Below are 40,621 nucleotides of genomic sequence, written 5' to 3' on the forward strand. Positions count from 1 at the left end.
CCCGGCAGGTTGTCGAACTCGCCGCGTTCCTGGGCCGAGCGGATCTGCGCCTCGACCGCGGCCTCCCAGGCTGTCGTCACCGCCGTCACCTCCCGTACCCACGGTAGCCGCCGCCGTCCGACAAGAGTCAGCGTCGCGCGGGGCCGGGCTGTTCCCGCGCGGACCGCCGCGTAGCGTGCCCCCGGGGTGAGGGGGTGCCGGCGTGCGCGACTGGCTCATCGACCTCGTTGTGGCGACGGCCTGCCTGGTCGGGAGCTGGGCGGTGCTGCTGCGCCTGCTCGGCTCATGAGAGCAGCGGCGGGCCGGACCCGGCGTCAGGGCAGGTGGCGGACGTGGCGGTGGCCGTCGCGGGGAAACGGCGCGCGGGCCGGCAGGACCTCGGCGAACGCGTACCCGCTCTTTTCCGCCACGCGGCAGGACGCCGGGTTGTCGACCTGGTGCAGCAGCTCCAGGTGGGTCAGCCCGGTGGCGGCGAACCGGGCGAACGCCCATCCGGTGACCGCCTCCACCGCGCGTGGCGCGACGCCCCGGCCCCGTGCCGGCGCGGCCGTCCAGTAGCCGACCTCGGCGGCCGGGCGGCCCGGGCGGACGTCCTTGAGCACCACACAGGCCGCCACCCGTTCCTCCTCCAGCACCGCGAACATGAACCGGTGACCGGCGGCCCAGCCCTGGTGGCTGCGGCGCAGGAACACCCGCGCCTGCGCCGGTCCGGTCACCGGATGTCTGGTCCAGGCACGCAGCACCGGATCCCGGTACGCCTCGATCAGCGCGTCGGCGTCACCGTCGCGCCACGGTCGCAGCAGCAGACCGGGCGCGGTCGCGGTCGCCGGCGCGGACAGCACGATCGACATGCGACAAGTATCCCCACCGCCCCCGCCCCGCGCTGACCCCCCGACTCCGGCGATCATGAAGTTGGCGGCCGTCGGTGACCGATTTGTCGCCGTCAACCTCATGATCGCCGGAGTGGGAGCAGGAGTGAGGGCGCGGCGGGGCGGTGGGTGTCGGCGGGTGGGCGTAGGGTCCGGTTCACGGTCGGCAACGGGGAGGCGACATGGTTACAGTCGGCGCGGTGATGGGGATCGCCCTGGTGGCGCTCGGTCTGGTGCTCACGCCCGGGCCGAACATGGTCTACCTGGTGTCCCGGTCGGTGACCCAGGGGCGGCGGGCCGGACTGGTGTCGCTGCTCGGCGTGGCAGCCGGGTTCCTGGTCTACCTGGCCGCCGCGGTGGCCGGCATCGCCACCGTGTTCGTGCTGGTCCCGCCGCTGTACACGGCGGTGAAGCTGGCCGGCGCGGCGTACCTGCTGTGGCTGGCCTGGCGCACGCTGCGCCCGGGCGGCACGTCGGCGTTCACCCCGACGCCGCTGCCGCCGGACCGGCCCCGGCGCCTGTTCACGATGGGCCTGGTCACCAACCTGCTCAACCCGAAGATCGCCATCCTGTACGTGTCGCTGCTGCCGCAGTTCGTCGACCCGGCGCGCGGGCACGTGGCGGTGCAGAGCCTGCTGCTGGGCCTGACCCAGATCGTCGTGGCGCTCACCGTGAACGCGCTGATCGTGCTGAGCGCCGGTTCTGTGTCGGCGTTCCTCACCCGGCGGCCGGGCTGGGCGCGCCTGCAGCGGTGGGTGATGGGCACGGTGCTTGCCGCGCTCGCGGTGCGGATCGCCGCGGACCGCTCCCGCGCCGCCGTCGCCACCCCCTGACCGGGGTACGCGCACCCACGCCGTCCGTCACGAACGCATACCGCCGGGGCGGCGTCACGACGGCTCCTCGCGCACGACCGCAACACCACCCGGCGGCACCGTCAACGAGCCGTCGGCCGTCACGCCGGTCAGCAGGTCGAGCCCGGTGACCGGCACCCGCTGCGGCCGGTCGGTGTGGTTGAGCAGGTAGAGCAGGCCGTCGTGGCGGCGTACCGCCTCGACACCCTCGGGCGCTCCGGGACAGGTCGGGGTCACACCGGCGAGCCCTGCTGCCTCGGTGAGCAACCGCCGATAGGTGTCGTCGTCGGGGCGGGTGGAGACGTACCAGGCGTACGCGTCACCGATCCGCTGCCGGGTGATCGCGGGACGGCCGTCAAGCACTCCCCCGGCGTACGCGCTGATCGTCTCCGCGCCGGCCGGGTGCACCGTCTCGGACCAGATCCGGCCGGTCCCGCCGCCGGTCAGCGGCACGTGTTCGTCGTCGGCGAGCGGGTGGAACTCCTCCACCCGTACGCCGAGCAGGTCCCGGTACGCGCCCGGGTAGCCGCCGAGGCGTATCCGGGCGTGCTCGTCGGCGACACCGCTGAGCCAGGTCACCAGCAGGTGCCCACCGGCGTGGACGTGCCGGCGTACCCAGTCGACTGTGGCGTCCGAGGCCAGGTAGAGGGCCGGGAGAACGAGCAGCCGGCAACCGTCGAGCGGGGCGCCGGGCGGCACCACGTCGGCGGTGACGCCCGCGTGCCACAGCGCCCGGTGCGCGGCAGCCGCCTCGCCGGGGTGGTCGAGTCCGGCGCGGGGCATCCCCGGGTGCCGCAGCGCCCAGCCGCTCGCCGCGTCGTACGCGATGGCCACGCCCGCCTCGACGCGGCCCGGCGCGGTCCCGGCGAGCCGGCCCAGCGCGGCGCCCAGGTCGGTGGCCTCGCGGAACACGCGGGTGTCCGCCCCGGCGTGCGACACCACCGCGGAGTGGAACCGTTCCGCGCCGCCGGCTGGGGCGCGCCACTGGAAGAACATCACCCCGGCCGAGCCGCGTGCCACGTGGGCGAGGCTGTGCCGGGTCATCCGGCCGGGTTCCTTGGTGTGCATCCGCCCGGCGGTGTGGATCTGGTTGGGCGCGCTCTCGGCCAGCAGCCACGGCGCCGGCCGCCCGGCGCCGTGGCGGGCCCAACCGCGGGCCACGTCGGCGGCGAACGCGGTCTGCTCCTGCGCGCCCGCGCCGACCGCGGACGGGTAGTGGTCGATCGCGACCACGTCCACCTCGCGCGCCCAGCGGGCGTGGTCCACCGGCACCCAGTCGCCGAGCACGTAGTTGGTGGTGACCGGCACCGCCGGGTTCGCCGCCCGCAGCAGGTCACGCTGCTCGGTGTACGCGGACAGCAGCGTGTCGGACCAGAAGCGGCGGAAGTCGAGCAGCTGGCCGGGGTTCGCGAGATATTGCGTGGCGTGGGGCGTGCCGACCTGCGCCCAGTCGGAGTAGTGCTGGCTCCAGAAGCTGGTCACCCAGGCGTCGTTGAGCGCGTCGAGGTCGCCGTACCGGCCGGTGAGCCAGCGGCGGAACGCCGCCTCGGTGTGCGGGCAGTGGCAGGTGGTGCCGTACTCGTTGTGCACGTGCCACAGCGCGAGCGCCGGGTGGTGCGCGTACCGGGCGGCCAGCACCTCGGCGATGCTGCGGGCGGCGTCGCGGTACGCGGGCGCGGCGGCGCAGTAGGTGTCGCGGCTGCCGTGGGTCAGGCGGACGCCGTCGGCGGTGACCGGCAGCGCGTCCGGGTGCCGCAGCGAGAACCACGGCGGCGGCGACGCGGTGGGGGTGGCCAGGGCGGCCCGGATGCCGTTCGCGTGCAGCAGGTCCAGGACGCGGTCGAGCCAGTCGAACGTGTGGCGGCCGGGTTCGGGTTCCAGCCGGGACCAGGCGAACACGCCGACGGTGACCAGGTCGACCCCGGCGGCGCGCATCAGGGCGACGTCCTCGCGCCACACCTCCGGCGGCCACTGTTCCGGGTTCCAGTCGCCGCCGTAGCAGAGCCGCCCGTCGCTCCACGGCACTTTAGTTGTCATCCCGGCCAAAATAGGAACAGGTGAGACGGAAAGTCAATGGCGTCGATCATTGACAGTTAGTTGGGCTTCCAAAGAAACTGGCGGGACCGCCCGTGGACGCCGCGAGGAGACGCCCATGCCGTACCGCCCGCCGCTGGTCCCGTACGAGACCTTCGTGGCCGACCCGCCCGACCTGCCGGTCCGCGCCCCCGGCGAGGAGGGCGCCGACGACGTGCTGCAGGCCGAGGTCGCCGCGACCGACGCGCACGGGGTCACGCTCACCGCGACCTGCGCGTCCGGCCGCACGCTGGTCACGCGCGTCGAGGCCGCCGGGGACGGGATCATCCGGGTACGCCTCGCCGACGACCCCTCGGTACGCAGCCGGTCCGCACCGGCGCTGACACTGGTCCACCCGCAGCCCCACCCGGCCACCGTGACCGTCGCCGACGGGCAGGTCCGGGTGGCGGCCGGTGGCATGGTCGCCGAGCTGAGCCTGGACCCGTGGGGGCTGCGGTTCCACACTCCGGACGGACAGCTGCTGCTGGCCTCCGACGCCGGCACCCGCGACATCAGCGGCCGCCGCCGCACGCTGCCGCTGGGCCGCTCCACTGTCGACGGGGAGCCGGTGGCCTGGCACGAGAGCTTCGTCGCGCCGGGCGACGAGCGGTTCGTCGGCTTCGGCGAGAAGTTCACCCCACTGGACAAGCGCGGCCAGCGGCCGCTGATGTGGAACTTCGACGCCTTCGGCGGCGAGTCCGACCGGTCGCACAAGAACGTGCCGTTCTACCTGTCCGACCGCGGCTACGGCGTACTCGTCGACAGCGGGCTGCCGGTGCAGTTCGACATGTGCGCCAGCACGCACAGCAGCGTGCAGATCCTCGTCCCGGACGACCTGCTCGACTACTACGTGCTCGCCGGACCCACCCCGGCGCAGGTGCTCGACCGGCTCGACACGCTGACCGGCCGGCCGTACCTGCCGCCGCGATGGGCGTTCGGCGCGTGGATCTCCTCCGGCTTCTTCCCGGACAGCCAGCAGCGCGTACTGGAACGGGCCCGGCGCATCCGCGCGGACGACATCCCCTGCGACGTGCTGCACCTGGACTGCTACTGGCAGGTCGCCGGACACTGGTCGGACCTGCGCTGGGACACCGACGCCTTCCCCGACCCGGACGGCATGCTCAAGGACCTCACCGAGCAGGGTTTCCGGGTGTGCCTGTGGATGAACCCGTACCTGATGACCGGCAGCCCGCTCTACGCCGAGGCCGAGGCCGCCGGCTACTTCCTGCGCCGCCCGGACGGAAGCACGTACGTCGCCGACACGTGGCACGGCAGCTACCCGGTCTGCGCGATCGTGGACCTCACCAACCCGGCCGCGGTGAGCTGGTTCCAGGACCTGCTGCGCCCGCTGCTCGCCCAGGGCGTCGCCGTGTTCAAGACCGACTTCGCCGAGGGCGTGCCCGCCGACGCCGTCGCCCACAACGGCATGACCGGCGTCGAGCTGCACAACGTGTACGCGCTGCTGTTCAACGACGCGGTCGCCGACGTCACCGAGGAGGTGGCCGGGCACCGCACCGTGTGGGCGCGCTCGTCGTACCTGGGCGGCCAGCGGCACAGCGCCCAGTGGAGCGGCGACGTCAACGCCACCTGGCCCGGCATGGCCAGCACGCTGCGCGGTGGTCTGTCCCACGGGCTGTCCGGCGTGCCGTTCTGGAGCCACGACACCGGCGGCTTCCACGGCACCCCCGAACCGGACCTGTACGTGCGCTGGACCCAGTTCGGCGCGCTCTCACCACTGGTACGGCTGCACGGCACCACCAGCCGGCTGCCGTGGGAGTTCCCGCCCGAGGCGCAACGGCACGCGGTGGACGCGCTGCGGCTGCGCTACCGGCTGCTGCCGTACCTCTGGTCGGCGGCAGTGGACAGCGCCCGCACCGGCAGCCCGATGATGCGCGCGCTGCTCGTCGACACCCCGGAGGACCCGGCCGCCTGGACCGCCGACCTCCAGTACCGCCTCGGCCCGGACCTGCTGGTGGCGCCGGTGCTCGACAGGTCCGGCGAGCGCACCGTCTACCTGCCGACCGGCGACGACTGGCTGGACGCGTACACCGGGCAGCGGCACACCGGCGGACGGCACCTGCGGGTGAGCGTGCCGCTGGACCGGCTGCCGCTGTACGTGCGGCACGGCGCGCTGATCCCCACTGTGGCGCCCGCGACGACGGTCGGAACCGGCCCGTTCCGGGACGTCACGGTGGTGGCCTGGGGCGGCGTCGACGGCGTGAGCGTGGTGCGCGACCCCGACGGCGACACCACGGTCACCGCCGTGCGCGACGGCGACACGCTGCGCGTACGCGTCGACGGGCCGCTGGACGTACGGCAGGTCAGCGTGGTCGGCACGGACCCGCCGCGCCGGGTGGTGCTCGACGGCGAGCCGGTCCCGGTGACGCCGTTCGTGCCGTGGTTCCCCGGCCGGGATCGCGCCTATTTAGTTTAAGCTTTAGCCGAACCCAGGGCCGGGCGCAGGAGGCGGGCAGTACGTGATCAGCATCGACCGGCCGACGGCCGACCTCGGCGACGTGCGGGTGACGAACCGGGCCGCGGTGCTCCGGCACGTCCGCCGCCACGCCCCCTGCTCCCGGGCCGACGTCGCCGCACGCACCGGACTGAACAAGGCCACCGTCTCCAGCCTGGTCGCCGAGCTGATCGAACACGGGCTGCTGCGCGAGACCGGGCTGACCGAGAACCGGGTGGGCCGCCCCGCCACCATGCTCGTCCTCGACGGCGCCCGCTACGTCGGGCTCGGGCTGCGCGTCGGCGCGGACGAGCTGGTCGCGGTGGCCGCCGGGCTGGGCGGCGACCCGGTGCTCACGTGGCGGCGCGCGTTCCCCGCCGCCACCGCCGGTGCCGAGGAGACGGTGAAGGCGCTGGCGGCGCTGACCCGCCGCGCCGTCACCCGCGTCACCGGCGCCGAGCGCACGGTGCTCGGCCTCACCGTGGCCGTGCCCGGGCTGGTCGACGCCGACGGCGACGTGCCGGCCGCCCCGGCGCTCGGCTGGCGTGGCGTACCGCTCGCCGCCGCGTTGCGCCGCGCCCTGCGTGATCCGGGCTTCCCCCTCACCGTCGACAGCGAGGCCAACCTCGCCGTCCTGGCCGAGCAGCGGCACGGCCCGTACGCCGGCACGGCCGACCTGGTGCACCTCACCGGCGGCCCGGTGATCGGCGCGGGCCTGATCAGCGGCGGGCGGCTGCTGCGCGGCAGCAGGGGCTTCGCCGGCGACATCGGGCACCTGCCACTGGCCGCCGACGGCCCGCCCTGCGCATGCGGGCGGCGCGGCTGCCTGACCGCGCTGCTCGGCGTGGACGCGGTGATCGGCCGGCTGCTGCCGGACGCCGGCCCGGTCACCGATCACCTGCCGGAGATCGAACGGATCCAGGCGCTCGCCCGCGCCGGGGACGAGCCGGTACGCACCGGCCTCACCGAGATCGGCCGGCTGCTCGGCCAGGCGGCGTCGGTGCTGGCCGGGCTGCTCGACCCGGACGTGGTGGTGGTCGGCGGGCACCTGGCGGCGCTCGCGCCGTGGCTGCTGCCGGCCGCCCACGCCGAACTCGCCGCCCGTACACCGGTCCCGCCCGGCGTGCGGCTGGAGGCCAGCACGCTCGGGTCCGCGGCCGGCGCGCTGGGCGGGGCCACCGCGGCGCTGGCCACAGTGGAGGCGGGACGCCTGCCCGCCGGGTGACCCCTTGACCGCACCGGCCGGAAGGTGTCAACCTCGGTAGCGCCGCGTTCCGGGACCGGGCAACCTGCGAAAGCGGCGTGTTTTTCGGCGGTTGTCGAAGCGCTTCACCACCGCTCCGGGCCGACCCTGCCGACACCGACCACCACCCTTTTTCGCGTACGCGCCGCCCCGTCACCGGCACGGTCGTCGAAGCGCTTCGACGGCTGGGCGGCGGCCCGTACGCCGACCGGAGGCGCCCACCATGACCGACCCCGTCCCCCACCGTCTCGACGACCTGCTGGCCCGGCTCACGCTGCCGGAGAAGCTCGGCCTGCTGCACCAGTGGCAGGCTCCGGTGCCCCGGCTCGGCCTGCGCGCGTTCCGCACCGGCACCGAGGCGCTGCACGGCGTCGCGTGGCTCGGCACCGCCACCGTCTTCCCGCAGGCGATCGGCCTGGCCGCGAGCTGGAACCCGGACCTGATCCGGGCGGTCGGGGCCGCCGTCGGCGACGAGGTACGGGTCAAGCACCGCGCCGACCCGGTCCGGGTCGGCCTCAACGTGTGGGCGCCGGTGGTCAACCCGCTGCGCGACCCGCGGTGGGGACGCAACGAGGAGGGCTGGTCCGAGGACCCGTGGCTGACCGGCAAGCTGGCCACCGCGTACGCGATGGGGCTGCGGGGCGACCACCCGATCCGGCTGCGCACCGCGCCGACGCTCAAGCACTTCCTCGGCTACAACAACGAGACCGACCGGGCCACCACGTCCAGCGACCTGCCGCCCCGGGTGCTGCACGAGTACGAGCTGCCGGCGTTCCGCGCCCCGCTGGCAGCGGGCGCGGCGGTCGCGGTGATGGCGTCGTACAACCTGGTCGACGGCGTACCGGCGCACCTGAGCCCGCTCATCGAGGGCGAGCTGCGCGGCTACGCCGACGACGACATCATGGTGGTCGGCGACGCCGGGGCGGTCGGCAACATCGCCGGAGTGCAGGAGTACCTGCCCGACCACGTGGCCGGGTTCGCCGCCGCGCTGCGCGCCGGGATCGACAGCTTCACCGAGGACGACGAGGACAGCGCCCCCACGGTGGAACGCCTCACCGAGGCGCTGGCCCGCGGTCTCATCGAGCCCTCCCACGTGGACCGGGCCGTGCGGCGGATCCTGTCCGTCCGGTCGCGCCTGGGCGACCTGGACCCGGACCCCCACGACGACGTGCCGCCCCACACGCTCGACAGCCTCGCCCACCGGGAACTCGCCCGCGAGGCCGCTCGCCAGTCGGTCGTGCTGCTGCGCAACGACGGCCTGCTGCCGCTGCGCCCCGGCACCCGCGTCGCGGTGCTCGGACCGCTCGCCGACACCGTGCTCACCGACTGGTACAGCGGCACCCCGCCGTACACGATCAGCGCGTACGCGGGGCTGCTCGGACGGCTGCCGGAGGTGACCACCCACCCCGGCACGGACCGGGTCACGCTGCACGTCGGCGACCGGGCGGTACGCCTCGACGGCGACGGCCCGCTGGCGCTCGGCGACACCGCGGCCGAGTTCGAGGTGGTCGACTGGGGACAGGACGTGGTGGCGCTGCGCGCCGTGGACACCGGCCGGTACGTCGGCGCCGACGACGCCGGGGCCCTGGTGGCCGACCGCGAGGGACCGGGCGGCTGGGTGGTACGCGAGACGTTCCGCCTGGACCACCGGCCCGACGGCACGGCGCTGCTGCGTCACCTCGCCACCGGACGGCACGTCGGCGTCGCACCTGACGGGCGGCTGAGCGTGGCCACCGGCGACCCGGCCGCGCTCACCGTGACGCTGCGCGCCGACGGGGCCGCCGACGCCGCCGCGCTCGCGGCCGCCGCCGACGTGGCGGTGGTGGTGCTCGGCAACCACCCGATGGTCAACGGCCGGGAGACCGAGGACCGGGCCGACCTGGCGCTGCCCACCGGCCAGGAGGAGCTGCTGCGCGCGGTGCACGCCGCGAACCCGCGTACCGTGCTGGCGCTGACCAGCAGCTACCCGTACGCGGTGGGCTGGGCGCAGGCGCATCTGCCGGCGGTGCTGTGGAGCGCCCACGGTGGACAGGAGCACGGCAACGGGCTCGCCGACGTGCTGCTCGGCGCCGCCGACCCGGGCGGTCGGCTCACCCAGACCTGGTACGCCGACACGGCCGAACTGCCCGACCTGCTCGACTACGACGTCATCGGCGCGGACAGCACCTACCTCTACCACCGGGGTGAGCCGCTGTACCCGTTCGGGCACGGGCTCAGCTACGCCGAGTTCGACTACGCTGACCTACGGTTGAGCACCGCCACGGCACGTGCCGGCGAGGAGGTGGAGGTGAGCGTCGAGGTCACCAACACGGGCCGCCGCCCGGGCACCGAAGTGGTGCAGCTCTACACCCGGCAGCGGCGTTCCCGGGTCAAGCAGCCGCTGCGGCAGCTGCGCGACTTCGCCCGCGTCACGCTCGATCCGGGCTGCGCGGCCCGGGTGACGATGCGCCTGCGTACCGCCGATCTGGCCTGGTGGGACGAGACCCGCGCGGCGATGGTGGTGGAGGACGCCGTCCACTCGGTGCTGGTGGGCCGGTCCGCTCGCGACATCCGGCTCGTCGGCGCGCTCGCCGTGACCGGAGACGCCACGACGGTCGCCCCGGCCGACCGCAGCTGTGGAGCCGCCCGGTGAGCGGGCGCGTCCCCGGCGAGCAGGTCACCATCGCCGACGTGGCCCGGCACGCCGGAGTGGCCGCCAGCACCGTCTCGTACGTGCTCAGCGGCAAACGCACCATCTCGGCCACCACCCGGGGACGGGTCCTCGACAGCGTCCGCGCGCTGGGCTACCACCCGCACGCCGGGGCGCGCGCCCTGGCCAGTCGCCGCGCCAACGTGATCGCGCTGGTGCTGCCGCTGCGTACCGGCATGCAGGTGCCGGTGGTGATGCGCTTCGCCACCGCAGTGGTCACCACCGCCCGCCGCTACGACCACGACGTGCTGCTGGTCACCGCCGACGAGGGCCCGGCCGGGCTGCACCGCATCGCCGGCAGCGCGCTCGTCGACGGCGTGCTGCTGATGGACGTCGAGCTGGAGGACTCCCGGGTGCCGCTGCTGCGGGAGCTGGCGCTGCCGGGTGTCCTGATCGGGCACCCCGCCGACAGCACCGGGCTGGCCTGCGTGGACCTGGACTTCCGGCGCGCCGGTGAGCTGTGCGTGGAACACCTGGCCGCCGCCGGGCACCGGCGGATCGCGCTGCTCGGCGCGCCCGCCGCGGTCTACGACCGGGGCACCGGGTTCGCCCACCGCACCCGCGCCGGGGTACGCGCCGCCGCCGGGCGGCTCGGCGTCGACGCGGTGACCCGGCCCTGCGAGGAGGGACCGGCTGCGGTACGCCGCGACCTGGAGGCGCTGCTCGCCGACCACCCGGACGTCACCGGCCTGGTGGTGCAGAACGAGTCGGCGGTCGGGCCGGTGCTGGCCACGCTGCCGCTGCTCGGCCGCCGGGTGCCGCGCGACGTGTCGGTGGTCGCGATCTGCCCGGACGAGCTGGCCGAGCAGTCCGGGCTCACCTGCGTACCGGTGCCCGCCGAGGAGGTCGGCCGGCAGGCGGTGGCGTTGCTGATGCGGCGGCTGAGCGGCGAGGGAGTGCCGGAGGTGACGTTGCTGGAACCGCACCTCACCGTGCGGGACACCAGCGCCCGCCGGTGACCGTGCACCGCGTCCACGACACCGCGCCGGCCGCCGACTGGACCGACGCGTTCCTCACCGGCAACGGCGAGCTGGGACTCATGGTCCACGGGCAGCCGTACGCGGAACGGATCGTGGTGAACCACCACCGGCTCGTCCTGCCGAACGGCGCCCGGGACGCCCGCGCGCCCGAGCTGGCCGACCGGATGCCGCACATCCGCGCGCTGGTGCTCGCCGGGCGCCGCGCCGAGGCCGCCCGGCTGCTCACCGGCGGCCGGGAGCTGGAGTGGACCCAGTCGTTCCACCCCGGGTACGCGCTCACCGTCGACGCGCCGCCGGGACCGGTACGCGGCTACCGGCGCGACACCGACTTCACCACCGGGGAGGTGGAGGTGCAGTGGTCGGGCGGGCGGCGGCGTTGCTTCGCCTCCCGCGCCGACGGCGTGGCGGTGCTCCACCTCGACCAGGGCGACTGCGTGGTCGGTGTGACCGGTGAGCTGCCCGGCCGGCCCGCCGACGTGGTGTACGGGCAGGCCGCGTACCGCCGCGACGGGCTGGTGTTCCTGCGGGTACGCGCCCGCTACCCGCACGCCGGTGGGGCGTACGGGTTCGAGGGGTTGACGCTGCTGCGCGGTGACGTGAGCGTCGACGGCGACCGGGTGCGGGTACGCGGACCGGCCCTGCTCACCATGCTCGTCGACCGGCCCGACGCGCCGCCGTGGCGTACCCGGGACTCGGAACGGCGGCTCGCCGTGCTGGCCGGGGACTACGACGCGCTGCTGGCCCGGCACGTGCCGCGCCATCGCGGCCCGTACACCCGGGTCGGCCTGGACCTCGGCGTGCCCGCCGCCGACCGGGCGCTGCCGGTGGGTGAGCTGCTGGCCCGGCAGGCCGCCGCGCCGCACCGGCTGGACCCGGCGCTGCTGGAGCGGCTGTTCCACTCCGGCCGGTACCTGCTGTTCAGCGCCAGCGGGGTGCTGCCGCCCCGGCTGACCGGGCTGTGGCTGGGCTCCTGGGACGCGGCGTGGGCCGGTGACTTCACCACCGACGCGAATCTGAACCTCCAGCTCGCCGGGGCGAACGTGGGCGCGCTGCCGGAGGTGACAGCGGCGCACGCCCGGCTGGTCGCCGCGCAGGTGGCCGACTGGCGCGCCAACGCGCGGGCCGTGTACGGCGCGCGCGGGCTGCTGGCGCCCAGCCGCACCGACGGTGAGCACGGGCACCTGTTCCACGTCCACCCCGACTGGCCGTTCACCGCGTGGCTGGCCGGCGCGGACTGGCTGCTGCACCCGCTGCACGAGCATCATCTGGTCACCGGTGAGCCGCTGGGCGAGGTGGCCGGCTGGCTGGCCGAGGTGGCGGACTTCTTCGCCGACGTGCTGACCGATGTGGACGGGCAGCCGGCGCTGGTGCCGTCGTACTCGCCGGAGACCGGCCCGTACGACGACACCGGCCGGACCGCGCCGGTCGCGATCAACGCCACCATGGACGTCGCCGCGGCCCGGCACGCGCTGCGGCTGGCCGCCGAGGTGACCGGCGAGGACCGGTGGGCCGGGGTGCGGCCGCCCGGCTACCTGGTGGACGGGCGCGGCGCGCTCGCCGAGTGGGCGTGGCCCGGCAGCACCGGCGACGAGAACCACAGGCACGTCAGCCACCTGTATCCGGTGTGGCCGCTCGACGAGATCAACAGGGACGACACCCCGGAACTGGCCGCCGCCGCGCACCGGGCGCTGACGCTGCGCGGCGACGAGGACGGTTCCGCGCACGGCAGCCTGCACCGGGCGCTGGCGGCGGCGCGGCTGCGCGACGGCGACCTGGTCGCGGCGAACCTGGGCAAGATCCTCGGCGCGGACATGTTCTTCCGGTCGCTGATGAGCGCGCACAACCCGGGCCGGACCACGTACAACGCCGACGCCGCGCACGCGCTGCCGGCGGTGCTGATCGAGTCGCTGGTGCAGTCGCGCCCGGGAACGCTGCGGCTGCTGCCCGCGCCGCTACCTGAACTGCCCGCCGGGACGCTGCGCGGCGTCACCTGCCGGGGCCGGGTCACCGTCGAGGAGCTGAGCTGGGCGCCGGGCCGAGTCCGGGCCCGGCTGGTGTCGCCGGTGGCGCAGCGCGTGGTGGTGCACGCACCCGGGGACCGCCGTGCGGTGGATCTGGTTCCGGGCCGGCCGTACGAGGTGGTGTTCGGCTAGAGGTTGTCGGGCTGGCGCAGCGCCGGGTGGCTCTCGCCCGGCGCGGCGTACCAGGGTGGGGCGTCGTCGGTGAGCGCGGTGCCGATCCGCAGCCGCGCCCAGTCGTCCAGTTCGGGCAGCGCGTCCGGGGCGAACCAGGCTACCGCCAGCGACTCGTCGCCGTCGGCCGTCGGCGCGCCGCCGATCGCCCGGCAGCGGAACCAGACGTTCAGGTATTCGCAGGCGTCACCGTTGGGGTAGACCACCGGGTGGGTGGCGACACCTGCCAGCCGGTCGATCGCCACCTCGACGCCGGTCTCCTCGTGGACCTCGCGCACCAGCGCGTCGGCTGGTTGCTCGCCCGGGTCGACGGTGCCGGCCGGGATCGACCAGCGGCCGTTGTCGCCCCGGCGGGCCAGCAGCACCCGTCCCGCGTCGTCGGTGACCACGCCGCTGACGCCGTACAGCATGAGCAGGTCGTGGCCGATGTGGCGGCGCAGCCGGGCGATGTAGGGCGAGACGGCCATGGCGAGCAGGCTACCGGCGGTCCTGCCGGTGCCGCCGGACCATGCCCTCGGCCAGCGCCGCACCGTCCAGGTCACCGGCGGCCAGCCTTCCGGCGACGGTACGGCGCACGATCCGGTCCGCGAGGGCCGGGGCGTGCCGGGCCAGCGCCAGTTCGATCCGGCCGCGCCGGGTGGTGGCCACGTCCCGTGGCGCGCGCCGGGCGGTCGCGGCGCGCAGGATCGCCGCCACCACTCCCTCCACGGGTTCCGGGCGGGACACTCCGCTCAGCGACAGCCCGGCCGCCACAGTGCTGTCGTGGATCGGGGAGGCGACCATGCTCGGGTAGACCACGCTGACGCCGACGTGGGTGCCTACTTCGTGGCGCAGCGCGTCGGCGTACGCGACGAGCGCCCGCTTGCTGACCCCGTACGCGGCTGCGAGGGGCAGCGGCAGCACGGCCATCCGGCTGGCCACGAAGATCACCCGTCCGCGGGCGGCCTCCAGGGCGGGCATCGCGGCGGCGGTGGTACGCCAGGCGGCGAGCAGGTTCACCTCGATCTGGCGGCGTACCACCTCGTCCGGCGGCAGCTCGGCGGGTGCGGGCCCGCCCACACCGGCGTTGTTGATGAGCAGGTCGAGTCCGCCGAGCCGGTCGATCGCGGCGGCCACGGCCGGTGGCGTCGCGGCCGGGTCGGTCAGGTCGACGCCGAGCACCGCAGGGGTGGCGTCGGGGTCGGCGTGCAGGTCCAGCCCGACCACGTGCGCGCCTGCGGCGGTGAGCGCGGCACCCAGGTGCTGCCCGAACGTGCCGCGCGCGCCGGTGACCAGCACGCGTCGTCCGGCCAGGGCGCTGCGGCCCGGCGTGCCGGATCCGGCGGCCGAGCCTCGGCCTGCCGCGCCGGATCCGGTCCGCTGCGCGTCCTCGGCCGGGGGCCGTCCCGGGGCGTTCATCGTGCCGCTCCGGCGCGGCGCCGGCCGGCGGCCAGTTCGCGGCCCAGTTCGGCCAGGTAGACGTCGAAGTCGACGCGCATGTGCGGTCGGCGTTGCCCCCACCGGGCGGTGGCGGCGCGCAGCTCGTCGCGGCAGGCGGCGGCCTGCCGGGCCGGGTCCGGTGGCGTCCAGGTGCCGGCCAGGCGTGCGGCGACCAGCCGGGCCTGCGCCTCGACCAGGGGGAACGCGGCGCCGGTGGACTGCATCAGCCCGACGAACGCCAGCCCGGGGGCGTCCAGGTGGAACACGTGCCGGTACAGCGGAAGCCGGTCGGGGCCGTCGCCGAGCAGCGCCGGGTCGAGGAACGGCATCTCGACGCGGTAGCCGGTGCACCAGACGACCAGGTCGACCTCGTCGTGGCGGCCGTCGGTGAACTCGACCCGGTCGCCGTCGAAGCGGGCGATGCCGGGCCGGGCCTGGATGTCGCCGTGGGTGAGGCGGGACAGCAGCGCGTCGGACAGCGTCGGGTGGTCCTGGAGGAAGCCGTGCGCCGGTGCGGGCAGCCCGTACCGGGTGGGCGGGCCGACCGCGGTGGTGATCATGGTTTGGCTGATCCGCTGCCGCAGCCGCCACGGCAGCCGGCGGGCCAGCGCGCCGTTGAGCGTGTCCGACGGGCGGCCGAGCAGGTACTTCGGCACCACCCAGACGCCGCGGCGCAGCGACAGCAGCGTGCGCGCGGCGGCGTACGAGGCGTCGACGGCGATGTCCATGGCGGAGTTGCCGCCGCCGACGACGAGGACCCGTCGGCCGGCGAGCTGTTCCGGCCCTCGGTAGTCGTGGCTGTGCATCTGCTCGGCAGCGCACTCGCCGGGGTACGGCTCGGGCCGCTTCGGCACCCGGTTGTGCCCGTTGGCGACCACCACCGCCTCGACGTCGACAGCGACCGGGCCGTCCGGGCCGGTGGCGCGTACCCGCCAGCCGTCGCCGGTGCGGGTGACCCGCTCGACGGTGTGGCGCAGCCGTACCGCCTCGCGCAGCCCGAACCGGTCGGCGTAGTCGGCGAGGTAGCCGGCGACGCGGGTGTGGTCGGGGTAGTCGGGCCAGTCGGCGGGCATCGGGTGGTCGGCGAACTCGGTGCGTCCCTTGCTGGTGTTCAGGTGCAGCGTCCGGTACGCGGGCGAGCCGGGCGCGCCGTACACCCAGAGGCCGCCGAGCGTGTCGGCCGCCTCGAACGCGACGGCCGGGACGCCGGCGTCGGCGAGCGCCTTGAGCGTGGCCAGCCCGGCGGCTCCGGCGCCGACGACGGCCACCCTTGGTACGGCCATGCCCGCCTCCTTAATCCAACGACTGATGGATAATCCCCGGAGCGCGGGCCGGCGTCAAGGCCGGGTGCCGCCGTACAGCGCGTCGAGGAAGCGGTGCACGAACGCCCGGAACTCCCGCCGCTCGCGCGCGCCCGAGCCGGTCCCAGCCGCCAGGGCCACCACGTGCCCGTGCACCGTCCAGACCAGGGAACGCACCGTCACGTGCGGCGTCGGCTCGGTCAGCGCGCCCGCCTCGGCCGCCGCGACGAGCAGCTCCTCGACCAGCCCGTACAGCGGCGCGGCGTAGCGGCGGTCCAGCTCGCCGTGCCGCTGCGGCTCCAGCCAGCGGCGCAGCCACAACGCGGTGGTCTCCGGCCGGTCCTCCAGGAAGTCGACGAACACGTCCAGCAGGTCGTGCAGCGCGCGCAGCGCGTCGTGTGGCCCGGCGGACAGGGCCGCCCGGGCGCGCTCCCCGGCTGCCTCGATGACCTCCCGCTCGGCGCTGAACACCCGGGCGAAGCAGGCGTCGTAGAGCTGCGCCTTGGTGCCGGTGTGGTGCACCACGGTGGCGGCGTCCACCCCGGCCGCGGCGGCGACGTCGCGGACGCTGACCGCGTCGAAGCCCCGCTCGGCGAACAACGCGGTGGCGGCGGCGAGCACCAGGTCACGGGTCGGGCGCTGGTCGTCGCGGCGGGGCCGACCGGGCCGGCGGCGAGGCATGGTCATCCGGCCATTGTTCCCCCTACAATCCAGCAACCGTTGGATTGGGGGCGGCGTGCCCCGAGGACAGGAGGCCGCGATGACCGGGCTGGATCAGCGCTCCGACGCGCTCACCCTGCCACGCGGCCCGCTCGCCGGGTTCGCCACCGGCTCACTCGGCATGGGCGTCTGGGTGACAGTGCCCGGGCTGCTGCTGCTCTACTTCCTGACCGACGTGCTGGCGGTCGCCCCGTGGCTGGCCGGGCTCACCCTGCTGCTGCCGAAGATCGCCGACGTGCTGCTGCACCCGTGGATCGGGCACCTCTGCGACGTCGAGCAGGCCCGCCGGGGTCACCGCCGACGGCTGCTGCTGGCCGGGTGCGCGCTGCCGCTGGCGTTCGCCGCGCTGTTCGCGGTGCCCGGCGGCCTCACCGGCGCCGCCGCGGCCGGCTGGGTGGCGGTGTTCTTCGTCGCCGGCAACCTGCTGTTCGCCGCGTACCAGGTGCCCTACCTGGCGACCCCGGCGGACCTGCGAATCGGCTACCACGAGCGGACCCGGCTGATGGCGTTCCGGATGGTGGTGCTGACGCTCGGCATCCTGGTCTCCGGGCTGCTCGCGCCGCTGCTGGCCGGCGGCGACGACGCCACCCGCGACGGTTACCTGCTGATGGGCGTGGTGCTGGCGGCCGGGATGCTCGCCGCGATGCTGGTCGGCGTCGCCGGGATCGGCCGGCTGCGCCGTACCGCCGCCGACACGGCCCCGCCGCACGGTCCGGGCGGGTGGCGGGCGCTGGCCGCGAGCCTGCGGGACCGGCAGTTCCGCTGGCTGGTCGGCGCATACCTGGCCATGTCCACCACCACCCACCTCGTGCTGGCCGGCGTGCCCTACTACGCCGAGTACGAGCTGGGCCGCCCCGGACTCACCACAGTGCTCGTGGCCGCGTTCGTCGCGCCCGCGCTGCTGGTGACCCCGGTCTGGCTGACGGTGGCGCGGCGGATCGGCAAGCAACGCGCCCTGCTCGCCGCGCAGGCCGCGTTCGCCGCCGGGTCCCTCGTGCTGGCGGTCGGCCGTCCCGCCGGACTGCCGGTGCTGGTGGCCGCCGTGGCGGTGCTCGGGGTGGCGTTCGCCGGCATGCAGTTGCTGCCGTTCTCGATGCTGCCCGACGTGATCCGCGCGGGCGGCGGCGCCGAGCGGGCCGGCACGTACACCGGGGTGTGGACCGCCACCGAGGCCACCGGCGCGGCGCTCGGCCCGTACGCGTACGCGCTGTGCCTGGCCGCCGGCGGGTTCGTGGCCTCGACCGCCGGGCAGACCGTGACCCAGTCCCCGGCCGCGCTGGACGCGCTGCGCTACGGCTTCGGGCTGCTGCCCGCCGCCGTGATGGTGGTAGCGGTGCTGTTGCAGCGCCGCTACACCCTCGACGGCGCGGCCCGCGCCGACGCCGCCGGATAGACTTCGCCCCCGATGGACGCCGAGCCCGCCACCGACACCCGACCCTGCGCCCACTGCGGGCGCGACGTGCCGCAGCGCGTCGGCGCGGGCCGCCCGTTCCGCTACTGCCGGGACAACGACGGCGCCTGCCAGCGGGCCGCGCGCAACTCGCGGATGCGTCACCGCAACTCCCCCGGCCTGCCCGGGCAGGTGGCGCGCACCTGGGAGGCGGTGGACCGGCTCGACCAGATCGTCGAGACCCTCACCGAGGCGCTGCACGCCGAGCTGTCCCCGGCGGGTGTGGAACGGCAGCTCGCCGAGCTGCGCGCGGAGACGTCCGCGCAGGTGGCGGCCGCGCACGCCGAGCGCGACGAGGCCCGCCGCGAGACCGAGGACGCGACCGCGGCAGCGGCCCGCGAACGGCAGCAGGCCCGCGCCGCGTACGCCGAACGCGACGCCGCCGCCGACTGGGCCGAGCGGGCGGAGGCGGCGGCCGCGACGGCCGCCGAGCGGGTCGCCGCCGCAGAGGACGCCCGCGACGCGGCCCGCGCCGAGGCGGGCGCGGCGCAGGCGCTGCGGGTGCAGGCCGAACGCGACCGCGACGCCGCCCGGCACGACCTGCGCACGGTACGCGCCGAGCGCGACGCCGAACGCCGCCGCGTCGCCGAGCTGACCACCGAACGGGACACCGCCCGCGCCGACGCCGAGCGGGCCACCCGGTCCGCCGCCGAGGCCCTGGACCGGGCCGAACAGTCCCGCGCCGACGCCGACCGGGCGCGCGCCGACGCGCAGGCCGCGCAAGGGCGGGCCACCGAGGCCGAGCGCGCGGCGCGGACCGCCGCCGAACGCGCCGACGCCGAGGCCACCGCAGCGCGGGCGGCGCGCGCCGAGCGGGACCGGGCCGACGCGGTACGTGCCGACGCCGAGGCGGCGCTGGAGCGGGCCCGCGCCGAGGCGAGCGCGGCGATCGAGGCGGTCCGCGCCGAGGCTGCCGCTGCCGTCGAGCGGTTCCGGGCCGACGTGGCCGCCGCGGTGGAGCAGGCCGCGGCCCGTACCGCCGAGCGGGACGCGCTCGCCGCGGAGCTGGCCGACGTGCGGCGTGCCGCGAGCGCCGCCGAGGCGCGGGCGGCCGACCTGGCCGCGCGCACGGCCGTGATCGAGGCGGACCGGGACGCCGCGCAGCGGCGCGCCGGGCAGCTCGCCGACCAGGTCAGTGACCTGGCGACGGCGCTGGCGCGGCTCGGCACCCGCACCGGCTGACCGCCACGGGCTGGGAAGGGGGCAGCGCCGGACCCGTGCCGGCGGCGAGGATCGGGGCATGGGAAAGACATACGAGCGCATCGACGGCCGGCTGCGGGACTTCATCGAGGCGCAGCCGATGTTCTTCGTCGCCACCGCCCCGCTGTCCGGTGACGGCACCGTCAACCTGTCCCCGAAAGGGCTGCGCGGCTGCTTCGCGGTGCTCGACGAGCACACGGTGGCGTATCTGGACTTCGCCGGCAGCAACGCCGAGACCATCGCCCACCTGCGGGAGAACGGCCGGATCACGCTGATGTGGTGCGCGTTCGCCGGCCCGCCGAACATCGTGCGGGTGCACGGGCGCGGCGAGCCGGTGTTCCGCGACGACCCGCGCTGGCCCGGCCTGCTGCGGCACTTCCCCGACATCGACCCCGGCCCGCACGGCCTGCGGGCGATCATCGTGGCGCACGCCGAGCTGATCCGCGACACCTGCGGCTACGCGGTGCCGTTCATGACCTACGACGCCGACCGCGACCTGCACGAACGCCGGTTCGCCCGGGAGGACGACACGTCGCTGAGCGCGTACTTCGCCGGCAAGGACCACGTCGCCACCAGCATCGACGGGCTGCCCGGCCTGCCGCTGCCACTGCCGCCCACTCCGTCGGTGTGAGCCAGGTCAGTGGATGCCGGCCATCAGGGTCCGGATCTGGCGGGTGAACATCACCGCGGCCAGGCCCAGCACCACCGAGGCCAGCCCGAAGGTCAGGAAGTACACCGGCTGCGACCAGGCGCCGGCCAGCCGGGCCACCTGGCCGCCGATCGCGTCGCCGACGGCGGTGGCGAGGAACCACAGGCCCAGCATCTGACTGGCGTACTTGACCGGGGCCAGTTTGGTGGTGGCGGACAGGCCGACCGGGCTCAGCGACAGCTCGCCGGCCACCTGGATCGCGTACACCGCGACCAGCCACAGCGGTGAGACCAGGTCGCCGCCGACGGCGGCCCGCGCGGCGGCGGCCATCAGCACGAACGACAGACCGTTGAGCACCAGGCCGACCGCGAACTTCGTGGGCGTGGACACCCGGTGCCCGAGCTTGAGCCACAGCGCGGCGGCCAGCGGCGCGCCGATGATGATCAGGATCGGGTTCACCGACTGCAGCCACGACGCCGGGAAGGTGAACCCGCCCACCGAGCGGTCGGTCTGGTCGGCGGCGAAGATGTTCAGCACCGATCCGGCCTGGTCGTAGATGAGCCAGAAGGAGGCGGCGAACACGAACAGCCACACGTACGCCTTCATGCGGCTGCGTTCGGTGCCGCTGATCTCCCGGTCGGTGAGGATCCGCGCGAAGTAGCCGACCGTCACCAGCACCGTCACCACGGTGAGCAGGTTGACCACGGTGTCGACGGTGAACCAGCCGGCCAGCAGCAGCACCAGCAGCACCGCGAGCAGAATCCCTGTGGCCACGCCGATGCGGGTCAGCGCGCGTCGCCGGTCCGCGCCGAGCAGTGGGTCCGCCGGGCGGGCGCCGGCGTCGCCGAGGTTGCGCCGGCCCAGCACGTACTGGAGTACGCCGAAGGTCATGCCGACCGCTGCCGCGCCGAACCCCAGATGCCAGTTGATCTTCTCGCCGAGGAAGCCGGTGATCAGCGGCGCGATGAACGCGCCCAGGTTGATGCCCATGTAGAAGATCGAGAACCCGGCGTCGCGGCGCGGCGAGTCCCGCTCGTACAGGTCACCGACCATGGTGGAGATGTTCGGTTTGAGCAGGCCGGTGCCGAGCACGATCAGCGCCATGCCGGCGAACACGCTCCACCCGGTCGGGATCGCCATCACGTAGTGGCCGGCGGCGATCACCACGCCGCCCCACAGCACACTGCGTCGCGCGCCGATCAGCCGGTCCGCCACCCAGCCACCGGGCAGGGCCATCAGGTAGACCATGGCGTTGTAGGTGCCGTACACGGCGTTGGCGCTGGACTCACCGATGTCGAGTCCGCCGTCGGCGACCGCGGCGGTCAGGTACAGCACCAGGATCGCCCGCATGCCGTAGAAGCTGAACCGCTCCCACATCTCGGTGAGGAAGAGCGTGGACAGCGCACGGGGATGACCGAAGAAGGTCTTGCCCGCGGGTGGCCGGGCCCCGACCGGCGCGTCACTGCTCATCGTCACCTCCGGCACGCAAACAGGTGGGTAACATCCCCATTGACAGGCGAAACACTCCACCGATTCGGCCCGGCCGGGGACGACCCCGCCGGGCAGCTGTCATGGCCGGTTACCCTTGGTTCTTCCGACCCGCGTACGGCCCTGCCGACGTGGGTGGGGAATGGGCGAACGGTGACCGGCCGTTACACCTGAAGACCAGCACCACGGACGAGGGGAAGTCGATCATGGGCGAGCGCATGCTGCGCGGTAGCCGGCTGGGCGCGGTCAGCTACGAATCCGACCGCAACACGGAGCTCGCGCCGCGCCAGACCCGCGAGTACCTCTGCGCCAAGGGCCACCAGTTCGAGGTGCCGTTCGCCGTCGACGCCGAGGTCCCGACGACCTGGGAGTGCAAGTTCGACGGCAGCGTCGCCCGCCTGGTCGACGGCACCGAGCCGGAGCAGAAGAAGGCCAAGCCGCCGCGTACCCACTGGGACATGCTGCTGGAGCGGCGCTCGATCGCCGAGCTGGAGGACATCCTCGCCGAGCGGCTCCAGGAGGTCCGGACCCGTCGCGGTCGCGCCTGAGCATCTCCCGCATGACCGAAAACGCCCCCGGGTCACCCGGGGGCGTTTCCGTTGCCCGGGCGGGGCGCGGTCGCCACTTCGGGGAGGTGGCGGTATCGCAGGTGCCTTGATACCGCCACCTCCCCGAAGTGGCGTCGATCATGGGGCGGGTGGGGAGACCGTGGGCGGCCGATCCGCCGCATGCGGGCAAACCGGGGTGCCGGGTCTGTGGACGGGCCGCCAGTTCGGGGTGGTGGCGAGGTCGGGCGCGGTCTGATGCCACCACCCCGGCGAAGTGGAGTCGATCAAGCCGATGGCGTGGCACCGCGTGGGCGCAGCGCAGCGCGTCAGCGGTCTACGATCTCGCCCTCAATGGCCTTGCCCGGGTCGGTGACCGGCTGGGGCGTCGGCGCGGGACCCGGCGACGGTGACGGTGTGGGCTGCGGGGTCGGCTGCGGCGCGCCCCGGTACACCCGTACCCGCCGTGGCCCGAACAGGTCACCGGCGACCATCGACGACACCCGCCGCTCGGTGGCCCGGCGCACCCCGCCACCGGCCAGCCGGCGCATCGGCGGCAGCAGCAACAGCAGGCCCACCACGCCGCTGACCAGGCCCGGCATCGCCAGCAGCAGCGCACCCAGCAGCCCGACCAGCCCGTCTGTCACCTCGGGGCCCGGGGGACGGCCGGCCTGCGCCGCCGCGCGGAATCCGCGCCACGCCCGCATGCCCTCGCGGCGCAGCAGCACCAGGCCCAGCAGGGACGCGCCGAACACCAGCAGCACCGCCGCGCCGAACCCGACAGCCCGGCCGACCAGCACGAAAACGGTCAGCTCCAGCAGCGCCAACAGCAGCAGGGCCGGTGGTACGTACTTCAGTCCTCGGCGCATCTCACCTCATCCGCCCGGGGTCATCACGCCCCTCAAGCATGACACGCCTCGGCTCAAGGCCAGCGGGCGAGCGCGTCCGGGCGGGCGGACGCGGTCGCCAAACGGTCCCGTACTCCCCACCGGGTGACCCGCCACAGCGCCTCGGCCACGATCAGCGGGCTCATCTTGCTGTCGCCGTGTTCCCGCTCGGCGAACGTGATCGGCACCTCCACGATGCGTACCCCGGCTCGGTGCGCCAGCCGGGACAGCTCGACCTGGAAGGCGTACCCCTGGGAGCGCACCGAGTCCAGGTCGATGGCGTCCAGCGCGCTGCGCCGGTACACCCGGTAGCCGCCGGTGGCGTCGCTGACCGGCATGCCCAGCGCGAGCCGCGCGTACAGGTTGCCGACCCGCGACAGCAGCAGCCGCTGCCACGGCCAGTTCAGCACCCGCGCGCCGCGCGTCCACCGGGAGCCGATCACCACGTCGGCGTCGCGGGCGGCGTCCAGCAGCGCCGGCAGGTCCTCCGGCGCGTGCGAGCCGTCGGCGTCCATCTCCACCACGGCGTCGTAACCGCGTGCGCGGGCCCAGGCGAAACCGGCCAGGTAGGCCGCGCCGAGCCCTTCCTTGCCTTCGCGGTGCAGCACGTGCACCCGCGGGTCGTCCCCGGAGAGCCGGTTCGCGATCGCGCCGGTGCCGTCTGGGCTGTTGTCGTCGGCGACGAGCACGTCCACCCCCGGCGCCGCCGCGCGTACCCGGGCGACGATCCGTTCGACGTTGTCGGCCTCGTTGTAGGTGGGGATGACCACCAGGACCCGCCCCACCCCGGGGTGGCCGGCCGTCCGCCTGTCGGCTGTCACCGCCACCGTCGCACCGCCTCCCGCTCGTCGGCTCAGCCGGGAGCGACCTCCCGGCGCCGGCGCAGCACGGCCGCGCCGGCCAGGGCCGCGACCGCCAGCGCCGTGAGCGCCACCTCCGGCCACACCCCGGCCGTGGTCGCCGGGGTACGCCCGTTGCCGAGTTCCATCTGCCGCACCACCACCGCGGCGGTGTTGAACCCGGTCGCACCGTCTACCCGCCCGTCCGGGGAAATGAACCCGGACACCCCGACCGTGGAGGCCATCAACGCGGCCCGGCCGTGCTCCACCGCCCGCAACCGCACCATGGCCAGCTGCTGGCGGGCCTCGGCCACGTCGAACGTGGCGTTGTTCGTCTGCACCACCAGCAGCTGCGCGCCGCCGGTCACGGTGTCCCGGACGATCCCGTCGTAGGCGACCTCGAAGCAGATCACGTCGCCGAGGACCGCCGCGCCGGCGTCCACCACGCCGGGCCGGTCACCGGGGACGAAGTCGGAGCTGACCCGGTCGACCTGCGAGCTGACCATGCGGGCGAGGGATCGCAGCGGCACGTACTCGGCGAACGGCACCGGATGCCGCTTGACGTACGTCTGGTCCAGGTCGACGCCCGTCCCGGGCCGCCACAGCAGCCCCACGTTGCGCACCTGCCCCGCCTCCGGGCCGGCGAGCACCGCGCCGACCAGGATCGGCGCGCCGATCGCGTCGGCGGCCTGCCCGATCCGTTCCCCCGCGGCCGGGTTGCGCAGCGGGTCGATGTCGCTGGAGTTCTCCGGCCACACCACCAGGTCGGGGCGGGGCTGCCCGCCCTCGGTGACCCGTTCGGCCAGTTCCAGCGTGGCGTCGACGTGGTTGTTGAGCACCGCCTGCCGCTGCGCGTTGAAGTCCAGCCCGAGTCGCGGCACGTTGCCCTGCACGATCGCGACGGTGACGGTGCCGTCCGCGCCGCGTACCTCGGCGGGCACGGCCGGGCCGGCGGCGAGCAGCGCGACCAGCCCGGCGGTGAGCCCGGCCACCGGCCGCCACTGCCCGGGCGCGCGACGCCAGTCCCGCCACGCCACCGCGACGAGGATCCCGCCGGCGACCGCTACCGCGAACGTGACCAGCGGCGCGCCGCCGAGCGCGGCCAGCCGCAGCATCGGCGACGTGTCCTGGCTGAACGCCAGCCGCCCCCACGGGAACCCGCCGAACGGGGTCCGGTCGCGCAGCGCCTCCTGCCCCACCCACAACACGCCGGTGAGCAGCGGCCATGCCGCCCGGTGCCGGTCGGCCAGCGGCGACACCCAGGCGGTGGCGGCGCCCAGCAGCGCCAGGTAGGCGGCCTGCAGCAGCGACAGCAGCGCCCACGGCAGGTAGCCGGTGTGCAGGTTCGTCCACTCCAGCAGCGGCGCGAACAGCGCCACCCCGGTGAGGAAACCCAGCCCGGCGCCGGCCCGCAACCGCCGCCGGTGCGCGGCGGCCGCCAGCAACGCCACCCCGACCGGGGCGAGCGGCCACATCCCGTACGGCGGGAACGCCAGCAGCAGCGCCACCCCGGCCAGTACGGCGGCCGGCACGGCCAGCGTCAGCGGCAGGGGACGCGCCCCGTCGGCGATGGTGCGCGACTGCTCCTGCTCCAGCGTCGTCACCGGCTTCTCCCCACGATCACGGGCCGAAGGCTACCCGCCCGTACCGGCCGTCGGCCCGCGCCCCTGCGCCACCGATCGGGCAACTGCGCCTCGGTGGGCGGGGCCCGCTGCCATGCTCGGCAGCATGAACGCTGAGCGGGGACGGGGTCGTGTCCTGCCGACCGCGCCCGGCTCGCGCGTCACCCGGGTGGAGTTGTTCTACGACCTGGTGTTCGTGTTCGCGTTCCTGAACGTCACGAACGTCCTCTCCGAAACCCTGAGCGGCAGGTCGTTGCTGGCGGGACTGCTGTTGCTGTTGCTGCTGTGGTGGTGCTGGGTGTCCTTCGCCGCCCTGGGCAACGTCGTCCGCACCGACCAGGGGGTGATGCCGCTTGTCGGCTCGGTGACGGTGGCCGCGCTGTTCGTGCTGACGCTGAGCACACCGTCGGCGTTCGCCGAGGAGCAGGCGCAGCAGCAGTCCGGTCCGCCCGGTCTGGTCTTGTTCGCCTGCTGCTACCTCATCATCCGGGCGGCCCAGGTGCTGGTGTTCCTGGCCCGCAGCAGCCGCCGCGGACGGACCGCCCTGCGCCTCGGTCTCCCACCGCTGACCAGCGTGGCGTTGATCCTCGCCACCAAGGCACTGCCCGAGTCACCCCAGCAGCCATGGGCGAGGTGGCTGCCGCTGGCGCTGTGGCTGGCCGCGGTCTGCGTCGAGTACACCTCCGGGGGCCTCGCCCCCAGCGCCGGGCTGACAGTCGTGTCCGCCGCCCACTGGGCCGAGCGATACGCGCTGATCCTGCTCATCGCGCTCGGCGAGTCGATCATTTCGCTCGGGCTGGGACCGAAGCTGAGCGCCGGCTTGCCGGCCACGTGGCCGGTGATCGTGGCGTCGGTGCTCGGCGTCACCATCATCGCGTCCCTGTGGTGGCTGTACTTCGACACTCTGGCACCCGCGCTGGAGCAGCGGCTGCATCGCACCCGCGACGTCCGGGCACGGGCGGCGCTCACCCGCGACGCCTACGCCTACCTGCACCTGCCGCTGATCACCGGGATCATCCTGTTCGCCCTCGGGCTCAAGCGCTACCTCACCGTCATCTCCCACCCGCACGGCGATCCCTGGTGGGAACACGCCGCCGAGCTGGACAGCCGGGTGCTGTTCGCCGGGGTGGTCATCTACATGTTGGGACTGCTGGCGCTGGCGGTGCGGGCGACCCAACGGATTCCGGCGGTCGCCACCTGTGTGGTGCTCGTGCTGGCGGTGGGGCTGCCGTGGGCGGGCCGGCTCCCGGTGGTGGCCGCTCTGGCGATCCTGGCGGCGGTCAGCGTCTTCCTGGTGCTGTTCGGTCTGCGCGCGGGTGACCCGTGGCGTCGTCAGGTGCGCCGGACCGCGTTGGACGAGCAGGTCGCCGCCGAGCGGGAGCAGTCCGAATGGCGCCGGCGTCACCTGTGACCGGCGGGTGGGGAGTGTGGGCGGTACCGGCGACAGGCGACAATCGGGCCCATGCGGTTCGGTGTGCTCGGCGCGACGCAGGCGTACGCGGCCGACGGCAGCGCGCTCCCGGTCGCCGGTGAGCGGCTGCGTGCCCTGCTGGTGCTGCTGCTGCTCGACGCCGACCGCACGGTGCCGCCGCGGCGGCTCATCGACGGCGTCTACGGCGACCGGCCGCCGGAGCAGGCCGCGAACGCGTTGCAGTCGCAGGTGTCGCGGCTGCGGCGGCTGCTGCCCGGGGCGCGCATCGAGTTCGGTCCGGCCGGTTACCGGCTGGCCGTCGACCCGCAGCGGGTGGATGTGCACCGGTTCATCCGGCTGGCCGGGGCGGGACGGGCGGCGCTGGCCGACGGTGATCCGCGCGGCGCGGCGGCGCTGCTGCGCGACGCGCTGGACCTGTGGCGCGGTGAACCCCTCGCGGATGTCGCCGGGGCGCCGTTCGCCGACGTCGAGGCGGCCCGGCTGCGCGAGCTGCGCCTGGCGGCGATCGAGGACCGGGTGGCGGCGGACCTGGCGCTCGCGCCGTCCGGGGCGCCGCTGATCGCCGAGCTGCGGGCCCTGGTGGCGGCGCATCCGTTGCGGGAGCGGCTGCACGGTTTGCTGATGCGCGCCCTGCACGGCGCGGGCAGCCGCGCCGAGGCCCTCGCCGCGTACGCCGACGCGCGCCGCGTGCTGGCCGAGGAGCTGGGCGCCGACCCGTCGGCGGAGCTGGTCGCGTTGCACGCCACGCTGCTGCGCGACGACCCCGCGCCGCCGGCGCGGCTGCCCGCCCCGCTGACCAGCTTCGTCGGCCGGGAACGGGAGTTGCGGCGCGTCGAGGAGCTGCTGGCCTCGGCGCGGCTGGTGACGTTGCACGGCCCCGGCGGCGCCGGGAAGACCCGGCTGGCCACCACCGCGGCGTCCCGGCACGACGGGCCGGTGTGCCTGGTGGAGCTGGCCGCTGTCGCGCCCGGCTCGCCTGTGGCGCCGGCGGTGCTGACCGCGCTGGACCTGCGCGACGCCGGGCTGCGGGCCCCGGGCGGGCCCCGGGACCTCACCGACCGGCTGGTGGCGGCGCTGGCCGGCCGGCGTCTGCTGCTGGTGCTGGACAACTGCGAGCACGTGATCGACGACGCGGCCCGGCTGGCCGCCCGGCTGCTCGCCGCCGCTCCCGGGCTGCGGGTGCTGGCCACCAGCCGGGAGCCGCTGGGCCTCACCGGTGAGGCACTGTGCCCGGTCGGTGGCCTGGCCGTCCCGGACGCGCCGAGCGCACCGGCGACGGCGGCCGCGTACCCGGCGGTGCGGCTGTTCGCCGACCGGGCCGCCGACGTGTCGCCCGGGTTCACCCTCGACGCCGACACGACCCCGGCGGTGCTGCGGATCTGCCGTACCCTCGACGGGCTGCCGCTGGCCCTGGAGCTGGCCGCGGCGCGGCTGCGGGCCCTGCCGGTGACGCAGGTCGCGGCCCGGCTGGACGACCGGTTCCGGCTGCTGCGCCGCGGCGACCGCGCCGCCGCGCCCCGCCACCGCACGCTGGAGGCGGTGGTGGGGTGGAGCTGGGACCTGCTCGACGCCCCGGAGCGGCTGCTGGCCGCCCGGATGAGCGTGTTCGCCGGCGCCGCCGACCTGGCCGCCGTGCAGGCGGTGTGCGGCCCGGACGCCGGCGACGTCCTGGACACCCTCACCGGCCTGGTCGACAAGTCGCTGGTGGAGGCGGCCGGCGGGCGCTACCGGATGCTGGAGACGATCCGCGAGTTCACCGCCGCCCGGCTGGCCGAGCACGGCGAGACCGGGCGGGTGCGCGACGCGCACGCCGCGTACTTCCTGGGTCTGGCGCAGGCCGGCGACGCGGGCCTGCGCGGCGGCGGCCAGGAGCGGTGGCTGCGCCGCCTCGACGCCGCCCGCGACGACCTGCACGCGGCGCTGCGCCACGCGGACACCGCGACCGGGCTGCGGCTGGTCGCGGCGCTGGCGTTCTACTGGTGGCTGCGGGGCCTGCGCGGGGAGGGCGCGGCGCCGGCCCGGCGGCTTGTCGACCGGCTCGGCGGCCCGCCCGACGGCCTGGCCGAGGAGTACGCGCTGGCGCTGCTGATCGCCACGCTCGCCGGTGGCGGCGACCGCAGCGAGGTCGACGCCGCGTCGCGGATCCTGTGGACCATGGCCCGGCCGCCCCGGCATCCGTTCCTGCTCTACCTGTCCGGCATGGCCAGCGGCCCGCCGTCACCGGAGGACGCGGCGGCGCTGCACGAGCGGTCCGTCCGGGACCGGCTGCTCGGCGCCGACCCGTGGAGCCGGGCGCTGGGCCGCCTGGGCACCGCGATGGTCGGTCTGCTGCACGGCCGTCACGCCCAGGCCCACGCCGACCTGGACGGCGCGCTGGCCGGTTTCCGGGCGCTCGACGACCGCTGGGGCATGATCGTGACGCTGTCCACCCGCGCCGAGGCGGCCTACCGCACCGGTGACGTCGCGTCGGCGGCCGCGCCGATGGCGGAGGCGCTGGAGCTGGCCGAGCAGCTCGGCTCCACCCTGGACCTGGCGGAGCTGCTGCGGACCCGCGCCGACGGGAGGCTCGCCGCCGGTGACCTGACCGGCGCGGCCGAGGACTTCCGGCGGGTGCGGCGTATCGCCGGTCCGGCCGGCGCGCCGGAGCTGGTCGCCGCCGCGTACCTGGGGCTCGGTGAGATCGCCCGCCGCGACGGCGACCCGCGGCGGGCGCGGGCGTTGTGCGAGCGGGCGGTCGCGCAGTGCCCGTCGGGCTGGTTCGGCGCCGATGTGGTGCGGCTCGCGGCGCTGGTGACGCTCGGGCAGCTCGCCGACGCCACCGGCGACCCGGCTACGGCCCGCGCCCACTACCGGCAGGTCCTCACCGCCGGCGTCGGTGTGTGGGACGTGCCGGTGGTGGCCGCGGCGGTCGACGGGCTGGCCGGGCCGCTGCTGCGCGACGGCGACCCCGAGTCGGCGGCCCGCCTGCTGGGCGCGGCGGCGGCGCTTCTCGCCGGCACCGGCGCGGCCGACGCCCCGGCCGGCACACCCACCGCCGTCGAGCTGCGGAAACACCTGGGTGAGGCGGCGTTCGCCACCGCGTACGCCGGGGGCGCGGACCTGCCCCGGCAGCGGGCGCTGGCGCTGGTCGACGGGCGCTGACCGGCCCGGTGCGCGCGCGGTGCGCGCCCGGTCAGCGGCACCGGTGACGCTTGCCGGCATGAGCGACGACACGACGGCCGTGCTGGCCGACGGGATACGAAAACGGTACGGCGGCACCACCGCGCTGGACGGCTTCGACCTGGCCGTGCCGGCCGGCACGGTGTACGGGGTGCTCGGCCCGAACGGGGCGGGCAAGACCACCGCGGTGCGGATCCTCACCACGCTGCTGCGGTTCGACGCCGGCCGGGCCCGGGTGGCCGGGTACGACGTGGCCTCCGAACCGGACCGGGTCCGTGAGGCGATCAGCCTGACCGGGCAGTACGCGGCGGTCGACGAGGTGCTCAGCGGGCGGCAGAACCTGGTGCTGTTCGGGCGGCTGCGGCGGCTGTCCGCGCGGCGGGCCCGCGACCGCGCCGAGGAGCTGCTGGACCGGTTCGGGTTGACCGAGGCGGCGGACCGGTCGGCGGGCGGCTACTCCGGTGGGATGCGCCGCCGCCTGGATCTGGCGGCCAGCCTGGTGGTGCCGCCGCGGGTGCTGTTCCTCGACGAGCCGACCACCGGCCTGGACCCGCGCAGCCGCAACGGCCTGTGGTCGGCGGTGCGGGAACTGGTCGACGACGGCACGACCGTGCTGTTGACCACCCAGTACCTGCAGGAGGCCGACCACCTCGCCGACCGGGTGTGCGTCATCGACTCCGGCCGGGTCGTGGCCGAGGGCACCCCGGAGCGGTTGAAGGCCCGCATCGGCGCGGACCGGCTGGAGCTGGTGGTCCGCGACGCGGCGGACCTGCACGCGGCGGCGGCGGTGGTGGAACGCGCCACCGGCGCGGCAGTGACGGTGGACGCGGAGCTGCGGCGCGTGGACGCGCCGGTGGCCGACCGGATCGCCGTGCTCATGACAGTGCTGCGGACCCTGGAGGACGCCGGGGTGGCGGTGGAGGACGTGCTGGTGCGCCGGCCGACGCTGGACGAGGCGTTCCTGCGCCTGACCGGCGGCCGGGCCGACGCGCAGCGGATGGAGGTGGCGTCGTGAGGGCGCTGACCGACGGGTGGCTGATGGCCGGGCGGAACATGCGGCACGTGGTCCGCGCCCCGGAGGAGATCATCATCTACTTCAGCCTGCCGATCATGTTCGTGCTGGTGTTCGGCTACGTGTTCGGCAGCGGCATGTCCGTGCCGGGCGGCGGCAACTACCGGGAGTTCCTGCTGCCCGGCGTGTTCGTGATGACGATGCTCTACGGGCTCGGCGCGACCGCGTCGGCGATCGCGGCGGACGCCGGCCGGGGCGTGGTGGACCGGTTCCGGTCACTGCCGATGGCCCGTTCGGCGCTGCTGTCCGGCCGCGCCGGCGCCGACCTGGTACGGGCGTGCCTGGAGATGACCACACTCGTGGTGTGCGGGCTGCTGGTGGGCTGGCAGTGGCGCGACGGCGTCGGCCCGGCCCTGACGGCGGTGGCGCTGATTCTGCTGCTGCGTGTCGCGATGACCTGGGTTGGCATCCTGTTCGGGCTGCTCGTGCCGAACCCGGACACGGTCGCGGTGGTGGTGTTCCCGCTGGCGTTCCCGCTGACCGCCCTGTCCAACGTGTTCGTGGCGCCGGAGCTGATGCCGGACTGGCTGGGCGCGATCGCCGCGTGGAACCCGCTGTCGGCGACGGTGGCGGCGGCCCGGGACCTGTTCGGCAACCCGGGCCTGGACGGGGACTCGTGGCCGGCCCGGCACGCGCTCGAACTGGCGGTCGCCTGGCCGCTGGCGCTGATCGCGGTGACCGCGCCGGCGGCGGTGCGCCGCTACCGGCGGCTCGGCCGCTGACAAGGGCCGGGGTATCGGGGGGATGAAATCGGGGCGCGGCCGAAGCCGCGCCCCGATGCTCCCAGGCCCTTCCCGGCCGGTGGGGCGAAGACGATCAGCGCCGACCTTCGGACCGACCCGACGTGGACTGGCTGCCCCCGCCTGGCCGTTGTCTACTGGCCGTGCCTCTCACCTTGCCCGTACACCGGTAACCGCGGCCGGTTCGCGCCGCCCCGCCGACCCCCGCCCGCTGGACCTGGCCGCCGCAACCTTCCGGTCGCTCGGCCAGCGGACGAAGGGACGAAGCGAACAACAGCCGCTTCCCGTGGTAGGACTCAAAGACGGTACGGCGTAGACCCCCGCCGCTGTCAACCCACCCGGGCCTGTCGTGTGTTGCGACACGGCGTGTCGCGTCGGCGCGTCTCGATTCCTGAGCGCGGTTCAGGCGCCGAGGTGGTGCCGCAGCATCGCCGCCGCCGCACCCGGATGATCGTCGGCGAGCAGCCCGGCGGCGGCCAGCACGTAGTCCACGTCGACGACCGGGCGGGCCGCCCGCGGCAACGCCCACCCGCCGGCGTGGTCGGTGAGCACCGCGTCGAGCACCGCCGCCGCGTCATCCGGGTCGGCGTGCCGCAGCACCCCGCCGGAGCCGACGAGCAGCTTCACCTCCCGCAGGTCCCGCCCGGCCCGCTCCCCCGTCGCCGCCCCACGGGCGTGCCGCCGCAGCGCCACCGTCGCCGCGAGGGCCGCGATGTGCCGGTCCGCGGCCCGGTCGGCGTCACCGGCGGGCAGGAAACCCGGGTCGGCGGCCCGGACCGCCGCCGCGGCCGCCAGCTCCGCCTCGCCGGCCGCGTCGAGCAGCCGCTCCTCGACCGCGGCACGCACCACACCCGGCGCGCTCCACCGCATGCCCAGGTCACCTTCGACGGTGCGGGCCCGCCACAGCGTCCCCGCCACCTCCTGGCTGGGGCCGCTGTCCCGCTCGTCGGGGGTGAGCACCGAGTACACGTCGGTGGTCGCGCCACCCACGTCCACCACCGCGAGGTCACCGCCGAGCGTCCCGGCGAGGACTTCCACGCCGGTCAGCACCGCGTCGGGGGTGGCGGCGCGGACCAGCCGCGCGAACCGCGTACCCCGGGACAGCTTCTTGCCGCCGATGACGTGCCGCAGGAACACCTCCCGGATCGCCGCCCGCGCCGACGACGGCTCCAGCACCCCAATGCGCGGCAGCACGTTGTCCGCCACCGTCACCGGCACCCCCGCGCCGGCCAGCAGCGCGTGCAGCTCGTCACGCACGTCGGCGTTGCCCGCCAGGACCACCGGCACCCGCAAGCGGGCCTTCGCCAGCCGCGTCGCGTTGTGCGTCACCGTCTCGAAGTCGCCGCCGTCGGTGCCGCCGACGAGCAGCACCACGTCCGGGCGGGCCGCCCGCAAAGCCGCCACGTCCGCCCCGGACAACCGTCCCGCCGCCACGTGCACCACGTTCGCGCCCGCCGACAGACCGACCCGCCGGCCCGCCTGAGCGGTGACGAGCGGCTCGTAACCCACCACCGCCAGGCGCAGCCCACCCCCGGCCGACGAACACACGTACCAGGGCGCCTCAGCGACCCCGGCCGACGCGGTGGCCGCGCCGACCGCGGCGTCCAGACCGTGCAGCACGTCAGTGCCCACAGTGGTCGGCGCGGACGCCGCCGCGACCAGCCGGCCGCCGTCGAGGTCCACCACCGCGGCCTTCGTGTACGTCGACCCAACGTCGGCGCAGACGACGACGCTCACGGCCGTTGGGGCACGACCACCGTGCCGGTCGCGGTGACCGCCACGATCGGCTCGCCGAGCACCTCGGCGGCCGACTCGCCCTTGTCCGGGCGGCCCCGGCACACCACGGTCGCGGCGAAGTCGACGGTGCGGCTGCGGGTGCCCACCCGGGTCACCGTCGCCGTCACCTCCAGCACGTCACCGGCCTTCATCGGCGCCCGGAACTGCACGTCCGCGTACGAGGCGAACAACCCCTCGTCACCGTCGGTACGGATGCACACCTCGGTCGCCACGTCCCCGAACAACCCCAGCGCGTACGCCCCGTCGACCAGGTTCCCCGCGTAGTGGGCGTGGGAGTACGGCACGTACCGGCGGTGGGTGACTGTCAGACCGACACGCGGATCGCTCATGCGACGTTCGCCTTCCTGGAGGTGATCAAAGCGTGGACGAGGTAACTGGCCACCTCGCCCGGAGTGGTGCCACGGCCGAAGATCCGGTCCACGCCCAGCTCGCCGGTCATCGTCTCGTCGAACCGCGGCCCGCCGACGATCAGCAGCGGCCGGCGCCCGGCCGGCATCGCCTCCCGGAACGCCGCCGACATCTCCCGCGTGTTGTGCAGATGCGCGTCGCGCTGCGTCACCACCTGCGACACCAGCACCGCGTCGGCGCGCTCCCGCCGGGCCGCCTCGACCAGTTCCGGCACGCTCACCTGCGCGCCCAGGTTCGTGACCTTCAGCTCCCGGTAGTACTCCAGGCCCTTCTCCCCGGCGATGCCCTTGACGTTGAGGATCGCGTCGATGCCCACGGTGTGCGCGTCCGTGCCGATGCAGGCGCCCACCACCGACAGCTTGCGGCGCAGCCGCCGCTTCACCACCGCGTTGACCTCCTTGGCCGACAGCAGCGGATAGTCACGCTCCACCACCTGCACCTTCGCCAGGTCCACCAGGTGGTTCACCCGCCCGTACACCACGAAGAACGTGAACCCGTCACCGATCGGTTTGGCGTGCACCAGCATCGCCGGGTCCATGCCCATCTTGTTCGCCAGCTGCACCGCCGCGCCCTCGGCCCGCTTGTCGTGCGGCACCGGCAACGTGAACGACACCTGCACCATGCCGTCACCGGTGGTGTCCCCGTACGGCCGCACAACCGTCTTCTCACTCATGGGGCTGCTCCAGGATCTCCGTGGCCGGGTTGTAGTAGTCCGCCTCGTGCCGGGCCACGCCGTCCAGGCCCTTCCCGCGGTCCGCCGGCCGCTTCATGATCCCGAACGTGCCCTCGGCGATCGCCGTCAGCAACGACTGGTCCCCGATGCGCTCCAGCAGATCCACCGCCTCACCGAGCACCCGGTGCGCCCGCGCCTGGATGAACCCGCCCGGCGCCGGCACGAAGTCCTCGTGCAACCCGCCCGCCGCGCCCAGCACGTACCGCACGTTCTGCAGCGCGATGTCCCGGTCCGACAGCCACGGCGTCACCACCGCCTCGGTCATCATCCCCACCAGCAGAATCCCCTGCCCGGTCATCGTGCCCACCAGGTTGAAGAACCCGTCCAGCAGGTTGCCCCGGAACACGTCACCGGTCATGTGCTTCGTCGGCGGCATCCACTTCAACGGCGCGTCCGGGAACAACTCCCGCGCCAGCAGCGCGTGCGCCAACTCCAACCGGAACGACTCCGGCACGTCCGGGTTGATCTCGAACGCGTGCCCCAGCCCCAGCTGCCAGTCCGCCAGCCCCGCCTCGTGCGCGAAGAACTCGTTCAGCAACTGCGACACCGTCACCGTGTGCGCCTCGTCCACCGCGTCAGCGGTGGTCAGGTAGTTGTCCTCACCGGTGTTGATGATGATCCCCGCCCGCGCGTGCACCTGCCGCGAGAACCGCTGGTCCACGAACGTGCGGATCGGGTTGATGTCGCGGAACAGAATCCCGTACATCGAGTCGTTGAGCATCATGTCCAGCCGCTCCAGGCCGGCCAGCGTCGCCATCTCCGGCATGCACAGACCCGACGCGTAGTTCGTCAACCGCACGTACCGGCCCAGCTCCTTCGACGTCTCGTCCAGCGCCGCCCGCATCAGCCGGAAGTTCTCCTGCGTCGCGTACGTGCCCGCGAACCCCTCCCGGGTCGCCCCCTCCGGCACGTAGTCCAGCAGCGACTGCCCCGTCGACCGGATCACCGCGATCACATCGGCGCCGGCCCGCGCCGCCGCCTGCGCCTGCGGAATGTCCTCGTAGATGTCACCCGTGGCCACGATCAGGTAGATCCACGGCCGACGCGCCGGATCCCCGAACCGCTTCACCAAGCGGTCCCGCTCCGCACGCCGCCGGTCGATGCTGCGGATCCCCGCCGCGACCGCCTTGCGCGACGCCCGCCGCGCCGCCGTCGCCGCCTTCCCCGACGGCTGCGCGAACCGCACCGACCCGGCCGCCGCCTTCTGCGCCAGCAACGTCACATCGGCGATGCCCTCACGCGCCAGCGCGTCGAACACCGGCGCCGCCACCCCGTGCCCCAGCCCGACGTCCGCGACCACCGCGTCGACCAGCCGGTTCACCCACGGAATGCCGTCCGGGTCCGCGCCGGTCACCCCGGCCAGCCGCAGCACCGCCCGCTCCACCGACACCGTGGTGTGGCTACGCGCCAGATCCACCACCGGCTGCCCGGCCCGGCGCGCCAACTCCCGCGCCCGCGCCACCAACGCCGGATCCAGCCCAAGCTTGCCTGTCACGAAGACCCTTCCTGATAGATCACGTCACCGCGCAACACGGTGGTCCGGCACACCGGCAGCGGCGTCGGATCCTCCGGCCCCCGCAACTCCGGATCCTCGGCCAGCACCACCGGAAGCCCCCGCTCCACGCCCGCCGGGGTGTCCCACACCGCGAACGTCGCCGGCGCCCCCAACGCCAGCACACCCTCGTTGTCCAGGTGCACCGCCCGCCACCCGCCGCGCGTGTGCGCCGCGAACGCCGCCCGCACACTCATCCGCTGCGCCGGGTTGTGATGCGCCGCCGCCGCCCGCACCGACCCCCACGGATCCAGCGGCGTCACCGGCGAATCCGACCCGAACGCCAACGCCACACCGACACCGTGCATCGCGCCCATCGGATTCGACTCCAGCGACCGCGCCAACCCCAGCCGCGACTCGTACATCCGGCCCGCGCCGCCCCACAACCTGTCGAACGCCGGCTGCATCGACGCCACGATCCCGTACTCCACGAACCCGGCGATCAACGCCTTGCTCATGATCTCGGCGTGCTCCACCCGGTGCCGCGCCGCCCGCAACCGGTCCACACCCACCGACCGCGCCGCCATGCCGAAGCCCTCCAGCACCGTGCCGATCGCCGCGTCCCCGATCGCGTGGAACCCGCCCTGCAACCCGTGCGCCGCACAATCCAGCAGATGATCACGGACCTGCTCCGCCGACACGTACCCGTGCCCGCACGCCCCCGCCTCACCGTCCAGGTACGCCGCCGAAACGTGCGCCGTCCGCGAACCCAGCGCCCCGTCGGCGAACAGGTCACCACCCGCGCCCACCGCGCCCAGCTCCCGGGCCTTCGCCGCACCCAGCAGCTCACCCCAGTACCCGTACACCTCCGGCACCCCGGCCCCCGAGATCGCCAACAGCCCGGTGAAGTCCTCCTCGTCGGAAATGTCCGGCCCACCGCACTCGTGCACCGCCGCGACACCCAGCGACGCCGCGTGCGCCAGCGCCCGCCGCTGCGCCGCCACCCGCTGCGCCCGCGAAACCGACGCGAACGCCGCCGCCCGCACCACATGGTGCGCGTCGCGCCGCAACCACCCCGACGCCTCGTACCCGGCCGCCGACACCACCTCCGGGCACGCCGCCAGCAACGCCGCCGACACCAGCGCCGAATGGATCGACGCCTGCGACAGATACACCCGCCGCCCACCCGCAGCACGGTCCAGCGCCGCCGCATCCGGCAACACCGGATCCGCCCAGCCCGACTCGTCCCAGCCGTGCCCCAGCACCACCGCGTCACCCGGCAGACCCACCGCGAACGCCGACACCGCCTCCAGCAGCCCACCCGCCGACCGCACCGCCGACAGATCCAGCCCCGACAACGCCAACCCGGTATCAGTCGCGTGCACGTGCGCGTCCACGAACGCCGGCGTCACCAGCGCACCGCCCAGCTCCACCACCCGGTCCGCCCGCGGCGCCTCCGCATCCGTGCCCAACCAGGCGATCCGCCCGCCCCGCACCAGCAGCGCCGTCGCGCTCGGGTCGGCCGGACAGTGCAGCACTCCACCGCGATACAGCGTCGAGGGGTTCGTCATGGTCTCAGTCTGCCGCCAGACGCGCCTCGAACAGACCGCGCACCCCCGGCTCGGCACGCAACAGATCCAGCGCCAGCGCCGCGTGCCCCGGCACATACCCGTTGCCCACCAGCATCGTCACGTCCGCCGCCAGGCCCTCCGCACCAAGCGCCGCCGCCGCGAAGCTCGTCGCCATCGAGAAGAAGATCACCGTACCGCCGTCCGCCGTGGCCAGCACCGCGCCGTGCTCACACCCCGGCACGTCCACGCACACCACAGTCACGTCCGCCGGCACACCCAACGCCGTCGTCACCGCCGTCGACAACCCCACCGGATCCCGCGCGTCGGCCAGCGCCACCACGTCGGCCAGCCCGGCCGCCGCCAGCGCGTCCCGCTCCGCAACCACCGGAACCACCCCGACGGTACGGGCAGCGCCCGCCCGCCGCGCCGCCGCCAGCGACAGCGACCCGCTCTTGCCGGCCCCGCCGATCACCGCCACCGACACCGGACGCGGATCACCCTCACGTGAGCGCCGCGCCACCTGCTCGGCCACCACCCGCGCGGTGAGCGCCGGCGCCCCGCACACGTCCAGCACGGCGAGGGACAACTCGGGGTGCAGGTCCGCCGGCAGCACCGCCGCGATCGACCGCGCGAACAGGATCGCGTACCCGTCGCACGGCACCTGCTCGCTGCGCCCGTCCCAGCGGGCCAGCCCGTCGAGGATCGTCAGCGGCGTCAGCGTCAGCGACACGAGCGTCGCCACCCGGTCGCCCGGCTTCAGCCCCAGCGGCGAGCGGCGGCCCGCCTCCTCGACGGTGCCGATCAGCATCCCGCCGGAACCGGTCACCGGGTTTTGCATCTTCCCCCGGGTCGACACGATCTCCAGCACCTCGGCGCGGACCTTCTCCCCGTCGCCGCCGTGCTTCTCCGCCAGCTGCCGGAAGCTCGCCGCGTCCAGGTTCAGCCGCTCGACCCGGATCCGCACCTCGTTCGCCGCGATCCGCGGGTCGGGGTCCAGCCGCCAGGCCGCCTGCGGGAGCACCCCCGCCGGTTCCACGACTCGGTGCAGTCCCACCGGTGACGTCACGCCGACCCCCTATGTCCAGCCGCCCGAACCCCTGGTCAGGACTCGCATCGCGGGAAAACTTACGGCAGACTAATTTCTTCACCGCAGATTTTCCAGTAGCCTACGCATCCGTTGATCAACCCGCACACTGACGAGGAGGGGCCGTGACCCAGACCCAACCGGTGGAGACCATCCCGACGCCCCGCCACGCGCCGGTCGCCGTCCCGGCCGCCGGACAGCCCTACGAATACCGCCGCGCGCCCCTCGTCGAACCCGACTGGACCCGCTTCCCCGGCTGGCGCCACGTCACCCGCGACCAGTGGGAGAGCGCCCAGTGGCAGCGGGTCAACTGCGTCAAGAACATCAAGCAGCTGCGCGCCGTCCTCGGCGACACCGTCGACGAGACCTTCTACGCCGACCTGGAGGCCGACCAGAAGGCGCTGGCCACCATGTCCATGCTGGTGCCGCCGCAGATGCTCAACACCATGGTGCCGCATCAACCGATGAGCACGGAGGCGCTGCTCGCCGACCCGATCCGCCGCTACATGATCCCGGTTGCCTCCGACCGCCGCACCGACTGGCCGTCGCACCCGTACGCCAGCCGCGACAGCCTCCACGAGCACGACATGTGGGTCGCCGAGGGCCTCACCCACCGCTACCCCACCAAGGTCCTCGCCGAACTGCTCTCCACCTGCCCGCAGTACTGCGGCCACTGCACCCGCATGGACCTCGTCGGCAACTCCACCCCCGCCGTCGACAAGCTCAAGCTCACCCTCAAGCCCGTCGACCGCTACGACGCCCACATCACCTACCTCAAGGCCCACCCCGGCGTACGCGACGTGGTCGTCTCCGGCGGCGACGTCGCCAACGTGCCGTGGCGCAACCTCGAGTCGTACCTGATGCGCCTGCTGGAGATCGAGACGATCCGCGACATCCGGCTCGCCACCAAGGCGCTCATGGGCCTGCCCCAGCACTGGCTCCAGCCCGACGTGGTCGAGGGCCTGGAACGGGTCGCCCGCACCGCCGCCCGCCGCGGCGTCAACCTGGCCATCCACACCCACGTCAACCACGCCCAGTCGCTGACCCCGCTGGTCGCCAAGGCCGCCCAGACCGCGCTCGACGTCGGCGTACGCGACGTACGCAACCAGGGCGTGCTCATGCGCGGCGTCAACGCCACCAGCGCCGACCTGCTCGACCTGTGCTTCGCGCTGCAGGGCGAGGCGGGCATCCTGCCGTACTACTTCTACATGTGCGACATGATCCCCAACGCCGAGCACTGGCGGGTCCCGGTGTGGCACGCCCAGCAGCTCCAGCACGACATCATGGGCTACCTGCCCGGCTACGCCACCCCGCGGATCGTCTGCGACGTGCCGTTCGTCGGCAAGCGGTGGGTGCACATGCTCACCGACTACGACCGCGAGCGCGGCATCTCGTACTGGACGAAGAACTACCGCACCTCGATCGAGTCGGCCGACCTGGAGGCGCTGAACAAGCGCTACGCCTACTACGACCCGATCGACACGCTGCCCGAGGCCGGCCAGGCCTGGTGGCTCGCCCACCGCGACGACTGACCCCGGACACCCGAACGGCGGGCCACCTCTGCGGTGAGGGGGCCCGCCGTTCCGCGTACTCACTTGTTGAAGGCGTCCTTGACGTCGCGGCCCGCCTGCTTGGCGTGCTCCCCGGCCTGCCGGGCCCGGGGG

At 74.7% G+C, this 40,621-nt stretch carries 32 protein-coding genes (1 of these 32 running past the window's edge); 15 read left to right on the forward strand and 17 right to left on the reverse strand.

Translation table 11 applies throughout. The features are described 5' to 3' along the window. Positions 1-80, reverse strand: partial view of a DUF1992 domain-containing protein gene (locus HA073_RS25475; protein WP_166457455.1) — the start only. It extends 391 nt beyond the left edge of the window; 80 of the gene's 471 nt are visible here — the first part of the coding sequence; the start codon lies at positions 78-80; its stop codon lies off the left edge, out of view. Between the two features lie 234 nt (positions 81-314). Next, entirely contained in the window at positions 315-851 is a 537-nt protein-coding gene (locus HA073_RS25480; protein ID WP_064445981.1) for a GNAT family N-acetyltransferase, read from the reverse strand. A gap of 200 nt (positions 852-1,051) precedes the next feature. Here HA073_RS25480 and HA073_RS25485 point away from each other — a divergent pair, with 200 nt between their 5' ends. Next, a complete protein-coding gene (locus HA073_RS25485; RefSeq protein WP_043324080.1) occupies positions 1,052-1,702 on the forward strand; it encodes a LysE family translocator in 651 nt (216 codons plus the stop codon). A 54-nt stretch (positions 1,703-1,756) separates the two neighbouring features. Here HA073_RS25485 and HA073_RS25490 read toward each other — a convergent pair whose 3' ends face one another. Continuing rightward, a complete protein-coding gene (locus HA073_RS25490; RefSeq protein WP_166457456.1) occupies positions 1,757-3,757 on the reverse strand; it encodes a beta-galactosidase in 2,001 nt (666 codons plus the stop codon). A gap of 115 nt (positions 3,758-3,872) precedes the next feature. On the opposite strand from HA073_RS25490, the gene HA073_RS25495 reads away from it, so the two are divergent. The 5 genes from HA073_RS25495 to HA073_RS25515 all read left to right on the forward strand — a co-directional run bounded on the left by HA073_RS25495 (position 3,873) and on the right by HA073_RS25515 (position 13,310). Next, positions 3,873-6,227, forward strand: a complete 2,355-nt coding sequence (locus tag HA073_RS25495) for a TIM-barrel domain-containing protein (protein WP_166457457.1) — start codon at positions 3,873-3,875, stop codon at positions 6,225-6,227. Positions 6,228-6,270: 43 nt separating this feature from the next. After that, the gene (locus tag HA073_RS25500; RefSeq protein ID WP_166457458.1) at positions 6,271-7,470 is read left to right on the forward strand and encodes an ROK family transcriptional regulator; all 1,200 of its coding nucleotides are present in this window, start codon (positions 6,271-6,273) and stop codon (positions 7,468-7,470) included. 241 nt (positions 7,471-7,711) lie between these two features. Continuing rightward, positions 7,712-10,120, forward strand: a complete 2,409-nt coding sequence (locus HA073_RS25505; RefSeq protein WP_166457459.1) for a beta-glucosidase — start codon at positions 7,712-7,714, stop codon at positions 10,118-10,120. After that, positions 10,117-11,136 carry a LacI family DNA-binding transcriptional regulator gene (locus tag HA073_RS25510; RefSeq protein WP_113974081.1) on the forward strand — a complete coding sequence of 340 codons (1,020 nt, stop codon included), beginning with the start codon at positions 10,117-10,119 and terminating at the stop codon, positions 11,134-11,136. The genes HA073_RS25505 and HA073_RS25510 overlap by 4 nt, the downstream gene beginning before the upstream one ends. Next, positions 11,133-13,310, forward strand: coding sequence for a glycoside hydrolase N-terminal domain-containing protein (locus tag HA073_RS25515; protein WP_166457460.1), 2,178 nt, complete (start codon positions 11,133-11,135; stop codon positions 13,308-13,310). Before HA073_RS25510 ends, HA073_RS25515 begins: the two co-directional genes overlap by 4 nt. Here HA073_RS25515 and HA073_RS25520 read toward each other — a convergent pair. From HA073_RS25520 to HA073_RS25535, 4 genes are read right to left on the reverse strand one after another with little or no spacing between them, the layout of a single operon-like run. Then, positions 13,307-13,816: an NUDIX domain-containing protein gene (locus HA073_RS25520; RefSeq protein ID WP_166457461.1), complete on the reverse strand. Its 510-nt coding sequence runs from the start codon at positions 13,814-13,816 to the stop codon at positions 13,307-13,309. The genes HA073_RS25515 and HA073_RS25520 overlap by 4 nt on opposite strands. A 10-nt stretch (positions 13,817-13,826) precedes the next feature. Next, complete coding sequence (locus tag HA073_RS25525; RefSeq protein WP_240925950.1) at positions 13,827-14,747, reverse strand: SDR family oxidoreductase; 921 nt, start codon at positions 14,745-14,747, stop codon at positions 13,827-13,829. Continuing rightward, the gene (locus tag HA073_RS25530; protein ID WP_166457462.1) at positions 14,744-16,051 is read right to left on the reverse strand and encodes an NAD(P)/FAD-dependent oxidoreductase; all 1,308 of its coding nucleotides are present in this window, start codon (positions 16,049-16,051) and stop codon (positions 14,744-14,746) included. Before HA073_RS25530 ends, HA073_RS25525 begins: the two co-directional genes overlap by 4 nt. A 54-nt stretch (positions 16,052-16,105) precedes the next feature. Then, entirely contained in the window at positions 16,106-16,756 is a 651-nt protein-coding gene (locus HA073_RS25535) for a TetR/AcrR family transcriptional regulator (RefSeq protein ID WP_240925951.1), read from the reverse strand. Positions 16,757-16,829: 73 nt separating this feature from the next. Between HA073_RS25535 and HA073_RS25540 the strand changes: the two genes are divergently transcribed. The 3 genes from HA073_RS25540 to HA073_RS25550 are packed head-to-tail and all read left to right on the forward strand — an operon-like array spanning position 16,830 to position 20,070. Then, positions 16,830-18,182, forward strand: a complete 1,353-nt coding sequence (locus HA073_RS25540; RefSeq protein ID WP_166457463.1) for an MFS transporter — start codon at positions 16,830-16,832, stop codon at positions 18,180-18,182. A gap of 12 nt (positions 18,183-18,194) precedes the next feature. Beyond that, on the forward strand, positions 18,195-19,421 hold the full coding sequence (locus HA073_RS25545; RefSeq protein ID WP_166457464.1) for a hypothetical protein: 1,227 nt from the start codon (positions 18,195-18,197) through the stop codon (positions 19,419-19,421). Between the two features lie 58 nt (positions 19,422-19,479). Then, entirely contained in the window at positions 19,480-20,070 is a 591-nt protein-coding gene (locus HA073_RS25550) for a pyridoxamine 5'-phosphate oxidase family protein (RefSeq protein ID WP_043324102.1), read from the forward strand. Between the two features lie 6 nt (positions 20,071-20,076). On the opposite strand, the gene HA073_RS25555 is transcribed toward HA073_RS25550, so the two are convergent. Continuing rightward, positions 20,077-21,558, reverse strand: coding sequence for a peptide MFS transporter (locus tag HA073_RS25555; RefSeq protein ID WP_043330143.1), 1,482 nt, complete (start codon positions 21,556-21,558; stop codon positions 20,077-20,079). Positions 21,559-21,782: 224 nt separating this feature from the next. On the opposite strand from HA073_RS25555, the gene HA073_RS25560 reads away from it, so the two are divergent. After that, the gene (locus HA073_RS25560) at positions 21,783-22,124 is read left to right on the forward strand and encodes an RNA polymerase-binding protein RbpA (RefSeq protein WP_007070998.1); all 342 of its coding nucleotides are present in this window, start codon (positions 21,783-21,785) and stop codon (positions 22,122-22,124) included. A gap of 326 nt (positions 22,125-22,450) precedes the next feature. Here the strand turns inward: HA073_RS25560 and HA073_RS25565 are convergent, their stop codons facing one another. From HA073_RS25565 to lnt, 3 genes are read right to left on the reverse strand one after another with little or no spacing between them, the layout of a single operon-like run. After that, positions 22,451-22,990, reverse strand: coding sequence for an FxsA family protein (locus HA073_RS25565; RefSeq protein ID WP_043324104.1), 540 nt, complete (start codon positions 22,988-22,990; stop codon positions 22,451-22,453). A 53-nt stretch (positions 22,991-23,043) separates the two neighbouring features. Beyond that, the gene (locus tag HA073_RS25570) at positions 23,044-23,835 is read right to left on the reverse strand and encodes a polyprenol monophosphomannose synthase (protein ID WP_064445994.1); all 792 of its coding nucleotides are present in this window, start codon (positions 23,833-23,835) and stop codon (positions 23,044-23,046) included. 26 nt (positions 23,836-23,861) lie between these two features. Continuing rightward, positions 23,862-25,451, reverse strand: a complete 1,590-nt coding sequence (lnt, locus tag HA073_RS25575; protein WP_166457465.1) for an apolipoprotein N-acyltransferase — start codon at positions 25,449-25,451, stop codon at positions 23,862-23,864. Positions 25,452-25,563: 112 nt separating this feature from the next. On the opposite strand from lnt, the gene HA073_RS25580 reads away from it, so the two are divergent. The 4 genes from HA073_RS25580 to HA073_RS25595 are packed head-to-tail and all read left to right on the forward strand — an operon-like array spanning position 25,564 to position 31,854. Beyond that, entirely contained in the window at positions 25,564-26,880 is a 1,317-nt protein-coding gene (locus HA073_RS25580; RefSeq protein ID WP_166457466.1) for a low temperature requirement protein A, read from the forward strand. Between the two features lie 51 nt (positions 26,881-26,931). Then, complete coding sequence (locus HA073_RS25585) at positions 26,932-30,042, forward strand: BTAD domain-containing putative transcriptional regulator (protein ID WP_166457467.1); 3,111 nt, start codon at positions 26,932-26,934, stop codon at positions 30,040-30,042. Positions 30,043-30,100: 58 nt separating this feature from the next. Next, complete coding sequence (locus HA073_RS25590) at positions 30,101-31,075, forward strand: ATP-binding cassette domain-containing protein (RefSeq protein ID WP_166457468.1); 975 nt, start codon at positions 30,101-30,103, stop codon at positions 31,073-31,075. Next, positions 31,072-31,854, forward strand: coding sequence for an ABC transporter permease (locus tag HA073_RS25595; RefSeq protein ID WP_166457469.1), 783 nt, complete (start codon positions 31,072-31,074; stop codon positions 31,852-31,854). The genes HA073_RS25590 and HA073_RS25595 overlap by 4 nt, the downstream gene beginning before the upstream one ends. 420 nt (positions 31,855-32,274) lie before the next feature. Here the strand turns inward: HA073_RS25595 and HA073_RS25600 are convergent, their stop codons facing one another. The 6 genes from HA073_RS25600 to HA073_RS25625 are packed head-to-tail and all read right to left on the reverse strand — an operon-like array spanning position 32,275 to position 38,939. Continuing rightward, positions 32,275-33,609 carry a glutamate mutase L gene (locus tag HA073_RS25600; protein WP_166457470.1) on the reverse strand — a complete coding sequence of 445 codons (1,335 nt, stop codon included), beginning with the start codon at positions 33,607-33,609 and terminating at the stop codon, positions 32,275-32,277. Continuing rightward, positions 33,606-33,998, reverse strand: a complete 393-nt coding sequence (locus HA073_RS25605) for a hotdog domain-containing protein (protein WP_166457471.1) — start codon at positions 33,996-33,998, stop codon at positions 33,606-33,608. The genes HA073_RS25600 and HA073_RS25605 overlap by 4 nt, the downstream gene beginning before the upstream one ends. Next, complete coding sequence (locus HA073_RS25610; RefSeq protein WP_043324123.1) at positions 33,995-34,750, reverse strand: OAM dimerization domain-containing protein; 756 nt, start codon at positions 34,748-34,750, stop codon at positions 33,995-33,997. The genes HA073_RS25605 and HA073_RS25610 overlap by 4 nt, the downstream gene beginning before the upstream one ends. Then, positions 34,743-36,305, reverse strand: coding sequence for a lysine 5,6-aminomutase subunit alpha (locus HA073_RS25615; RefSeq protein ID WP_043324125.1), 1,563 nt, complete (start codon positions 36,303-36,305; stop codon positions 34,743-34,745). The genes HA073_RS25610 and HA073_RS25615 overlap by 8 nt, the downstream gene beginning before the upstream one ends. Then, on the reverse strand, positions 36,302-37,873 hold the full coding sequence (locus HA073_RS25620) for an amidohydrolase (RefSeq protein WP_166457472.1): 1,572 nt from the start codon (positions 37,871-37,873) through the stop codon (positions 36,302-36,304). Before HA073_RS25620 ends, HA073_RS25615 begins: the two co-directional genes overlap by 4 nt. 4 nt (positions 37,874-37,877) lie before the next feature. Further along, complete coding sequence (locus HA073_RS25625; protein ID WP_166457473.1) at positions 37,878-38,939, reverse strand: zinc-binding alcohol dehydrogenase; 1,062 nt, start codon at positions 38,937-38,939, stop codon at positions 37,878-37,880. Between the two features lie 143 nt (positions 38,940-39,082). Between HA073_RS25625 and HA073_RS25630 the strand changes: the two genes are divergently transcribed. Then, positions 39,083-40,489: a KamA family radical SAM protein gene (locus HA073_RS25630; protein ID WP_166457474.1), complete on the forward strand. Its 1,407-nt coding sequence runs from the start codon at positions 39,083-39,085 to the stop codon at positions 40,487-40,489. The last annotated feature ends 132 nt before the right edge of the window (positions 40,490-40,621 follow it).

The sequence above is a fragment of the Micromonospora sp. CMU55-4 genome, from assembly GCF_011602315.1.
Classification (GTDB): Bacteria; Actinomycetota; Actinomycetes; order Mycobacteriales; family Micromonosporaceae; genus Micromonospora; species Micromonospora chalcea.

Excerpts from the sequence above, each read along its gene's own strand:
- HA073_RS25480 (WP_064445981.1), bottom strand. The coding sequence starts at position 851 with ATGTCGATCGTGCTGTCCGCGCCGGCGACCGCGACCGCGCCCGGTCTG.
- HA073_RS25485 (WP_043324080.1), top strand. The coding sequence starts at position 1,052 with ATGGTTACAGTCGGCGCGGTGATGGGGATCGCCCTGGTGGCGCTCGGT.
- HA073_RS25490 (WP_166457456.1), bottom strand. The coding sequence starts at position 3,757 with ATGACAACTAAAGTGCCGTGGAGCGACGGGCGGCTCTGCTACGGCGGC.
- HA073_RS25495 (WP_166457457.1), top strand. The coding sequence starts at position 3,873 with ATGCCGTACCGCCCGCCGCTGGTCCCGTACGAGACCTTCGTGGCCGAC.
- HA073_RS25505 (WP_166457459.1), top strand. The coding sequence starts at position 7,712 with ATGACCGACCCCGTCCCCCACCGTCTCGACGACCTGCTGGCCCGGCTC.
- HA073_RS25520 (WP_166457461.1), bottom strand. The coding sequence starts at position 13,816 with ATGGCCGTCTCGCCCTACATCGCCCGGCTGCGCCGCCACATCGGCCAC.
- HA073_RS25525 (WP_240925950.1), bottom strand. The coding sequence starts at position 14,747 with ATGAACGCCCCGGGACGGCCCCCGGCCGAGGACGCGCAGCGGACCGGA.
- HA073_RS25530 (WP_166457462.1), bottom strand. The coding sequence starts at position 16,051 with ATGGCCGTACCAAGGGTGGCCGTCGTCGGCGCCGGAGCCGCCGGGCTG.
- HA073_RS25535 (WP_240925951.1), bottom strand. The coding sequence starts at position 16,756 with ATGACCATGCCTCGCCGCCGGCCCGGTCGGCCCCGCCGCGACGACCAG.
- HA073_RS25540 (WP_166457463.1), top strand. The coding sequence starts at position 16,830 with ATGACCGGGCTGGATCAGCGCTCCGACGCGCTCACCCTGCCACGCGGC.
- HA073_RS25545 (WP_166457464.1), top strand. The coding sequence starts at position 18,195 with ATGGACGCCGAGCCCGCCACCGACACCCGACCCTGCGCCCACTGCGGG.
- HA073_RS25550 (WP_043324102.1), top strand. The coding sequence starts at position 19,480 with ATGGGAAAGACATACGAGCGCATCGACGGCCGGCTGCGGGACTTCATC.
- HA073_RS25555 (WP_043330143.1), bottom strand. The coding sequence starts at position 21,558 with ATGAGCAGTGACGCGCCGGTCGGGGCCCGGCCACCCGCGGGCAAGACC.
- HA073_RS25560 (WP_007070998.1), top strand. The coding sequence starts at position 21,783 with ATGGGCGAGCGCATGCTGCGCGGTAGCCGGCTGGGCGCGGTCAGCTAC.
- HA073_RS25565 (WP_043324104.1), bottom strand. The coding sequence starts at position 22,990 with ATGCGCCGAGGACTGAAGTACGTACCACCGGCCCTGCTGCTGTTGGCG.
- HA073_RS25580 (WP_166457466.1), top strand. The coding sequence starts at position 25,564 with ATGCTCGGCAGCATGAACGCTGAGCGGGGACGGGGTCGTGTCCTGCCG.
- HA073_RS25585 (WP_166457467.1), top strand. The coding sequence starts at position 26,932 with ATGCGGTTCGGTGTGCTCGGCGCGACGCAGGCGTACGCGGCCGACGGC.
- HA073_RS25590 (WP_166457468.1), top strand. The coding sequence starts at position 30,101 with ATGAGCGACGACACGACGGCCGTGCTGGCCGACGGGATACGAAAACGG.
- HA073_RS25605 (WP_166457471.1), bottom strand. The coding sequence starts at position 33,998 with ATGAGCGATCCGCGTGTCGGTCTGACAGTCACCCACCGCCGGTACGTG.
- HA073_RS25610 (WP_043324123.1), bottom strand. The coding sequence starts at position 34,750 with ATGAGTGAGAAGACGGTTGTGCGGCCGTACGGGGACACCACCGGTGAC.
- HA073_RS25620 (WP_166457472.1), bottom strand. The coding sequence starts at position 37,873 with ATGACGAACCCCTCGACGCTGTATCGCGGTGGAGTGCTGCACTGTCCG.